This is a genomic window from Paenibacillus sp. FW126-R14, from assembly GCF_058789495.1.
This window is the reverse complement of the sequence record NZ_JBYTBS010000033.1, coordinates 1-57671: the sequence shown is the minus strand read 5'-3', so window position 1 is coordinate 57671 and position 57671 is coordinate 1. Positions and strand designations below refer to the sequence as shown.

The 57671-nt window shown below is 47.3% G+C and carries 48 protein-coding genes and 2 other annotated features; of the genes, 35 read left to right on the top strand and 13 right to left on the bottom strand.

Features of this window, described 5'->3' with window-relative positions; all coding sequences use genetic code 11:
• Positions 1 to 19: 19 nt before the first annotated feature.
• On the bottom strand, positions 20 to 907 hold the full coding sequence (gene ligD / locus AC3WRW_RS20105) for a non-homologous end-joining DNA ligase (RefSeq protein WP_492548079.1): 888 nt from the start codon (positions 905 to 907) through the stop codon (positions 20 to 22).
• Positions 908 to 1094: 187 nt separating this feature from the next.
• On the opposite strand from ligD, the gene AC3WRW_RS20100 reads away from it, so the two are divergent.
• Entirely contained in the window at positions 1095 to 1421 is a 327-nt protein-coding gene (locus tag AC3WRW_RS20100) for a YnfA family protein (RefSeq protein WP_492548078.1), read from the top strand.
• A gap of 19 nt (positions 1422 to 1440) precedes the next feature.
• On the opposite strand, the gene AC3WRW_RS20095 is transcribed toward AC3WRW_RS20100, so the two are convergent.
• Positions 1441 to 2733, bottom strand: a complete 1293-nt coding sequence (locus tag AC3WRW_RS20095; RefSeq protein WP_492548077.1) for an arsenic transporter — start codon at positions 2731 to 2733, stop codon at positions 1441 to 1443.
• Between the two features lie 153 nt (positions 2734 to 2886).
• Here AC3WRW_RS20095 and AC3WRW_RS20090 point away from each other — a divergent pair, with 153 nt between their 5' ends.
• Together AC3WRW_RS20090 and AC3WRW_RS20085 are read left to right on the top strand one after the other, a co-directional pair.
• A complete protein-coding gene (locus AC3WRW_RS20090; protein WP_492548076.1) occupies positions 2887 to 3282 on the top strand; it encodes a MarR family winged helix-turn-helix transcriptional regulator in 396 nt (131 codons plus the stop codon).
• A 227-nt stretch (positions 3283 to 3509) separates the two neighbouring features.
• On the top strand, positions 3510 to 7586 hold the full coding sequence (locus tag AC3WRW_RS20085; RefSeq protein WP_492548075.1) for a sulfite reductase subunit alpha: 4077 nt from the start codon (positions 3510 to 3512) through the stop codon (positions 7584 to 7586).
• Here AC3WRW_RS20085 and AC3WRW_RS20080 read toward each other — a convergent pair.
• Positions 7583 to 8566, bottom strand: coding sequence for a substrate-binding domain-containing protein (locus AC3WRW_RS20080; RefSeq protein WP_492548074.1), 984 nt, complete (start codon positions 8564 to 8566; stop codon positions 7583 to 7585). The genes AC3WRW_RS20085 and AC3WRW_RS20080 overlap by 4 nt on opposite strands.
• A 92-nt stretch (positions 8567 to 8658) precedes the next feature.
• Positions 8659 to 9276: a TetR/AcrR family transcriptional regulator gene (locus AC3WRW_RS20075; RefSeq protein WP_492548073.1), complete on the bottom strand. Its 618-nt coding sequence runs from the start codon at positions 9274 to 9276 to the stop codon at positions 8659 to 8661.
• 180 nt (positions 9277 to 9456) lie between these two features.
• Here AC3WRW_RS20075 and AC3WRW_RS20070 point away from each other — a divergent pair, with 180 nt between their 5' ends.
• The 3 genes from AC3WRW_RS20070 to AC3WRW_RS20060 all read left to right on the top strand — a co-directional run bounded on the left by AC3WRW_RS20070 (position 9457) and on the right by AC3WRW_RS20060 (position 12295).
• Positions 9457 to 10626 carry a YhgE/Pip domain-containing protein gene (locus AC3WRW_RS20070; RefSeq protein WP_492548072.1) on the top strand — a complete coding sequence of 390 codons (1170 nt, stop codon included), beginning with the start codon at positions 9457 to 9459 and terminating at the stop codon, positions 10624 to 10626.
• Positions 10627 to 10911: 285 nt separating this feature from the next.
• Positions 10912 to 11856 carry an ATP-dependent DNA ligase gene (locus tag AC3WRW_RS20065; protein ID WP_492548071.1) on the top strand — a complete coding sequence of 315 codons (945 nt, stop codon included), beginning with the start codon at positions 10912 to 10914 and terminating at the stop codon, positions 11854 to 11856.
• Positions 11857 to 12016: 160 nt separating this feature from the next.
• Positions 12017 to 12295, top strand: a complete 279-nt coding sequence (locus AC3WRW_RS20060) for a hypothetical protein (RefSeq protein ID WP_492548070.1) — start codon at positions 12017 to 12019, stop codon at positions 12293 to 12295.
• A 68-nt stretch (positions 12296 to 12363) separates the two neighbouring features.
• On the opposite strand, the gene ku is transcribed toward AC3WRW_RS20060, so the two are convergent.
• The gene (gene ku / locus AC3WRW_RS20055) at positions 12364 to 13239 is read right to left on the bottom strand and encodes a non-homologous end joining protein Ku (RefSeq protein WP_492548069.1); all 876 of its coding nucleotides are present in this window, start codon (positions 13237 to 13239) and stop codon (positions 12364 to 12366) included.
• Between the two features lie 184 nt (positions 13240 to 13423).
• On the opposite strand from ku, the gene AC3WRW_RS20050 reads away from it, so the two are divergent.
• The 8 genes from AC3WRW_RS20050 to AC3WRW_RS20015 all read left to right on the top strand — a co-directional run bounded on the left by AC3WRW_RS20050 (position 13424) and on the right by AC3WRW_RS20015 (position 22267).
• Complete coding sequence (locus AC3WRW_RS20050; protein ID WP_492548068.1) at positions 13424 to 13609, top strand: hypothetical protein; 186 nt, start codon at positions 13424 to 13426, stop codon at positions 13607 to 13609.
• The gene (locus AC3WRW_RS20045; protein ID WP_492548067.1) at positions 13606 to 13788 is read left to right on the top strand and encodes a small, acid-soluble spore protein, H family; all 183 of its coding nucleotides are present in this window, start codon (positions 13606 to 13608) and stop codon (positions 13786 to 13788) included. Before AC3WRW_RS20050 ends, AC3WRW_RS20045 begins: the two co-directional genes overlap by 4 nt.
• A gap of 118 nt (positions 13789 to 13906) precedes the next feature.
• On the top strand, positions 13907 to 14398 hold the full coding sequence (gene tsaE / locus AC3WRW_RS20040; RefSeq protein ID WP_492548066.1) for a tRNA (adenosine(37)-N6)-threonylcarbamoyltransferase complex ATPase subunit type 1 TsaE: 492 nt from the start codon (positions 13907 to 13909) through the stop codon (positions 14396 to 14398).
• Positions 14395 to 15219: a tRNA (adenosine(37)-N6)-threonylcarbamoyltransferase complex dimerization subunit type 1 TsaB gene (gene tsaB, locus AC3WRW_RS20035; RefSeq protein ID WP_492548065.1), complete on the top strand. Its 825-nt coding sequence runs from the start codon at positions 14395 to 14397 to the stop codon at positions 15217 to 15219. The genes tsaE and tsaB overlap by 4 nt, the downstream gene beginning before the upstream one ends.
• A 2-nt stretch (positions 15220 to 15221) precedes the next feature.
• Positions 15222 to 15725, top strand: a complete 504-nt coding sequence (gene rimI, locus AC3WRW_RS20030; RefSeq protein ID WP_492548064.1) for a ribosomal protein S18-alanine N-acetyltransferase — start codon at positions 15222 to 15224, stop codon at positions 15723 to 15725.
• A gap of 21 nt (positions 15726 to 15746) precedes the next feature.
• Complete coding sequence (tsaD, locus tag AC3WRW_RS20025; RefSeq protein WP_492548063.1) at positions 15747 to 16817, top strand: tRNA (adenosine(37)-N6)-threonylcarbamoyltransferase complex transferase subunit TsaD; 1071 nt, start codon at positions 15747 to 15749, stop codon at positions 16815 to 16817.
• 74 nt (positions 16818 to 16891) lie between these two features.
• Positions 16892 to 17142: a binding site (T-box leader), on the top strand.
• A 37-nt stretch (positions 17143 to 17179) separates the two neighbouring features.
• Positions 17180 to 17434, top strand: a binding site (T-box leader).
• 505 nt (positions 17435 to 17939) lie between these two features.
• Positions 17940 to 19505 carry a 2-isopropylmalate synthase gene (locus AC3WRW_RS20020; protein ID WP_492548062.1) on the top strand — a complete coding sequence of 522 codons (1566 nt, stop codon included), beginning with the start codon at positions 17940 to 17942 and terminating at the stop codon, positions 19503 to 19505.
• 365 nt (positions 19506 to 19870) lie between these two features.
• Complete coding sequence (locus AC3WRW_RS20015; RefSeq protein ID WP_492548061.1) at positions 19871 to 22267, top strand: hypothetical protein; 2397 nt, start codon at positions 19871 to 19873, stop codon at positions 22265 to 22267.
• Between the two features lie 162 nt (positions 22268 to 22429).
• On the opposite strand, the gene AC3WRW_RS20010 is transcribed toward AC3WRW_RS20015, so the two are convergent.
• Entirely contained in the window at positions 22430 to 24376 is a 1947-nt protein-coding gene (locus AC3WRW_RS20010; RefSeq protein ID WP_492548060.1) for an ABC-F family ATP-binding cassette domain-containing protein, read from the bottom strand.
• 145 nt (positions 24377 to 24521) lie between these two features.
• Between AC3WRW_RS20010 and AC3WRW_RS20005 the strand changes: the two genes are divergently transcribed.
• From AC3WRW_RS20005 to groL, 9 genes are all read left to right on the top strand, one after another.
• On the top strand, positions 24522 to 25352 hold the full coding sequence (locus tag AC3WRW_RS20005; protein WP_492548059.1) for an endonuclease/exonuclease/phosphatase family protein: 831 nt from the start codon (positions 24522 to 24524) through the stop codon (positions 25350 to 25352).
• Between the two features lie 64 nt (positions 25353 to 25416).
• Positions 25417 to 26043: a 5-formyltetrahydrofolate cyclo-ligase gene (locus AC3WRW_RS20000; RefSeq protein WP_492548058.1), complete on the top strand. Its 627-nt coding sequence runs from the start codon at positions 25417 to 25419 to the stop codon at positions 26041 to 26043.
• 16 nt (positions 26044 to 26059) lie between these two features.
• A complete protein-coding gene (gene moaC, locus AC3WRW_RS19995) occupies positions 26060 to 26548 on the top strand; it encodes a cyclic pyranopterin monophosphate synthase MoaC (protein WP_281364281.1) in 489 nt (162 codons plus the stop codon).
• Between the two features lie 103 nt (positions 26549 to 26651).
• Positions 26652 to 27143: a MogA/MoaB family molybdenum cofactor biosynthesis protein gene (locus tag AC3WRW_RS19990; RefSeq protein WP_056608535.1), complete on the top strand. Its 492-nt coding sequence runs from the start codon at positions 26652 to 26654 to the stop codon at positions 27141 to 27143.
• A 31-nt stretch (positions 27144 to 27174) separates the two neighbouring features.
• On the top strand, positions 27175 to 28188 hold the full coding sequence (locus AC3WRW_RS19985; protein WP_492548057.1) for a molybdopterin-binding protein: 1014 nt from the start codon (positions 27175 to 27177) through the stop codon (positions 28186 to 28188).
• 253 nt (positions 28189 to 28441) lie between these two features.
• Entirely contained in the window at positions 28442 to 29017 is a 576-nt protein-coding gene (locus AC3WRW_RS19980; RefSeq protein WP_492548056.1) for a twin-arginine translocase TatA/TatE family subunit, read from the top strand.
• Between the two features lie 70 nt (positions 29018 to 29087).
• Positions 29088 to 29846, top strand: a complete 759-nt coding sequence (tatC, locus tag AC3WRW_RS19975) for a twin-arginine translocase subunit TatC (protein WP_492548055.1) — start codon at positions 29088 to 29090, stop codon at positions 29844 to 29846.
• Positions 29847 to 30075: 229 nt separating this feature from the next.
• Entirely contained in the window at positions 30076 to 30357 is a 282-nt protein-coding gene (groES, locus tag AC3WRW_RS19970; protein ID WP_028553854.1) for a co-chaperone GroES, read from the top strand.
• 97 nt (positions 30358 to 30454) lie between these two features.
• Complete coding sequence (gene groL, locus AC3WRW_RS19965; protein ID WP_127457281.1) at positions 30455 to 32083, top strand: chaperonin GroEL; 1629 nt, start codon at positions 30455 to 30457, stop codon at positions 32081 to 32083.
• A 112-nt stretch (positions 32084 to 32195) separates the two neighbouring features.
• On the opposite strand, the gene AC3WRW_RS19960 is transcribed toward groL, so the two are convergent.
• Both AC3WRW_RS19960 and AC3WRW_RS19955 read right to left on the bottom strand, forming a co-directional pair.
• Positions 32196 to 32579 (bottom strand): type II toxin-antitoxin system VapC family toxin, encoded by a 384-nt coding sequence (locus AC3WRW_RS19960; protein WP_492548054.1) that lies wholly within the window; start codon positions 32577 to 32579, stop codon positions 32196 to 32198.
• Positions 32566 to 32814, bottom strand: a complete 249-nt coding sequence (locus AC3WRW_RS19955) for a hypothetical protein (protein WP_492548053.1) — start codon at positions 32812 to 32814, stop codon at positions 32566 to 32568. Before AC3WRW_RS19955 ends, AC3WRW_RS19960 begins: the two co-directional genes overlap by 14 nt.
• A 475-nt stretch (positions 32815 to 33289) precedes the next feature.
• On the opposite strand from AC3WRW_RS19955, the gene AC3WRW_RS19950 reads away from it, so the two are divergent.
• The gene (locus AC3WRW_RS19950; RefSeq protein ID WP_492548052.1) at positions 33290 to 33988 is read left to right on the top strand and encodes a GNAT family N-acetyltransferase; all 699 of its coding nucleotides are present in this window, start codon (positions 33290 to 33292) and stop codon (positions 33986 to 33988) included.
• Between the two features lie 5 nt (positions 33989 to 33993).
• Here the strand turns inward: AC3WRW_RS19950 and AC3WRW_RS19945 are convergent, their stop codons facing one another.
• Both AC3WRW_RS19945 and AC3WRW_RS19940 read right to left on the bottom strand, forming a co-directional pair.
• On the bottom strand, positions 33994 to 34191 hold the full coding sequence (locus AC3WRW_RS19945) for a hypothetical protein (RefSeq protein ID WP_492548051.1): 198 nt from the start codon (positions 34189 to 34191) through the stop codon (positions 33994 to 33996).
• Between the two features lie 409 nt (positions 34192 to 34600).
• Positions 34601 to 38770 (bottom strand): GGDEF domain-containing protein, encoded by a 4170-nt coding sequence (locus AC3WRW_RS19940; protein WP_492548050.1) that lies wholly within the window; start codon positions 38768 to 38770, stop codon positions 34601 to 34603.
• A gap of 443 nt (positions 38771 to 39213) precedes the next feature.
• Between AC3WRW_RS19940 and AC3WRW_RS19935 the strand changes: the two genes are divergently transcribed.
• The 3 genes from AC3WRW_RS19935 to AC3WRW_RS19925 all read left to right on the top strand — a co-directional run bounded on the left by AC3WRW_RS19935 (position 39214) and on the right by AC3WRW_RS19925 (position 43680).
• A complete protein-coding gene (locus AC3WRW_RS19935; protein WP_171682945.1) occupies positions 39214 to 39399 on the top strand; it encodes a hypothetical protein in 186 nt (61 codons plus the stop codon).
• Positions 39400 to 39517: 118 nt separating this feature from the next.
• Complete coding sequence (locus AC3WRW_RS19930; RefSeq protein WP_492548049.1) at positions 39518 to 40723, top strand: hypothetical protein; 1206 nt, start codon at positions 39518 to 39520, stop codon at positions 40721 to 40723.
• Positions 40720 to 43680: a DEAD/DEAH box helicase gene (locus AC3WRW_RS19925; RefSeq protein WP_492548048.1), complete on the top strand. Its 2961-nt coding sequence runs from the start codon at positions 40720 to 40722 to the stop codon at positions 43678 to 43680. Before AC3WRW_RS19930 ends, AC3WRW_RS19925 begins: the two co-directional genes overlap by 4 nt.
• Before the next feature lie 42 nt (positions 43681 to 43722).
• Here AC3WRW_RS19925 and AC3WRW_RS19920 read toward each other — a convergent pair whose 3' ends face one another.
• The 3 genes from AC3WRW_RS19920 to AC3WRW_RS19910 all read right to left on the bottom strand — a co-directional run bounded on the left by AC3WRW_RS19920 (position 43723) and on the right by AC3WRW_RS19910 (position 48285).
• On the bottom strand, positions 43723 to 46239 hold the full coding sequence (locus AC3WRW_RS19920) for an O-antigen ligase family protein (RefSeq protein ID WP_492548047.1): 2517 nt from the start codon (positions 46237 to 46239) through the stop codon (positions 43723 to 43725).
• A 124-nt stretch (positions 46240 to 46363) separates the two neighbouring features.
• Positions 46364 to 46966, bottom strand: a complete 603-nt coding sequence (gene cysC / locus AC3WRW_RS19915; protein ID WP_492548046.1) for an adenylyl-sulfate kinase — start codon at positions 46964 to 46966, stop codon at positions 46364 to 46366.
• A 29-nt stretch (positions 46967 to 46995) separates the two neighbouring features.
• Positions 46996 to 48285 (bottom strand): sulfotransferase family protein, encoded by a 1290-nt coding sequence (locus AC3WRW_RS19910; RefSeq protein ID WP_492548045.1) that lies wholly within the window; start codon positions 48283 to 48285, stop codon positions 46996 to 46998.
• A 207-nt stretch (positions 48286 to 48492) separates the two neighbouring features.
• Here AC3WRW_RS19910 and AC3WRW_RS19905 point away from each other — a divergent pair, with 207 nt between their 5' ends.
• From AC3WRW_RS19905 to AC3WRW_RS19870, 8 genes are all read left to right on the top strand, one after another.
• Positions 48493 to 49296: an ABC transporter permease gene (locus AC3WRW_RS19905; protein WP_492548044.1), complete on the top strand. Its 804-nt coding sequence runs from the start codon at positions 48493 to 48495 to the stop codon at positions 49294 to 49296.
• An 11-nt stretch (positions 49297 to 49307) separates the two neighbouring features.
• A complete protein-coding gene (locus tag AC3WRW_RS19900) occupies positions 49308 to 50573 on the top strand; it encodes an ABC transporter ATP-binding protein (protein WP_492548043.1) in 1266 nt (421 codons plus the stop codon).
• A 12-nt stretch (positions 50574 to 50585) separates the two neighbouring features.
• On the top strand, positions 50586 to 54035 hold the full coding sequence (locus AC3WRW_RS19895; RefSeq protein WP_492548042.1) for a glycosyltransferase: 3450 nt from the start codon (positions 50586 to 50588) through the stop codon (positions 54033 to 54035).
• Entirely contained in the window at positions 54001 to 55032 is a 1032-nt protein-coding gene (locus tag AC3WRW_RS19890; RefSeq protein WP_492548041.1) for a GHMP family kinase ATP-binding protein, read from the top strand. The genes AC3WRW_RS19895 and AC3WRW_RS19890 overlap by 35 nt, the downstream gene beginning before the upstream one ends.
• A 569-nt stretch (positions 55033 to 55601) precedes the next feature.
• Positions 55602 to 56186, top strand: coding sequence for a D-sedoheptulose 7-phosphate isomerase (gene gmhA2 / locus AC3WRW_RS19885; protein WP_492548040.1), 585 nt, complete (start codon positions 55602 to 55604; stop codon positions 56184 to 56186).
• 1 nt (position 56187) lies between these two features.
• Positions 56188 to 56877, top strand: coding sequence for a nucleotidyltransferase family protein (locus AC3WRW_RS19880; protein WP_492548039.1), 690 nt, complete (start codon positions 56188 to 56190; stop codon positions 56875 to 56877).
• Positions 56874 to 57437 carry a D-glycero-alpha-D-manno-heptose-1,7-bisphosphate 7-phosphatase gene (locus AC3WRW_RS19875; RefSeq protein ID WP_492548038.1) on the top strand — a complete coding sequence of 188 codons (564 nt, stop codon included), beginning with the start codon at positions 56874 to 56876 and terminating at the stop codon, positions 57435 to 57437. The genes AC3WRW_RS19880 and AC3WRW_RS19875 overlap by 4 nt, the downstream gene beginning before the upstream one ends.
• Positions 57430 to 57671: hypothetical protein (locus tag AC3WRW_RS19870; RefSeq protein WP_492548037.1), on the top strand; the 242-nt coding region annotated here is incomplete at its 3' end. The genes AC3WRW_RS19875 and AC3WRW_RS19870, both read left to right, overlap by 8 nt.

Here is a 57671-nt window from a genome sequence, read left to right as displayed (position 1 = left end):
GTAGTTTCTTTTGGAACTACTAATGGCTCAGGCGGGCTAGAATAGCGTCCAGATTTTGATGGGGAACCCTTTCGATCAGGTCGCCGTACTTCCGTAACCGATCAAGGACGGTATGTAAATTGAATTCACGGGGACTAGGGCGCAGCTCAACCTCTTTCCATAACAGGGGAGTGGAGACGGAGGCGTCTTTTTTGGCGCGTGGCGTATATGGTGCGGACAGCGTTTTCCCGTACCAATGCTGAAGGTAGTCGATATAGATTTTATCTCCGCGGTTTTTCTTAAATCGTTCGATGGTAAACAGATTAGGGTAAATTTTGACGACATAGGACGCGATGAAATAGCCGATTTTCCGCAGCTGTTCGAACGTGTAGCCGGGCTGGATCGGAATGTAAATTTGCACGCCGGTGGCGCCGGAAGTTTTGGCAATAGATTGTATGTGCAGGGAGTCCAGCACTTCCCCGATAATATGGGCGGCTTCCATAATGCGCGGCTCTTCTTCCAAGGTGGGATCGATGTCGATGACCCATTCCGCAGGCAGCTTTTCCCCGATCCGGTGGAAAGAGGGATGGAACTCCAGGCAAGCCAGGTTCCCTAGCCAAAGCAAAGTAGGCAAGGAGTCTAGATTGATATAGTTAATGCCGTCGAGCGGAGCCAATTTTACGAAGTCAGGTACCGGATCGGGGGCGTTTTTCTGATAGAAAGACTTGTGATCGTAGCCATTAGGAAAACGGATGGTCGTTAAGTGCCGATTGCGGCAATATCGCAGCAGATAAGGGGACAGATCGGATAATTTGGCAATGTAATCCGCTTTCGTAATGCCCGCTTCAGGCCAGAGAAGCTTATTGGGATTGGTGATGGTCAGCTCATGTCCTTCCACGAGCAGTGTTCCTTTGGTTGTAACGGCCATGGGATGCTCCTCCTGTACAAAGTTGTAGTCTGATTATTCCCTTTCGGACGGCTTCTCAAACTTTTGCATGGCGCTTTTACGTCCGGAATTACCTTTTCCTTGACAAGATAGGGCGAATTTCAGATGATTGCGTCATATGCAAGGCATGCGATAGTGGAAATTTTTGCAAAAGGAGGAGAAGGAAAGAATGACGATGGCGATATTGATTTTCATTGCTGCGGGGCTTGCTGAAATTGGCGGGGGTTATTTGGTTTGGTTGTGGCTGCGTGAATCGAAGCCTCTCTGGTATGGAGTGATAGGGAGTTTGATCCTCATTGCGTATGGGATCATCCCAACCTTGCAGAGCTTCCCCTCCTTCGGAAGGGTGTACGCAGCCTATGGAGGCGTATTCGTTATACTTGCGGTTCTCTGGGGCTGGGTGATCGATAAAAAAACGCCGGATCTCTATGACTGGACAGGAGCCATTGTCTGCGTCATAGGCGTGTCCATTATGTTATGGGCTCCAAGAAGTTAAAGGGCAGATCTTAGGTATCTTAGGCAAAAACGCTCAACCATAGATACAGACCGAGCAATGTGATGAACAAGGTAGGAAGCGTAAGAACAATACCGATTTTAAAATAAGTCCCCCAAGTGATGGTCACGCCTTTTTTGGAAAGAACATGAAGCCACAGCAGCGTCGCCAGCGACCCGATCGGAGTCATTTTCGGACCTAAATCAGAGCCGATCACATTGGCATAAATGAGCGCTTCCCGCACAATGCCTTCGGTCCCGGTGCCTTGGATCGCCAGCGCGCCGATCATGACCGTCGGCAAATTGTTCATCACCGAGGACAGAATAGCGGCAAGGAAGCCCATCCCCATAGAGGCGGCCAATAGCCCCTTCCCCGAAACAACTTTAAGCAGTTCCCCCAGCGCGTCGGTTAAGCCGGCGTTTTTCAAGCCGTATACGACAACGTACATGCCAATTGAGAAAATAACGATTGCCCACGGGGCATCTTTGACGATCTGCTTTGTTTGGACCGCCGTGCTGGTGCGAGCGAGCAGAATGAACATCAGCGCAGCCGCTCCGACAATGAACGAAACGGGAATTTTGATGAATCCGCTGGCCAAGTAGGCCGCTAAAAGAACGCCTAGAATGACCCAGGATAATCGGAAAAGCCGAAGATCCTTAATGGCGTGGGATGGATGCTTGAGATGCGTCTTATCGTAATCCGCCGGAATGTCTTTCCTGAAATAAAGATACAGCACAAGCAGGCTTGCCCCGAGTGAAAATAGGCTGGTGACAAACATGCGGCTGGCATAGGTCGCAAAATCAATGTGGAAAAAATCGGCGGAAACAATATTCACCAAGTTGCTGACAACGAAGGGAATGGAGGTCGTATCCGCGATAAAGCCGCTTGCCATAATGAAGGGGAGAATCATTTTATCCGGAAATTTCAAAGCCCTTACCATAGCCAGAACAATTGGCGTTAAGATGAGCGCTGCGCCGTCATTTGCAAAGAAAGCCGAAACGGCTGCGCCGAGCAGAATGACGTAGATGAACATAAGTTTGCCATTCCCTTTGGCCATTCGCGCCATATGCAGAGCTGCCCACTCGAAGAACCCGATATGATCAAGGATTAATGAGATCAAAATAATGCCGACAAATGCGAGTGTCGCGTTCCAAACGATCCCTGTCACCGTTGCGACATCCTGCAGGGAAACAACTTGAAAAAGCAGTGCAAGCACAGCGCCCGCCGAAGCGGACCAGCCAATGTTAAGTCCCTTAGGCTGCCAAATCACAAAAGTAATCGTAAGTAAAAAAATAAGGACAGCTAAATATGCCATGTGTTCCTCCTGACGCGGATTTCTTCAACATTTTCATAGTTCCAATTGCTTTTGTCAATGATTAAATCAGCTCATGCGAAAAAGATGACAGACCGTACCTTTGTATCGGAGTAGTATGTTACAATGATGTATCTTATTTTCGAGGAGAAGCGTATGTCAAAAGAACGATTACCGAAAGCGGTCTACGAGCAGTTAGCGATGTTTCGCTATCAAATTCGCAAGTTTATTCATTTCAGTGAGTCGGCAGCACGAGCGCATGGGCTTACGCCGCAGTACCATCAGCTTATGCTGGCGATCATGGGGTTCCCGGGACGGGATTACGCTACGCCGAAGGAGCTTGCCGAACGCCTGCAAGTTACGCCGCACGCCTGTGTGGAATTGATTAACCGCTGCGAGCAGCTTGAACTCGTGTACCGGGCGCCGAATCCCGATGACGGGCGGAGCATCTTTATTCGACTGTCGGAGTCCGGCATGCGCATTTTGGAGGACCTGTCGGAGATTCATATGAATGAGCTTAAAAATATTGGGCTTTTGGAATTTCCTGAATAAGATGAGTTTACGTGTTATGTAATATTACATTCGATGGGTTAAATCAGTTGTTTAGTGAAAAAACATCACATTAATGTCATGTTAATTAACATTAATACTTGATTTTCATCGCAGTGCGATATATATTTTGATGTAAGAGGTATAACGACGTTCGAATCATGTCACTTTTTTTACAACATTACAAAAATCAACTCGTGCAAGCTGCACGTTAGCGCTGGTGAACCAATATGACAACAACCAAAGTAAAAAGCGTCTGTCCCTATTGCGGAGTCGGCTGCGGAATTGTGCTTGAGGTATCTGGAAACCGGGTGCTCAAGGTGACGGGGGATAAAGAGCATCCGACCAATTATGGAAGATTGTGTACCAAAGGCAGTACCTGTCATCAAGCTATCGCGGAATCCGGCCGCATGGAATACGCTTATAAGCGCTTGTCGCGCAAGAAAGAACCAATCGCAATCGGAATGGCCGATGCGATCAGCATGACGGCGAGAGGATTGCGCGCGATTCTCGACAAGCACGGCCCGGACGCCCTGTCTTTCTATGTGTCGGGTCAAATGTCGCTGGAAGCCCAGTACCTCATCAACAAGCTGGCCAAGGGCTACGTGCGAACAAACAACATCGAATCCAATTCACGCTTGTGCATGGCTAGCGCAGGCAGCGGCTACAAGCTGTCGCTCGGGGCGGACGGTCCGCCGGGCTCGTATCAGGATATGGACAGCACTGATTTGTTTTTCGTGATTGGGGCCAATATGGCAGACTGCCATCCCATTCTCTATCTGCGCATGATGGATCGGGTGAAACAGGGAGCAAAGCTGATTGTGGTAGATCCCCGCCGCCATACTGGGGCAGAGAAGGCAGACCTTTTTATGCAGATTAAACCGGGGACGGATCTTGCGCTTCTGAACGGGATTTTGCACTTGCTGGTCAAAAACGGCCACACCAATCCGGCTTTTATTGAGGAGTTCACGTCCGGCTGGGAAAGCATGCCGTCATTTCTGGAGAACTATCCGCCTGACCACGTTGCTGAAATAACGGGCATCCCCGAAGCGGATATTCGCAAAGCGGCAGCATGGATCGGCGAATCGCCGGAATGGATGACGTGCTGGACGATGGGGCTGAATCAGAGCACCCACGGCACGTGGCACACCAACGCCATCTGCAACCTGCATCTGGCAACAGGCAAAATATGCCGCCCCGGAAGCGGCCCCTTCTCCCTTACGGGTCAACCTAATGCAATGGGAGGGCGGGAGATGGGCTACATGGGTCCTGGCTTGCCCGGACAGCGATCGGTGCTCGTTCAAGCCGACCGGGATTTCATGGAGGACATGTGGAACATTCCGCACGGCACGTTGAAGACGGAGGCAGGTACTGGCACCGTGTCGATGTTCGAGAGTATGATGGCCGGAGATATCAAAGCCTGCTGGATTATTTGCACGAATCCGGCAGCAACGGTGCCGAACCGGAAGAATGTGATTGCAGGCTTGGAGGCCGCCGAGCTGGTCATCGCGCAGGATGCATTCTTCGAGACGGAGACGAATCGATATGCCGACATCCTGCTGCCGGGCGCCCTCTGGGCGGAGGGCGAAGGCGTAATGATCAACTCCGAGCGGAATTTGACGCTGCTGGAGAAGGCCGTGGAGCCGCCAGGCGAAGCCATGCCGGATTGGCAAATCATCGCCCGGGTTGCGTGCGAGATGGGATATGCCGCAGGATTCACTTACGCCTCATCCGCCGAGGTGTATCAGGAAATCCAGCGGGCTTGGAATCCCAAGACCGGGTACGACATCCGGGGGGCCTCTTATGAACGGCTGCGCCAAACGCCTGTGCAGTGGCCGGCTGCCCCGGGAAGCGGAAACGATCGCAATCCGATCCGGTATTTGAACGATGGGATTAGCAGGCAGCGGAAGGAACTTCCGGATGGCAGCCATCCGCGCATCGTTTTCGCTACGGAGAGCGGCAAGGGCGTTTTTCTTGCCCGTCCGTATGTGCCGCCGGCGGAAATGCCGGATGCTGACTTTCCTTTTGTACTGAATACAGGACGCTTGCAGCATCAATGGCACACCATGACGAAGACGGGAAAGATTGCCAAGCTTAACAAACTGAACCCCGGTCCATTCGTAGAAATTCACCCTGAGGATGCAGCCGCGCTCGGCATTAAGGATCAAGACCGCATCGAAATTAGCTCGCGCCGCGGGCTGGCGATACTCCCGGCGGTTGTTACCGATCGCGTAAGGCCGGGGAATTGCTTCGCTCCCTTTCATTGGAATGATATGTTCGGCGAGAAGCTTGCCGTCAATGAGGTGACGAGCGATGCGGTGGATCACATTTCGTTTCAGCCGGAATTAAAGTTTTGCGCGGTATCATTGACGAAACAGAAGGAGGAAGTGAAGATGGCTACGATGGCACCTGTCGACACGCTGGCTGCGATGCTGGGCGTTCAATCCTCTCCCATGATGACGCTGGAAAGTCATGAGAAGCTGTACCTTTCTGGATTTCTGACCAGTTTGCGAGCGGATGAATCGCGTCCGGTGCCCGGTATTCCGGTTCTGCCTCCGACGGCGCCGTTGGAACCGTCCAAGCGATATTGGCTGGATGGCTTGCTGGCCGGTATGTTTTCCCGTACGTATCTTCCTGAAGCCGCCGCTGAGCCAGAGTCGGTACAAGTGCCGGCGGAAACTCCGCAAGAGGTGCAGGCAGCCCCGTCAACGCCTTCTGACCAAGCGGCTGTCACGATTCTATGGGCCTCGCAAACGGGAAATGCAGAAGGCGCGGCGATCCAATGCGCACAAAAAATGCAAGAGGCCGGCTATAACGTTCGTCTCTTGAATATGAAAGACTGCGCGCCGGCTGATTTGATCTCTGAACGATACGTCTTGTTCCTGGTCAGCACGTTCGGCGCCGGCGATCCGCCGGATAACGGCGCAAGCTTCTGGCAGTGGCTGCAGGGAGAAAGCATGCCACGGTTGTCTGAGCTGCGTTATGCGGTGCTAGCCTTCGGGGATGCCAACTATGATCTGTTTTGCGGCTTCGGGCGCAAACTGGATGAGCGCTTGGAGCAGCTCGGCGCTAAACGCCTGAACGGGCGTGTAGATTGCGACACCGACTATGAGGCGCAGGCCGCGGCTTGGATGAATAGTGTCGTGAAGAAGCTAAGAGAGCCGATTCCCGCTGAGAATCCTACAACCTATGACCGGAATCATCCGTTAGCGGCGCGGCTTGTCCAGAACCGGCTTTTGAACGGGGAAGGTTCTGAGAAAGAAACCCGTCATTACGTGTTTGACCTTACTGCTAGCGGGCTGCGTTATGAGGCGGGAGACGCACTTGGCGTATGGCCGGTCAATGATGGGAAGATCGTCTCCGATCTATTGGAGGCCGTCAAGCTGGACCCGTCCACGCAGGTAGCTCTTAAAGACAAAGGACAAATGACCATAACCGAGGCGCTGCAGCGGCATTGCGAAATCTCCAGGGTTACACCGGGGCTGCTGGAATTTGTTCAGGAGCGTGCAGAAAGCGCGATGCTCGGAAATCTGATCAAGAACAAGCCGGAATTGAAAAAGTGGCTCTGGGGACGTCAGTTGGTCGACGTGTTACAAGCTTTTCCGCTGCGTGTTTCCGTCACGGCAGAGGAGCTGCTGCAAGTGCTGAAACCGCTGCAGCCAAGGCTGTATTCCATTTCGTCCAGTCCCCTGGCGAATCCTGACGAGGTTCATATTACGGTATCAACCGTTCGTTACGAAACGGAGGGTGGGCCGCGGACCGGCGTCTGTTCCGGTTTTCTGGCGGATCGCGTCCATGGTCTGGATGAGGTTAGACTTTTTATCCAAAAGTCCCAGCACTTCAGGCCACCGGCCAATCCGGATGCAGGGATGATCATGGTCGGCCCGGGTACCGGAGTCGGACCGTTCCGGGGCTTTCTTCAAGAGCGTCAAGCTATGGGGGCGAAGGGGAAGAATTGGCTCTTTTTCGGCGAGCAGCGAGCGGCGTGCGATTTCTACTTTAAGGAGGAGCTCGAGACCATGCTGCAGGAGGGTGTTCTCCACCGGCTGGACACTGCTTTTTCCCGCGATCAGGCGGAGAAAATCTATGTCCAGCAACGCATGCTGGAGCATGGGGCAGAGCTGTGGGAATGGTTGAAGGGCGGCGCTCACTTCTATATCTGTGGAGATGCCGCCACCATGGCCAAAGAGGTCGATGCCACGCTGAAGCAAATCATTCGGCAGCATAGCGGCATGAGCGCAAGTGAAACGGAAAGCTATGTGAAAGAGATGTCGCGGACCAAACGGTATGCGAAAGACGTCTATTAAGTCTCAAATAAGATGCGCCCCGTCTGGGATAGATCATATCCTTGGATGGGGCGAAGTTCGTTATGGAAGGCTTCGGAGCGCAGGACGTCGATGACGCCTTGCAGCCATTCCTGATTCTCCGGTTTCTTCAGCATGACGAGATCGACGCGCTCCTGAATGAGCGGAATGAAGTCAACGCCCCCGACCATATGGGCGGCTTTCTCAATGCCTACGCCGAAATCTCCTTCCCCGGTGGCTACTTTGCCCGCTACGCCCATATGGTTCGATTCCTCCTGCTCATAACCGATCATATCCCGATAGGAAATGCCGTGCAGCCGGAGTTGTTCATCGAGCAAAACGCGCGCGCCCGAGCCTTTTTCGCGGTTAATCAGCCGAAGGCCCTTTTGCTGCAGGTCGGCCCAAGTTTGGAGCTTCTTGGGGTTTCCTTGTTGAACATAGAGACCTGCTGTTCTGGAGAGGAGATTGATCACAACATAGGAAGAGCCGATCAGTATTTTTCGAACGTAAGGAATATTGTATTCTCCCGTGTCGCCGTCCAGGAGATGTGTGCTTACGATATCGGTTTCGCCTTTATACATGGCGATTAGGCTGTCCAGGCTCCCTACGTAGGAGCGGAGAGGTCTGCTATTAGGAACTTTTCGCTCGATATGTTTGGCCAAAATGTCCAAGCCGATATCCTGTCCCGTGATGACAAGAGCATGTTTCGGAGAGGGGGCAGCACCCTGCGACGGTATTGAAGGCGCCAGTTCCGCGCTGTCCGTTCTATCCGTTCTTTCCGTTTTGTCCGTTCTGGGCGTACTCACTCTGCCGCTCTTGGCACGAGTTTTATAAGCCTCCAGGTCCGAGGCGTCGACACGCATTTGCTTGCCTACCCGGTAGGCGGGCAGATCCCCTTTTTTAATGAGATCGTAGACCGTTAGTTTGGAGATTTTTAAAAGCTTCGCTATATCTTCGGTGGTATAGGAGATATCGGCTGTCATGGTCATCCTCCGTAGCCTGTCTGGTTAAATTCGTTATCCTCTATCATAAGCGGATCGATTAGGTATGACAATCTCTAATAAAGACGGCGCGCTTACTTTGTCGTCTTCAGAGGCAGGAATCCAAGCGCCCGGAGCGGGCCGTGATACATAATATCAGACATATACTTGGCCAGCTCGGCCGGGTTTTGCTTTCGTCCGCTGCGGATCCATTCGAGGATGAAGCCGAAATGGGCGGAAGCTATATAGCCGATCAGAATATCCGCCGGCACGAGCATATCGTTCCGGGGCTGGGCGGCGATCAGTTTGCGGTACATGTGGGTATGGATCGTCTCCTTCATTAAGTTTGTGAAGGACAAATCGCCATTCTGGCCGAGCATAACCTCAAAGAAATCTGCCTGCGAATCGAAATATTCGTACACGCGAATAAGCCCGTCATACACTTTGCCCTCCGAAGCTTGCTTAAACATGTCCTTTGGCTCTAAATGCGCAACGATACGCAGCAGCCCTTCTTGGACTTCCGCTTTGATGTGGTCGCGCAAATCGAGTACGTCTTTATAGTGCAAATAGAACGTTCCGCGGTTAATATCCGCTTTGCGCGTCAGGTCGCTGACCGTGATGCTCTCAATGGCTTTTTCTCTTATCAGCGCTACCAAGGCGTCCCGAAGGGCTTGTTTCGTCTTCGCTTTCCTTCTGTCTATTTTCTCCGTCATAGTCTGCAACACATCCCTGAACGATTTATTTTCCCGATAATCGACACTGCCTTTCGCAACTGTTGATTACACGACATTTCATTGGCATATTGCGTATTGAACGTTTCTTAATCCTGATTATAATCAACAATGTGGTCATTATTCAACAAGATGTTGATTATAAATTAGGAGGTCATACACATGTCTTTTATTAAAATGAAGACGGCGCGTATTGGTGTTGTGGCGGTTTTCGTTGTTATCATGATTTTTGGACTCGCGTTGATGGGTTCGGTGCTCAGCGCCAAGCCAAAAAATGTGCCGGTAGCCCTAGTCGTCCTCGATCAACCGGTTAAGCTGCCGGATGGCAGCGCGTTAGCGGTCGGCGAGATGGTGAAGGAGAAGCTGAAAGGCATTGCCGAACTGCCTGTCCAATGGGTGGAGGTCAGCTCGGAAGCGGAGCTTGCAACGCAGTTGGACGAGCAGAAGGTGTACGGCGCGCTGGTGCTGCCCGCTGACTTGAGCTCGGGCATTGCGTCGCTGCAGTCGCCGGCTCCGAAACCCGCGACCGTTCGCATTGTGCTGAACGAAGGCACGAACGCCCAGGCCGTATCGGCCGTTCGGACGATTTTGCAGCAAACGGTGAACACGCTCGGTTCGCAGCTGGCAGGACAATTGCTTGGCCAAATTGGGCAGCATGCGCAGCAAATCCCGGTGTCCGCAGCAAGTGCGCTCTTGCATCCGTTCCAAGTATCGGAACAAATCGTCCATCCTGCGGGTTCGAATAATGCCAGCGGCGGGGCACCGAACATGCTTGTGCAAATACTGTGGCTCGCTTGTATGGTAACCTCAGCTATCATGTTCGTAACCGCTCAGCAGCATGGCAAAAACAAACGCAGCCTCAAAGGTACTATCGCTTCACAGCTGACGGTAGGCTTGCTGCTCGTTACAGCCGCCTCTGCGTTCCTGCTTTGGATGGCGCACTCGTGGTACGGCATGGAATTTACACATCTTGGGCAAACCTGGTTATACCTCTGGCTGATGGCTGCGGCGTTCTTCCTCGTGCAGACGACGCTGCTGAACTGGATTGGGCTTCCGTCGATGATTGTACTTGTGCTGATCTTCTTCTTCTCGATGCCGGTTATCGGCATGCCGCGGGAATTCATGCCCCAAGTAACGGCCGATTGGCTGTACTCGTGGACGCCATTCCGCTACGCGGCAGCCGGTCTTCGCAGCATCATGTACTTTGGCGGCGAAGGCTCTCTGAGCCAAAGCCTCTATGTGCTTGCAGGCATGGCAGCCGCGGGCCTGGTCTTGACCGTGCTATCCGTGTTCAAGCCTCGCAAAGCGGCCGAACCGGCGGTATCTGCCTAAGGCAAAACAGTCGCATTGCCTGCCCCGGAGGCTGGAAGGGGAACTGCAGGGCTCTATTTTGCCCAAAACAGCTCTTTGAGCAAAAGGATGGGAACTACAGTCCGCTAATTCGCCATACCAGACATATATTTGGACAACAGCGGTGGAATAAAGCCCTGTAGTTCCCTCCTAACTCCCGGATGTCCACTTTTCGTCTATATAAGGGAATGGAGTTCTCTTACATCGGTTTTTCTTTATCAGGGATGGCAATAATGAAGAGTACCGAACAAACAAGTGGGGGCATGTATGGAACTAACGCCTGTGATTCCTTTCGAACCGATAAGTACAAACACGCTGCCGGCGTCTGGGGATTGGGTGGCGCAAATCAAATGGGACGGCGTCAGAATGCTGACCTATTTTGACGGCAAAGAAGTTCGTCTCATCAACCGAAGATTGAACGATCGAACGCTCCAGTACCCGGAGATTGCAGACATTGCCTCCTACTGCAAGGCTAAATCCGTCATTTTAGACGGAGAAATCATTGCCCTCAAAGACGGAAAGCCGTCCTTTCATGAAATTATGCGCAGAGACGGTGTAAGAAACTCCAAAAACATTCCGCTGCTCATCAAAGCTGTCCCTGTCGTTTATATGATTTTTGATATCCTATTCCTTGACGGAGAGTGGCTTGTCGATAAACCGCTGCACGAGAGACAGCAGATCTTGGCTAAAACGGTTTCCACGAGCGAAACGATTCAGCTTGTCGCCAACCATGCGGATCCTGATTCCCTATATGCCGTAATGGAGCAGCATGACATGGAAGGTATTGTGATCAAAGATTTGCACAGCAAATATCAACTAAACGGCAAAGATAAGCGCTGGATGAAAAAGAAAATCATTCATGATCTGATCGCTGTCGTAGGCGGAGTAACGAAGAGAGGCAATCTGGTAAATGCTATTTTGCTCGGTCTCTATGACGATTCCGGGGAGCTTTGGTACATCGGTCACGCGGGGACGGGGAAACTAACGCAGAACGATTGGAGATCTTTAACCGAAGCAACCAATGCCATGGTTTTGGAGAAAAAGCCGTTCAGGAATACCCCCGAAAGGTCCAAAGAAGCCATCTGGATCGAGCCCCTCATTACCGTAAAAATCAATTACATGGCATGGACGCGGGACAGAAATTTACGCCAGCCGAGTATTCAATCCGTTGTCACTGTCTCACCGCAAGAGTGCAATTTCAGCCAACTCTAGCTGCCAGCTTAACAAACAAAAGCGCTCATCCTCCAACATAAGGATCAGCGCTTATTTGCTTTACTTGACGGGGATCGGGATTCTTTTTTGACAAGGGAATTTTTGGGTTAATAGTAACTTTTTACTTTACATCTCAGTCTATTAATTGGGAGGTGAGTTCATGACGTTACTTAAAGACAGTGAAAAGTATGAGGAAATTAAAAAAATTCACACTAAAATATGGAATATACTTCAGGATAATGATGAGTTGTACGCAAAGTCATTGTTAAACGAATGTCTAGAATCGCTGAACAATAAGCCAAGTGATAACCAATCAACATCTCAAAAAATAAAAGAGTATCTCAGAAGTCCAATTATTTGGTTTTTCATTGCAGTAGGCTTATTAATAGTACCCCTCCTCGGCTATTTATTGATTTGGATATTAGTACAAATCGAGTGAATCCAAGTCAGCCAGCTTAACAAATAAAAGCGCTCATCCTCCAACATAAGGATCAGCGCTTATTTGTTTTACGTGACGGGTTCCTTCGTTTTCTTGGCGCGGGGTTTCGCTTTCGGCTTCTTTTCCACCGTTACAGTAGTATCCGGCTCTAGCGTCACTTTGCCGCCGCCATCCGGCGATTTCGTAGCATCGAGACTCGCTTGCAGCGCAGCCATAAGGTCGATGACGCTCGTTTTTTGCAGGGCAGGCGCAGCTTGCACTTCTTCTCCGGCAATTTTGTGCTCGATAGCTTCTAACAATCGTCCGCGGTACTCGTCTTTATACTTTTCAGGTTCAAAAGGAGAAGATAGCTGGCTAATCAGCATTTTCGCCATATCCAGTTCACGTTCGTTAACGCTCACTTTCTCGGGGAGGTTAGGAACTTGCGAGATGGGCCTGATTTCGTCAGGGTAGAAAATGGTCTCGAGCGCCAAACAGTTCTCAATGACACGAATAGCGGCCAAGGAGCTTTTGGAGCGGATCGAGACTTTGGCGATACCGATTTTGCCGGTTTGGCGCATGGAGTCAAGCAGCAGATTATACGCCCCGGCCCCCGTATCCCCCGGTCCCAAATAGTACGTTTTCTGAAAATAAACCGGATCGATATCCGTCAAGTTGACGAAATCCAGAATCTTGATCTCTTTATTCGCTTCGCCTGAAATCGTCTCCAGCTCTTCCTTTTCAAAAAGAACGAAACGTCCCGGCTCGTATTCATAGCCTTTCGTTATTTCATCCCACTCTACTTCCTTCTCGCAAGTCTGGCATTTGCGCACATAGGCTAGCGGGGTAATGCACGTTTTATGTATGTATCGCATGGAGATATCTTTATCTTCCGTAGCTGAAAACATTTTCACAGGCACATGAACAAGTCCGAAAGAGATCGCGCCTTTCCAAACCGTATGCATGACTTAATTCCTCCCCAAATGAGCTTCATTGCACTAGTATTCTCTTGTTATCCTTCCTTTATACGGCAACGGTTTAAGAGAATGGTTTGGCTCCGGAGTGGGTACGTTATAGGTGCAAGTTTAGCGCTTTTAGTGCAATTTAAGGCTTGTCAAAGGCAAAGCTAATGCTAAGGAGGATTCTCGGATGACGCAGGATTCACATGTATCCCAAGATACGAGCGATCAGGGACAAGAAGATCATTTTATGGATATTGACCGGATGATTAATGAAGGCTTGGGAGGCGGCAACGTCACCATGCATAACGGATTAATCGAATCCACATCGACGGATACGATGGATCACCCGGAATCGGTATTGGATGAGCCATGAACCTTCATCGCGCTCAGGAAATTTTAGCCGCTGACCACAAGATTACCGTTGAACTGAACGGCGTTCCTGTCTGGATCGACAGTGTGGATGCCAGCAAAGCGCTGGTCAAGGTTCATGCCGAAGAAAACCCGGCCGATGCAAGGTTAGTGACCGTTCAAGAACTGGAAGAGGTCAACTGACGGAAATTGGCCAGCCTGCTCCGATGCGAATCGGGGACGGGCTTTTTTTCATTTCAGGTTGCTGTTGCCTATTGGCGAAGACTATAATAAGAGCAGCACGCGCATTCGGAAGAAAGGGATGAGATCACTGACTCAGTCCACATTTACGTACTACTCCCAGCATGAGGAAGATACCGACAGGTTGGGAAAATTGCTGGCTGCTTACTTGCAGCCTGGGGCCGTTCTGACGCTGGATGGCGACTTGGGGGCCGGCAAAACGAGATTTTCGCAAGGCTTTGCAAGGGCGATAGGCATTCAGGAAAATGTCAATTCCCCTACGTTTACCATCATTAAAGAATATGAGGGAGCGGAGCTTCCTTTCTACCATATGGATATGTACCGCATTTCCCAAGAGGAGGCGGACGAGCTGGGGCTTGAGGATTACTTCTACGGAGCCGGCGTGACTTTGATCGAATGGTCCAGCCTGATTGAAGACCTTTTGCCGCAGCAGCGGCTTGTCATCACAATTGCCCTTCAAGGGGATCAAACCAGAGTATTTCACCTGACTCCGCATGGAGAGCCATATGTGAGTTGGTGTGAACAGATGAAGGAGAACGGACATTTACAATGACAGAACGGACAAAATCTACAGGACGATGCCTAGCCATCGATACCTCATCCTCAGCCATGACAGTTGCTATTCTGGAGAACGGAATGCTGCTTGGCGAGGTGAGCTCACATGCTGAACGGAATCACTCCATCGGGCTGCTGCCCCACATTCAAGATCTGCTTGCTTCGTTGAAACTTAAACCCAAAGACCTGCAGTCCGTCGCTGCGGGCCAAGGCCCCGGCTCTTATACGGGGGTTCGTATTGCTGTGTCCGTAGCCAAAACATTTGCCTGGTCGCTGGGCCTTGACCTGATCGGGGTTTCCAGCTTGGAGGCGATGGCGCTCGGCGGAGCGATGAAAGGGCAGGGTGAGCGCGATAACGGACTCACTTGGGTGGTTCCGCTTTTGGACGGAAGACGCAAACAAGCTTTCACCGCTGTTTATGCCTATTCAGGCTGCTCCCCGATGACAGCGGAGGGCGCGCTTGCCGCAGATTGGCGGGAAGTGCTGCCGGACGGCATTCGTGTCATTGGGCCATGGCTGGCGGAATTGCTTGCACACGCAGCGAACGCAGGACCTGAACAAGCGCCCGGTAAGATCCTCTTCGTAGGTGAAACGGAAGGTTTCAGCGCCGAGCTTGCGCAATTTGCCGAAGATTGGACGGGGAGCTTTGCAGTGCTTCCGTACGGCATTGAAGCCCAGTATATCGGTAAGCTCGCTTATCCGCGATTGGCTAGAGGCGAGAAGGCGGACGTACATACGTTCGTGCCAAATTACACGCGACTGCCGGAAGCTGAAGCTAACTTGCTGGCCGGGGTCCAGGTGAAGAAGGGGGAGATTTGATCATGGAACAACACCAGCCGCAAACAACGGCAGATACGTTGGTTTTTCGCTCCATGCTTATGGAAGACATCCCCTTTATTTGCGAAATCGAGCAGGAAGCCTTTACGACCCCATGGACCAAAGGCGCATTCGAAAATGAACTAACGAACAATCAGTTCGCGCATTATATGATTATGGATATCGGCGGCGAGGTTGCCGGATATGGCGGTATGTGGCTCATTATGGAGGAGGCGCACGTAACCAATATTGCTGTCCGCAACACCTACAGAGGGCGCAAGCTGGGCGAGCGTCTTATACGTGAGTTAATGAAAACGGCCGCTTTCCTGGGAGCGATCCGAATGACGCTCGAAGTGCGGGCATCGAATTACGTGGCGCAAAATTTGTATGAAAAAGTCGGCTTCCGCTCTGTTGGCGTGCGCAGAGGCTACTATACCGATAACCGGGAAGACGCCGTTATTATGTGGGCGGATTTGCCTAAGAGAAGAAAGGATAGTCTCGGGGATTGAGGCTTTCGGCAGGTGAATAATGTGACTAGATTTGATGAACAACAACGAGAATTGCCGGAAGCGAATGCGGCCAAGCCTGCTAAACCGGTCTATATTTTAGCGATTGAAACAAGCTGTGACGAAACCTCGGTAGCCATTGTCGAAAATGGAAAAATCATACGCTCGAATGTTATCTCGAGCCAGATCGAAACGCATCAGCGCTTTGGCGGCGTTGTACCTGAAGTGGCTTCCCGGAAGCATGTGGAGTCGATTACATGGATGCTGGAGGAAGCCGTCGACAAAGCGGGCATCTCGCTGCAGGAGCTGTCCGCGATTGCCGTAACGGAGGGACCCGGATTGATCGGGGCCTTGTTGGTTGGCGTCGTTGCGGGCAAAGCGCTCGCCTGTGCGCTGGATCTGCCCCTGATCGGCGTTCACCACATTGCGGGGCATATCTACGCGAATCAGCTCGTGCATGAGCTGGAATATCCGCTCATTTCCCTCGTCGTGTCCGGCGGGCATACGGAGCTTGTTCTGTTGGAAGAGCCGGGCAAATTCCGGATCATCGGGCGAACGCGCGACGACGCAGCAGGCGAAGCGTACGACAAAATCGCCCGGGCCATGGGCTTGCCTTACCCGGGCGGCCCCCATGTGGATCGGCTGGCGCAGGAGGCCGAATCCGAGATCAAGCTGCCTCGCTCGTGGCTTGAGGCGGACTCTTACGACTTCAGCTTCAGCGGCTTGAAATCCGCGGTGCTGAACGTCGTCAACCAAAGCAAAATGCGCGGCGAGGCCGTACAAACCGCGCAAATCGCCAAAGGCTTCCAAGCATCCGTCATCGACGTGCTTGTGGAGAAGGCTAGTCGCGCCGTGCGTGAATACGGCGCGAAACAGCTCCTGCTCGCTGGCGGCGTCGCCGCGAACAAAGGGCTCCGCAGCGCGCTGGCTGAGCGCTGCGCGGAGCTGGGCGTGCCGCTGCTGGTGCCGCCGCACGCCCTGTGCACGGACAACGCTGCGATGATAGGCGCAGCCGCTTTCCTCAAGTGGGACAAGCAGGAGTTCGACGCGATGGAGCTCAAAGCCGAGCCACAGCTCAAGCTTGAAGAGTGGTAGACTGAAAAAAATAAATGTTCAGATAACTGTATTGACTTTGCCAAATGTGCATATTATAATCACAATCAATACTTTAAAACGCAACGAACGGGAATAGTACGGAACCTCAGTTTCGCTCAGAGAGCTGTGCGCTTGGTGAAAGCACAGACGAAACGTGACCAGAACTCGCCCGGGAGCGGTAAGGCTGATAAGGATGCCAAGGATCCAGCACCCAAGTAGGTCTTGACGGTTGACCCCCGTGATCGGGTACATGAGTGGTTTCGGGCGTAACGGCTCGGATCAATTAGAGTGGTACCGCGGAAGGTTCAGACCTGTCGTCTCTTTTATAGAGATGGCAGGTCTTTTTGGTTTTTGAATATACAATAAACGCAATGATCAAGAGTAGTAAGGGCTCATTTCAACGGTACAGAAAGCTGCGGGTTGATGCGACGCAGACCGTGAACGCCCCGAACTCGCTTGGAAGCGGTCATCCTGATCGGCAGTTTTGCAAATGCTGTTAGGGATGAACGGATGACCTCCGTGATCGGGTGACATAGCAGCCGCTATGTCTGAGGTGGGCTCCCATGTGGAGTCAACAAGAGTGGTACCGCGCTGGGTGAAGACCCGTCGTCTCTTATGTGGAGATGACGGGTCTTTTTGTGTTGTGCGGTGAGTGGGGACGCCACTTTGCGATTGAAAGAGAACTACAGGGCGCTATTTCTGCGGAAAAAGCCCTTGGAGCTTGGGAGAGGGAACTGTGGTCCTCTATTTCACCATTTTGGTGGAAATTTAGCCCACTGGGCTGAAATAAAGCCCTGTAGTTCCCTCGAATGCCCGAAGCGCTGGGTTTTCGCTTAAATAACGGAATGGAGTTCCCTTAAAAATGCTGCTTCCGGCAGATTTGGCGCCAGCGACCAGCAACCAGTAACCAGTAACCAGTAACCAGTAACCAGTAACCAGTAACCAGTAACCAGTAACCAGTAACCAGCAACCAGCAACCAATAACCAACAACTAGTAACCAACAACTAGTAACCAACAACTAGTAACCAGTAACCAATAACCAATAACCAATAACCAACAGGATCAACCATTACCATCACCGGCCCACATAAAGCGGCCCTAATTCGAGGAGGAATTGAACCATGGAAAATAACACAAACCGACGCATTCGCATTTTTGATACGACACTGAGAGACGGCGAACAGGCGCCAGGAGCATCCCTGTACCCGGAAGAGAAAATCAGAATCGCCAGACAGCTGGCGAAAATGGGCGTAGACACGATCGAGCCTGGCTTCCCGATTTCGAGTCCCGGCGATTTCCATGCGGTGCAGCAAATATCGCGCGAGCTCCATGGCGTAGAGATTTGCGGATTTGCCCGCGCAATGAAGGCCGATATTGACGCGGCGGTAAAAGCTACACAGGACGCCGCTTCACGCCGCATTCACATGTTCTTGTCCTCATCGGACATCCATCTGGATTTCCAGCTTCGAAAATCCCGCCAGCAGGTCGTCGAGATGGCTCGCAGTATGGTCGCGTATGCCAAGCAATTCGTGCACAACATTGAATTCTCGCCGATGGATGCGACCCGGACCGGGGACGAATTCTTGTTTGAAGTGCTTGAAGCGGTTATCGCCGAGGGCGCTACGATTTTGAACATCCCGGACACGGTCGGCTATGCGCTGCCGGAAGAATACGGCGCGATGTTCCGCAGAGTGCGCCAAAGTGTAAGAGGCGGCGATACGGTCGAGTACAGTGCGCATTGCCACAACGATCTGGGCCTTGCCGTGGCGAACAGCCTTGCGGCTATTGCAGCAGGCGTTACTCATGTTGAGGTAACGGTGAACGGGGTCGGGGAGCGAGCAGGAAACTGTTCACTGGAAGAGCTGGTGATGGCGATTGAGACGCGTAAGCAAACGATGGGCGTGGAAACCGGGATTGTGTCCAGCGAAATTTTCAACACATCCAAAATGGTCAGCCGGATCATGGGCTTCCCGATTGCGTACAACAAGCCGATTGTTGGAAGAAATGCGTTCCAGCATGAAGCGGGCATTCATCAAGACGGCTTGCTCAAAAATCGCAGCACGTATGAAATTATGGACCCGGAGAAACTGGGAATTCCGCGCTCTATGATCATTCTGGGCAAACACTCCGGGCGGCATGCGCTGAAGCATCGCGTAGGGCAGTTTGGCATTGAGCTTACAGGAGAAGAGCTTGATACGCTGTACACCAAGTTCAAGGAAAAAGCCGATGAGCAAAAAATGGTGACCGACGATCAGCTTCTGGAACTTGTAGGCACGACAGTTGAAGGGCAAATGGAGCCTTTCACGCTGATGCATGTGCAGGTCGTTTCCAGCAGTGACCGCAACCGGGTCGCTTCAGTGGCCGTACGGGACAACCAGACAGGCGTCGAAAATGTCTACTCAGGCACAGGCGAAGGGCCTATCGAGGCGATCATTCAAAGTCTGCGGCAGGCGATCCCGATGGATGTGGATTTCGCTGATCTGGAGCTGCATTCCTTATCGACAGGTGAAAAAGCAACCGGTGAAGCTGAGGTCACCATCGCGGTAGACGGGCAAACCTATAAAAATACCGGCATCGACCAAGATGTGCTGATCGCGGTGGCGAAAGCTTTCATCTCGGCATGCAACCAAGCGATTCGTATGCAGGGCCGTCCTGTAACGTCCGCCGAAGCAACGACTGCCTCTTAATGGAGAGAATCTACGCGAATTGTGAGAAAACTTAGTTATATACACAACTTGTGAACAAAGTTATACACACACCCTGTGTATAATGTGCATAACTTTAAGAATTCCCCGTAGATCAACCTTTTTTAGAGCTCAAAATGTAGAATAACTTTTTAATACGATTTTGTGGATAATGTGGATAAGAATGTGGAAAACAGGTGGAAAGTGTGAGGAGGGGCGGGTTTCGCCTCTCTTTTTTTTGTGGATAACACGGTGCAAAGGAAAAATAGGCGCTGGGAAGCTCGATTTAAATTTTCGGAACAATCAAGCAGTGGATACTTTCTCCTCTGGATGAAAATGCTAAAAGCAAAAACAGCAGGAGAATACCCATGAAGCTAAGAAAATCGCTCTGGGTTGTGGGTATCTTTGGATTAATTTTGCAGTTGTCCACAAGTTTGGGAACTGCAGGGGCTTTTAGTGACCCAATCATCCACAATGCGGAAAATGTAGAAAGACCAGAAACAGTTAAACAGGTCACCGTCGTTTCGATACCGGGTCTTTCGTTTTTGGAGCTGCGGCCTGAACAATTGGCGGGGCTGCCCCATTTTAAGCGATTAACGGAGACTGGCGCTGTTGGCGCGATGAATATTCGTACAGTCAATCGTTCAATGCGGGACGTGTATGCATCGTTAGGATCAGGCGAACCTGCTGCAGGGGGTACGGAGGCGCAAGCTTTTGCTGCAAAGGAAACAAGGCATGGTGTTCCCGCGTCGGTGCTAATGAACCGGTATACGGGGCTTCCCGATGGGAATCGGACTAGTCCTCTGGAGGAAGACGTTTTGCTTGTTCCCGATTTGGCGATGATCAAGCGGCTTAACAAAGAGCAGGCTTACGGCGTCGGTGTGCTGGGGGATTTGCTGAACATGTACGGGATTCATCGCTCTGTGTTCGGGAGCAGTGATTTAGGCGGAGGATCGCACCTGGAACAAAAGCAATTGCGGCGCTATGCTCCGCTTATGCTAATGGACTCCCATGGCCTAGTGGATAACGGGGCGCTCGGTGACGATGCTGCGACTGCCAAAGTAGATAGACCGTATGGGACGAGTACCGATTATGCTCATTTAACCTCGTTATGGGAAAAAAGGCGGCAGCCAAGCATCACGCTAATTGAATGGGGCGATTTGTACAGACTGTACAGTGAACGAACGCATTACGACCAAGATCGGTTTAATGAGATAAAAGGCATCGTGCTGAGAGAAATGGATCAATGGCTGGGACAGATCATGAAGGAAATGCACCCTGAGCGGGACAGCCTGTGGATATTCTCGCCGGAGGTCAACGGGGAAGCAGCCAGAGCCAAATTATACTTGTCGCCGATCCTTCATTATACAGTTGGCAGCACAGGGGAGCTCCTCGTCTCGGAATCTACCCGGAGGAATGGCGTTGTGACCTTTCAAGATTTCACGAGCACGCTGCTGGGCGAGTTCAAAATTCCAATTCCCATTGGGCTTGTGGGCATCCCGTTAACATCGTTTAAAGTGATTGATGGGCTGGCAGCGCTGCTTCAAGATCAGAGCAGCATGCAGATGATTTATCGCAGCAGACCTTACTTGCTATATCCTTTTGCGACTTACGAGATGGCTGTTCTGCTGGTAAGTTTGCTCTATGTTATGTGGAGGAAGAGAAGGGGATCAGCCTGGACAGGCTGGGGCCAGACAGCTCACCGGTCGACCAAAGTTATAAGGACTTTGCTGCTGTCGCTTCTGACCGCACCTGTCGTTATGCTGATGATGGGCTGGCTGGCTGCTCCTTTGACAGACCGGCTGGGGATCGCGGGAGCGATTATCGTGCAAGTGATCGCGTTCGTCGTGTCCAGCCTGTCCCTTGCCTGGTTACTGGAAACATGGAGCCAAACGAAGACGATGATTTGGCTCGGGGTAGGGACGGCAGCGGTCATTATGCTGGACACTTGCACCGGGGCGCATGCGATGAAGCATTCGGTGCTCGGCTATGATCCGATGATTGGCGCGCGCTACTACGGCATCGGCAATGAGTACATGGGCGTCCTGATCGGCGCCCTTGTGCTCGGCACTACGGCGGCTTTGCAGCGCCGGTTTGCCGCTGCTGCTGCCGGCGTAGCAGCAGCAGGGGCTCCAGGCCGCGTTGCGCCGGCAGCCGTAGGCGCAGCGTTCTTGCTCGTGACGGCGTGCCTGGCGGCACCGTCACTCGGGGCGAACGCGGGCGGCGCTCTGAGCGCCGCGGTCGCCTTCGGCGTGGCCGGCGCGCAGTGCTTCGCCGGCGTTCGCTGGCGCGAGCTGCGCCTAGGCAGGGGCTCGGCCCTGCTGGCGGCGCTGCTCGCGCTGGGCGTAGGGGCGCTGTGGCTGCTCAACAGCGCCGATTCTCCCGCGGCGTTCGCGCGGGAGAGCCATGTCGGGCGCGCGTTTCACGCGCTGCGCGCCGGGCAGTTCGATCAGATCGGACATCTGATCGTTCGGAAACTGCGGATGAACGTGCATTTGCTTCGTGCATCCGTTTGGAGCAAAGTGCTCATCACGAGCCTCTTCGTGATGACCGTGCTTGTGCTCCGCCCGCGCGGCCGTCTGCGCGTATGGCAGCAAAAAAACCCGTACTGGATGTACGGGTTTTCCGCCAATATGATCGGAGCCATAGCCGCGCTGCTGCTGAATGACTCCGGCATTGTCGCGGCGGCGACGCTGATCGTTTTCGTCGCGGTTCCTATGCTGCTTCTGCGGCTGCGGGAGCTTTCATATGCCGAGGCGGAGTAAGTAAACTGGAAAACCGCCCTCTAAATTGCTCGAAAGATGATTTTATAGTGAAATAAAAGGATCTGACAAGCCTCTGCAGCAAAATTAGAGGGAATTTCCCCCTTATTTCCCACACAGAAGCCTCTCGCATTTTGTAATCCAAGCTTTGTAAGCTTCCCCGCGCTACGCGAGGAGTGTTTCCCACTCCTCATAACAAGCAGCAAGCGTGCTCTTCCGCTTGTCCACCTCGGCCGTCTTCTCCTGAACGAGGACGTAGTTGTTGTACACGTCAGGATCGGCGAGCTCCGCCTCCAGGGCGGAGACTTCGTCTTCCAGCCGGGCGATGTCGAGCTCGAGCTGCTCCAGCTTGCGCTGGCGGCTGCGCTCTTCGCGCTTCGCCAGCTTGTCCGCTTCATACCCGCCGCTGCCGGCGAATTCATTTTTCCCTGCCCCGGAGCTGCTTGCGGATTTTTTCTCCGCTTCCTTGGCCAGGCGCTTGGACTCGATTTCGGCGAGCTCGGCCTTTTTCTCCAAGTAGTCGTCATAGTTGCCGAGATAGGAGGTGAGCCCGTCTTTTTGCAGATCGAGCATGCTCTCGGCCATTTTATTCAGGAAGTAGCGGTCATGGGAGATGAAGAGGAGGGTTCCCTCGTAATCCATCAAAGCTGATTCCAGCACTTCTTTACTGTACAGATCCAGATGGTTGGTAGGCTCATCGAGGATGAGCACATTCGCTTTCTGCAGCATGAGCTTGGCCAAAGCCACGCGGGCTTTCTCGCCGCCGCTTAAGGAGGAGACTTTCTTGAACACTTCTTCGCCGCTGAACAAGAAGTTCCCGAGCACGGTGCGAATGCGGGCTTCCTCCAGATGCGGATAGGTGTTCCACACTTCCTCCAGCACGCTGTTGGACGGGGTGAGCCCCGTCTGCTCTTGATCGTAATACCCAATGGTGACGCCAGTACCCCATTTGAAGGTGCCGGCGTCTTGTTTGTGCTGGCCGATCAATGTTTTGAGCAGCGTCGATTTCCCGACCCCGTTGGGGCCGATCAGGGCAGCCGTTTCCGAGCGGCGAAGTTGGAACGAGACACCGTCCAGCAGCCGGTTATGGCCATCGTATGAAATCGCCAGACGGTCGACTTGGAGAACTTCTTTTCCGGACGTCTGCTCAATCTCAAAAGAAAACGATGCCCGCTTTAAATCGCCCATCGGCTTGTCGAGACGATCCATTTTTTCAAGCTGCTTGCGGCGGCTCTGCGCTCTTTTGGTCGTAGATGCCCGCACGATGTTGCGCTGCACGAAATCTTCCAGCTTCGCGATTTCTTCCTGCTGCTTTTCAAACTGCTTCATTTCGATCTCATAGTTGGCTTCCTTGATCTCGATGAACCGGGAATAGTTGCCGGTGTACCGCTTGGATGCATGCCGTTCAATCTCATAGATCGACGTTACTAACGCGTCAAGGAAGAAACGGTCATGGGACACAACCAGAATAGCGCCCGGATAGCCCCGCAAATAGCCTTCGAGCCAGGTCAGCGTCGGGATGTCCAAATGGTTCGTCGGCTCATCCAGCATAAGCAGGTCGGGCTCTTCGAGCAGCATTTTGGCCAGGGCCAGCCTTGTTTTCTGACCGCCGCTCAATGTTTGCACGAGGGTGTCCGGCGGAAATTGGCCGAAGCCCATCCCGTGGAGGATGCCCCGAATTTTGGCTTCGATTTCGTAGCCGCCCTGCTCACGGAAATATTCGGAGCGCCCCGCGTACCGGTTCATCGTGGACTCGTACTTTTTTTCATCCTCGATCAACGAAGGGTCTGCCATCATGGCTTCCAGCTCACGCAGTTCTCTCTCGGTCTCCAGCAAGGAGCTAAACACGCTAAGCAGCTCGTTCCAGATGGACTTTTCCGTTTGGAGTCCGCTATTTTGCTTTAAATAGCCGATTTTCGTCTCTTTCGCTTTGAAAATGTCGCCGCTGTCATAGGACATTTCCCCGGCAATGATTTGGAGCAAGGTCGATTTCCCGGCGCCGTTGACACCGACTAAACCGATGCGTTCCTTATCTTCGATTTGAAGCGTTATATTGGAGAGTACGGAGCGTACCCCATAGCTTTTGGATAGGTTTGAAACTTGTAATAGCATTTGCCGATGCCTCCTGCTTATTAATGAAAGAACCTGCGCAAGCCCGCATGACCGGACTGCCTATAATCCCATCAATTCACTAGTATACACCATGCGTGAGTACGTCGTATGCTTAATTTTGCATAGACGAAGGGGGTGAGGGAAGGTGCTTAAGCTTTTTCTTTTGCGGCTTGGCAGGTATATGGGTTTGTTGGTTCTCCTTTCTGTCATGCTTGTGGAGCCAATCAACGGTTGGGGTAAAGGTCAATTGACAACTGCTGCTGCTTCTACTTTAGGGGCACCGGCCTCATTCACAATGATCACGCTGAACATGCACCACGGCGAAGGGCTGGACGGGAAAGTCGATATCAAACGGATTGCCGAGCTTCTTCAGCATGAAAATGCCGACATCATCGCCCTTCAGGAAGTGGACCGTTACCGTTTGCGCAGCGGATTCGCGGATCAAGCCCAAGAACTGGCTGATATGCTGGGGATGAATATGCGTTACAGTCCTAGTTTAACCTATCGTGTAGGGCAATATGGCAATGCGCTTCTGAGCCGTTATCCGATCGTGGACAGCAGCTGGACGCTTCTGCCGGGGAGCAAGGAAACAAGAAGTCTGCTAATGGCTACCGTACGGATCGGTTCCGAGCAGGTTCGCCTTGCAACGACCCACTTAGGCCTGTCGCAAGAGGATCGAAGGCTGCAGCTTACGCGCATCTCGCAGCTTTTGGCGGATAATAAGGAAGAACCGCTCGTCGTTGCCGGCGATTTTAATATGGAAGAGGATGCGTTTCCTGTAAAAATGAACGGGATGGGACTGGTCGACGTGCCCCTGCGGAAGGATGCAAAGGGGACTTTTGCCAGCGGTCAAAGGATCGATTATGTTTTTACAAATGTGACAAACACGGGTTCGGCATGGACGGTTCCGACGATATTTTCGGATCATTTTCCCGTCATGACGCGGATTCCGCTGGGGTCGCCAGCCCGAGTATAGTTTTTTTCTTTGTTTATGTTAAAATGGGGGAAACCACTCCTTGTTAGGGAAGGGCTGAGCCAGTATGAACATCCGAGAGCGAAAAATTGAACTGCGCAAGGAAATGGAAGAGCTGCGCTCCTCCATCACAGCGGAAGAACGGGAAGAGAAGCAGCTGCGCATTCATGAGCGAATGACGAAGCTTTGTTCAGACAGACTTCTTGGCACTGGTCAGGAAGCGTCCGTTCCCCCTACAATAATGACGTATATGCCATTCCGGTCCGAGCCGGACGTTGCCCCTCTGATGGAATGGTGCTGGCAGCAGGGAATTCGTGTGCTTGTGCCGAAGGTTGTAGCAGATACGAAAACGATGAATTTGCATATCATTCGCGCCTATGAAGATTTGGAGAGCGGAGCATGGGGCATTAGAGAGCCGCACGACGTTGTGCCGATCGAGCATGATTTGTCCACCATTTCGCTGATTTTGGTGCCGGGGCTTGCTTTTGACATGGATTTCGGAAGACTCGGCTATGGCGGCGGTTTCTATGACAGGTTCATGCAGTTGTTTGCTGCGCGCGGCTTGGTGAGGCCGTTTGCGGTTGCAGCGGCTTTTGATAAGCAGTTGATTCCTGCGGTGCCATCTTCCTGGCATGATTTCCGGGTTGACGGCATAGTCACCGAGAGCAAGATGGTGTTTAGATCAGAAACATAAAACAGAGGTGAGAGATTTGCCCGATTCCTCTCCATTAACGCATTTTAACGAGCAGGGACGAGCCCGCATGGTCGACATTTCAGACAAGACGGAAACGAAACGCACGGCGACAGCTCGTTCTACTTTACTTATGAAAAGCGAGACGCTTGCCTTGATCAAACAGGGTAAAATGAAAAAAGGCGACGTCCTCGCTGTCGCGCAGGTGGCTGGCATCATGGCTGCCAAAAAAACGTCAGACTGGATTCCGATGTGCCATCCGATTGCATTATCGGGCGTTGACATTCAGTTTGCCGATAATGGCAGCAATGAACTCTACATAGAAGCAACTGTAAGGACGACGGGGCCGACAGGCGTTGAAATGGAAGCATTGACGGCCGTATCCGCCGCCGCGCTAACCGTCTACGACATGTGTAAAGCCGCAGAGAAGGATATGATCATTAGCTCCACGCTGTTAGTCATGAAAACAGGCGGTACAAACGGGGATTTTCACAGACAGGATAGTTGATGGCAGCGCGACTTAAACGACTGGGTTTGCGTATAGAGAAAGTCGACGTTCATTCAGTAGTAGGGGTTATCTCATTCAGTTAACAAGGGAGAGGTGACGAAGGATGCACTGGAAAGTTGCGATTTTGACAGCCAGTGACCGCGGTTACCGAGGAGAACGAGAGGACACTAGCGCTCAGGTAATCCGCGAGCTTATTGAAGAAGAGATTCAAGGCGAGATCATCGAGTACCGGGTTGTGCCGGACGAGATGGACGAAATTATGGCTTCATTAATAGAAATGACGGATTATTATCAGGCCGATCTGATCTTAACGACGGGCGGGACCGGACTGGCTCCCCGCGATGTGACGCCGGAAGCGACGCTCAATGTCATTGACCGGGTTGCTCCTGGCTTTGCAGAGGCGATGCGGATGATTTCGATGCAGAAAACGAAGAAAGCGATGCTGTCCAGAGCGGTATCCGGTATTCGCGGACGCACGTTGATTATTAATTTGCCGGGCAGTCCCAAAGGCGTACAGGAAAATCTGATGGCGATTATCGATCAGCTTCCGCATGCGCTGGGCATTCTGACAGGCAAAGAAGGTGACCACGGGTGAATATTCGGGTCAAGCAAGAAGGTGATGGAGCATGAGCAAAATGGATGCGATGCTGCGTGAAGTGAAGGTTGAGGATGCGGTCGGTATGATTCTGCCTCATGATCTTACGCAGATTTTGCCCGGCGAGTTCAAAGGGCGATTGTTCCGCAAAGGCCACCAAGTGACGGAGGCTGATATTCCGGCGCTGCTCAGCATCGGCAAAGAGCATATCTATGCGATGGAGCTTCAGCCCGGCTATTTGCATGAGGACGAGGCCGCCCTGCGCATGGCCAGAGCCATCGCTGGCGACGGACTCAAGCTTACGGAGCCGCATGAAGGCAAAGTCAATGTGAAGTCGCCGATTCACGGCTTGGTCCGAATTGATAAAACCTTCGTCGACAGCGTGAACGCGATCGACGAGGTTGTGATGTCGACGGTACGCGGAGGCACCGTCGTCAAAGAAGGCGCTTCGCTGGTCGGCACGCGGGTGATCCCGCTGATTGTGGACGAAGCGAAGGTCGCGGAGGTCGAGCGTCTGGCCGCCGCTCGACGTGCAGAGGGCTTCACCTTGCTTGAGGTGAAGCCATTTCGCAAGCTGCGCGTAGGCGTCGTGACGACGGGCAGCGAGGTGTTCAAGGGCCGAATTCAGGACAAATTCGGCCCGGTGGTGAAAGAGAAGGTCGCGCAGCTCGGCTCCGAGGTGGTGGATCAGCGCTTCGCCGACGACGACAGCGAAGCGATTGTGGGTGAGATCCACGCGCTGCTTGCGCAGGACGTGGATCTGATCTTGGTCACGGGCGGCATGTCCGTGGACCCGGACGACCGCACGCCGGGCGCGATCAAGCAGGCCGGTGCCCGCGTGGTCAGCTACGGCACGCCGATGCTGCCGGGCTCGATGCTGATGATCGCCTATCTGGGCGATGTGCCGATCATGGGCTTGCCGGGCTGCGTGATGCATGACCCGTACACGTCCTTTGATGTGCTGCTGCCGCGCATATGCGCGGGCGAGACGATTGTGCGCAGCGACATTACGGAGATGGGGTATGGCGGGTTTTATCAATGTTAGCTGTGTGTGCGAGATTTATCGTTTAACGGGAATAATTCCCGCTAAATGGAGCCATTGTCGCGATAAATGCGAATTAGCGGGAAAATCTACCGTTAATTTATAAGGTTTTGGCTATTTTCGGAGGATATCCCTCATTTAACGGGAGGAATTCCGGCTAATGGCGTTAATCTGGTTTTTGAGAACAAATTAGCGGACATTTTCCTGTTAATTGTTTGTGAGATGTGTAAAGCAATACATGATGGAGTTGAAAGACATGTTCCAAAATATCGGCTTCAGCGAGCTATTATTAATTGCTATCGTTGCACTTGTCTTATTCGGGCCCCAGAAGCTCCCCGAGATTGGCCGTGTGCTGGGGCGCACGATCAGGGATTTCAAGAAAGCTGCGAGCGAGCTTATGAGCGATGAGCCGCCGCAGGCGAAAGCGCCGCAGGCTCTGGCTGCTGCGCCAGCGCCGCAAGCTGTCGAGCAAGCTGCAAGCGCCTCGCCGGCCGTGGATGCAAGCACGGAGCGGCTGGCCGTTCCGGCCGCAGCTCCGGAGCCAGGAGCTTCCGCGGCAGACCCGGCAGCTCCGACGCCTGCGGCAGTTGTCGCAGCGCCAGGTGCCTCGGCGCCTTCAGTTGCTGCTGCAGCGCCTGATACTGCCGCAGCACCAAAACCGGCTGTGCTGTTCGTCTCAAGCGCGCCAGCATTGGCGGAGACCGATGCATCCGCAGCTTCTTCTGCTGCACCGGCAGGCGCCAAGCCATCGGCGCCTGCCGCTCCGGTAGCCGCGTCGTCTGCCGCGTCGGCAGCAACTCAGCCAAGCAATTCGCGGCGTCTGCCGGACTAGCTGTTTTATTTTAGCATAACAAGTGGGTCAGCCTTTATAGGCTTGATTCACTGGATCAGGTTGGTGAAATATGTCAACAAATGAAGAAATGTCGCTCGTGGAGCACCTTGGCGAGCTGCGCAAACGGATCATGTGGATTTTAGTTTTCTTGGTCATTGGTATGGTAGGTGGATTAATTTGCGCGAAGCCCATCATTCGATACCTCAAAAATATTCCGCCGGCAAACGGGATCGGTTGGAACGTTTTTTCACCATGGGACGCTTTGCGTTTATATATGAATTTCGGTTTAGCCGTCGGTATTCTCATCACATTGCCGGTTACGCTGTATCATATATGGGCTTTTGTTAAGCCAGGGCTGCGGGAGACGGAGCAGAAAGCTTCGATTATTTATATTCCCTATGCATTTTTGCTTTTTTTAGCGGGTTTGTCTTTCGGATATTGGGTTGTTTTTCCGATGGCCTTCTACTTTACTTCCTCCATTAGCCACAGTCTTGAAATTACGGAGATGTACGGTGCGGCGCAATATTTTGCGTTTATGTTCAACATTATCATTCCGCTTGCGCTTGTGTTTGAGATGCCGATTGTCGTGATGTTTTTGACGAAAATCAGGCTTCTGAATCCAAAACGGTTGCATAAGTTTAGAAGATATGCGTACATGCTGCTCGTTATTTTGTCCACGGTCATTACGCCGCCGGATGCCATTTCGGCAATCTTGGTGTCTGTGCCGCTTATCATTTTGTATGAATTCAGCGTATTTATGTCGCGCTTTATTTATCGCAAACAACTGCTGCAGGATGCAGAGTGGGAGCGGGAATTCGGTCCCAAATAGAAAAACAGTCTGCTCGGATGCGCAGGCTGTTTTCTTTTTAAACAGGGAATATTTGTTTTTCTTTTGGGTAGAATGAGGGGGGTGTTCAAAAGTACGAAAAATGTGTAAAAGGACTTGCAAATTACTCCCAGAATGAGTATCATAAGAGTTGTTGTTAGCACTAAACACATTCGAGTGCTAATAACCCCGAAAACACCATTACCAATTTTCTAAAGGAGGCTATTTTTCCATGATCAGACCGTTAGGTGATCGAGTTATCATTGAAGCCGTTGCGAAAGAGGAGACTACAGCAAGTGGTATCGTGCTGCCAGATACAGCGAAAGAAAAACCGCAAGAAGGTAAAGTTGTAGCGGTAGGCGCAGGCGCGTTGAAAGATGGCGTTCGTGTTCCGCTTGAAGTTAGCGAAGGCGACCGCATCATTTTCTCCAAATACGCAGGAACTGAAGTGAAATACGAAGGCCGCGAACTGTTGATCTTGCGCGAAAGCGACATTCTCGCTGTATTAGCCTAATTTAGCAGGATATAGATCGGCAATACGTTAGTTTACTTAGGTTTTCCGTTTTACTACTTACTATGTATCGTTTTTAATAAGAGGAGGTTTCCTAATCATGGCAAAAGATATTAAGTTCAGTGAAGACGCACGCCGCGCGATGCTTCGCGGGGTAGATGCTTTGGCTAACGCTGTAAAAGTAACCCTTGGTCCTAAAGGCCGTAACGTTGTACTTGAGAAAAAATTCGGCAGCCCGCTCATCACGAATGACGGTGTGACGATCGCGAAAGAAATCGAGCTTGAAGATGCTTTCGAAAACATGGGGGCTCAACTTGTTAAAGAAGTTGCTACCAAAACTAACGATGTTGCCGGTGACGGTACAACAACTGCAACGGTTCTAGCGCAAGCGATGATCCGTGAAGGTCTGAAAAACGTTACTGCGGGCGCTAACCCAATGGTTATCCGCAAAGGTATCGAGAAAGCTGTTAAAGCGGCTGTGGAAGAGCTTCAATCCATCGCTAAGCCGATCGAAGGCAAACAATCCATCGCACAAGTTGCGGCAATCTCTGCTGCTGACGAAGAAGTAGGCGAACTGATCGCTGAAGCTATGGAAAAAGTAGGCAAAGACGGCGTTATCACGGTTGAAGAATCCAAAGGCTTCTTAACGGAGCTTGAAGTTGTAGAAGGTATGCAGTTTGACCGTGGCTACACTTCCCCTTACATGATCACTGACACGGATAAAATGGAAGCTGTCCTTGACAACCCATACATCCTGATCACTGACAAAAAAATCTCGAACATCCAAGAAATCTTGCCTGTTCTTGAAAAAGTGGTTCAATCCGGCAAACAACTTCTGATCATCGCTGAAGATGTTGAAGGTGAAGCACAAGCAACGCTTGTTGTGAACAGACTTCGTGGAACATTCACTTGCGTAGCTGTTAAAGCTCCTGGCTTCGGTGACCGTCGTAAAGCAATGCTTGGCGATATCGCTGCTTTGACTGGCGGACAAGTGATTACAGAAGAGCTTGGTTTGGATCTGAAATCTACGCGTCCTGAGCAATTGGGTAGCGCGCGTCAAATCCGCGTAACCAAAGAAAACACAATCATCGTTGACGGTGCCGGCGACGCGAAAGACATCGCTGCACGCGTTACACAAATTCGTTCCCAATTGGAAGAAACAACTTCCGATTTCGATAAAGAAAAACTGCAAGAGCGTTTGGCTAAACTTTCTGGCGGCGTAGCGGTAATCAAAGTTGGCGCAGCTACTGAAACTGAGCTGAAAGAGCGTAAGCTTCGCATCGAAGATGCTCTGAACGCAACTCGCGCAGCTGTTGAAGAAGGTATTGTTTCCGGTGGTGGTACAGCTCTCGTGAACGTATACAACGCAGTAGCTAAAGTAGTAGCTTCCGGCGACGAGCAAACAGGCGTTAACATCATCCTGCGCTCGCTGGAAGAGCCAGTTCGCACAATCGCAGCTAACGCTGGTCAAGAAGGCTCCGTAATTGTTGAGCGCCTGAAAAACGAAAAAGTAGGCATCGGCTACAACGCAGCATCCGGCCAATGGGTGAACATGTTTGAAGCTGGTATCGTTGACCCTGCGAAAGTAACGCGTTCCGCTCTTCAAAACGCAGCATCCGTAGCGGCTATGTTCTTGACTACTGAGGCTGTTATCGCTGATAAACCAGAAAAAGACAAACCAGGTATGCCTGATATGGGCGGCATGGGTGGCATGGGCGGCATGATGTAATCTAGCTTGAAATCCCTTGCGTAGCAAGGAATCTCAAGTTAGAAAACGTCATTTGACCACATTGAATTTAAAAAGGCTTCTCACGAGTTCGAATGAACTGTGAGAAGCCTTTTTAATATGCATTGCGCAGTTCGTCAAGCAACTGGTTAAGCTTCTTGTCAAAAGTGAAAACGGTATGTCCACCGATCTTTGAATAGGCAAAGAGAAGCGAGTCAACAAAATCGATTTTGATTTCGCTATACACCTTTAGTGCTTCTACTAAGATATTTCTATTATGAGTTGTTATGTTGCCATAGAAGAGTAAGTTCTGTAAGGAATCATAGATATGGACTCGTTCCACCTTATAAACCTTCTCCAACACATACACGACTTCTGCAATGACTTCATTTGGAATAAAAATATTGTAGTTCTCAATTTTTTCCTTGGCTTGATCTAAAAATTGTGCAGCATCTTGAAGCAAATAACGTAAAATTAAATTTGCATCAACGATGTTCATGTTTTTCTTGCACACCCTTTTCCCAGGCATCTTGTTCATATTGGATCAAATCCAAATTGGCGTACTGTTTCAGTGCGCCTCTAGCGGTGGAAGAAGAGGAGAAAGGTTGTTTTGTATGAGTATAGTCACCAAGTGGTAAAATAATTAATTCAACATCTTGATTTCTGAGGCTTTCAGGGAGATCGACAATATGCTTTAGTGCATCACTATTCGTCACTTTTCTGATGAAATCCATGCTTATCACCATCCTTAGTTTAAGTATAACGTAATCCGCACCAACTCACAATTGACAAGCTTACCGTCATATCCAGCTATACTAGAGGTTTTTCATGAGTTCATCGAACTTGTGGGAGGCCTCTTTTTTCTTTGTTTTGGTGGTATGAATAAGGGGGCGTTGAGTCCGCAAATGAAAATTAGACCTACAGCTTTCTAGGGCTGTAAGTCCAATTCTCTATATGTGAATAGTGGGGTTGCTTATAGAATAACTGGCAAAGATTAATGCGGGCTTAAGATTAGATAATTGTTTGCTGAATAGACAAATTGTAGGATAATAAAAATAACCAGCGGAGCTAGCGGTACCCTAGTTTAATGTTATAATCAACCCAATTATGGAATATTGTCACTGAATACAGTTAACTTAATTTGGAGGCAAATCATTTGATGGATGATAAAGAAATTTTTTATTTTAAGAGTAGGCTGGTACATAACAAATGAGAAAAAAAGTGATTTTTGGTCTAGTTGGTTCAACGCTAGTAATCATATTTTCAGTGATAATGTGTTTGTATACGTACAACTATTCCACAGCAAATAGGGTTGGAGTTCTTGGTGATGGCAAGTTCCATTTTAAGTCAATCATCACTTTTATTTTTACATTCATTTCTGGATGTTGTTCGTTACTTATTTATATTATTGCCGCTTATAAAGACAAACACGAGGGATCGCGTAAGGAGCAAACGAAGTTGAAGAATGTGAAGATTACTAGAAACGAAAGTTTGGTTCTCAGCGAAATAGATAAGTTGGTTGAAGAAAGCGAACATGAAGGCTTCAGGCATTTGAAACGTTTGGTTAATGAATATCAAGCTGGAATAAACAGGTTTGATAAGCAAGGTGAAGCATTATTCGTTGCGTATGCTCAAAATCAAATCGTTGGCATTTGTGGGCTTACTCAAGACCCCTATTCACAAGAGGGAACAATTGGGCGTGTTCGCCGCTTGTATGTATCGAAGGATTTTCGTGGTTCTGGCATTGGAAGCTTACTGATGGATGAAATAATGAAAGAAGCGAAATTGCATTATAAGACCCTTGTCCTCAAAACGGATAATCCTATAGCTGATAAATTCTATTGTTCGTTGGGATTCGAATTGAAGACAAACGAATTATACATAACTCATCATCTTCCGTTAGTGTGAAGATTTCACTTCACTTGAAACAGGTCCGAGGCCGTTTCTTCATAAAAAATAAATCCATATAGTAATTTGCCCTGCGCGTTTCCTTTCGATTGATTGACCGCGGCAGGACTTTCTATTCCCCAATCAAAACTGCTCAATATACCTGCAGCTCCTGCAATAAAAAGAAGCATGATTGCTAAAGCAATAGCATTATTCTTTTTCATTGTCATTCCCCCAATATCCATCTACATCGGCTGCAGGATTTGCTTGACTCTATTTTAGAAGCTGCTTTGGTCGATTCCACAATTTCACCCAAATATCATATTCATCATCACGATAAAAACGTATACCAATTAATTTAAGTGGGGTCCAAAATTCTTTGAAATAGTAACTTGGCATAGTAGTATTCTCCTGTTATGAATAGTTAATTATACCTATTATGCTGGTTTATTTTTACAAAGAATGTTGAAATTTGACGATTATAATATAAAATTTTCTTTATAAATCATTCTATGCCGGGGCAGATGATCTAAGAAGGGCATAGCTTGTTTGCATCAAGGATGTACAATAAAAAAGGCTGTTCCAAAGTAGTAAATTCTACTTTTGGGACAGCCTTGCGGATAAGCTGATTTCCTAGGAAATAGAGGGATCAAGTTCCCAAGCCGCAACCACTTTATTCTTGCCGGTGCGCTTCGCCGTTATTTCGGCCGTGTCCGCCTGCTCGATCAGCTGCTCGATCGAGCTTGGCTTGCACAGCTCCAGGGAAGATACGCCCACACTGACGGTGGTCTTGTATGGACGCCCGTGGGCGAACTCTTTCTCTATCTCGCCCCGCAGCTGATGAGCAATCTTAAGGGCTTCTTTGCCGTCCGTTTTCGGTAAAATAAGAATAAGCTCCTCGCCGCCGTACCGGCCTGCAATGTCGCTTTTCCTCAGATTAAAGCGGAAAATATCGGCGATTTCCCGCAGTACCCGGTCTCCTTCGGGATGTCCGAATTCGTTGACTCTGCGGAAATTGTCGACATCGAACATGATGACCGACAGGTCCAACTGATACCGGCTGGCAAGCTCGAACTCTTCTCTCAGCTTCTCCATGAAATAGCCACGCAAGTAGAAACCGGTCAGGTTATCGATGACCATTTCCCGGTGCAGAAGCACGTTGATGATGTGCGGTTTGATGAATGACAGGAAGTGTTCCATATGCTGCTGCTTGGTTTTGGTCATGCCATCGACATGAACCTGCAGGGTAATGGCTTGATCGCCCCGCTGAAAAAGCGTAAAGGCGAGCGAAGAGCTATCTTCGCTTCGCGCTTGGTAGGCAATCAATTCGTCATGATCCCGCAATCCGGAGGCGGTGACGAAAACTTTTTGCTTATAGTGCAGCAGTTTGTACGTGATAGAAAGCTGAATGACCGGAAAGTAATCGAAGAGCGCTTTGGTCAGTCTTTGCATGGTCGTGGCAAGATCCAACGTTTCGGTCACTTGCTCGCTGAGCTCGATAATGATTTGCAGATCCAAGGAAAGCAGCAGCCATTGTTCACGGTCGGCGATCATTTTCTGAACATAATCATCCTGCAGAATGGCAGGGGAGACCGGAGCGTAGGCGGGCATAATCACCCGTTCCATACAGGCAGTCAGATGCGGACGCCATGTATCCTTTTGAATCATCTGATAGCCGTTTAAAGCTCGCCGCAAATACAGCATGGTATGTTGGATATCGCCCTCGCACATGGACTTTTCCGCCGAAAGCCGGTAATAATCAGGCCAAAAGACATCAAAGGCGTATTGTTTCAAATAGGCTTCAAAATGGTTAAACCATGCCTCCAATTTCTCCGAGCGAAGCTCCAGCAGGAGGGAAATCAACTCCCGGTAGGCCCAGCCAGCGTACAAGCCGGCGTTGTTTCTGGATATAAATTGCTCCAAGAGCTGGCAGGCTAGCCCGGTATCGCCCAAACGTATTTGACGCAGTGCTTCCAGAAAAATAACATGGTTCTCATTCTCAAGAGAGTCGGTAAAATGAACCGGCAGATGCTGGCGAAAGGCGGCATAGCCTTGAAATACGGTCAATAAGGAGCGGCTCCTATCCGTAATCTGCTGCTCAATCAGGCTGGCTTCCAGCTGCTGGAACAGCGGCCATTCTTCCCATTCGAGCGCATATAAAAGCTGATTGGTCAAATAGTTTTCCACCAAATCCTTGCGTCTTAGAGAATCAACCTGCATAACCCGTTCTTTATGATACAAGTAACTGGCGATATCGCCTTGATTCAAAGAGAGTTCCATCGCATTCAGATGTCCGACTTGCTCTTTAATGGTGTAACCGGAACGTTTGGCGCCTTCAATTCCACGGTAAACATACGTCTTGCTGATCTTATTGTTGCTTTGATAGGAGTAGATATCGTAAAGGCGCAGCATCAGATCGGTATGCGGCGAGGAGTCCAGAAGAGGCTCCAGCTTAGCTGCAATCGATAAGGCCCATTCCTCTGTTTCCGGAAAATGCATCAGCATATTGATCGTATAGTAATTTGTAATTTCAGCAAAATGCCGCAGGGTAAGCAAATGCCGCTTGGGGTACACAACCTCGGTATAAAAAACATGCAGCCTATGCATTTCTTCATCGTGCAGCGGAGAACAGAGGTTGCTGGTATTGAGCAAAAATGCTGCCCGTACCCGATCCGCGAGCTGCTCGCTCTCGTCCGAAATAAATGGGAAGAGCTCCTTGCGCAGCAGATAGACGTCCAAATCATTTTGAAGCAGGAGGATAAACATCCAACCGAAGCGGTCGGAAATTGTTCCTGTCCGTTCAAAGACGGACACAGCCAGTTGTTCCGACAGCTCGAACTGATTAAGCAGGTGGTACAATCGGCTGAGGAGGCGGTCCAGGAAAATGAGATAGGGCCTTCCCAATTTCGTGTATAAATACTTGATGCGCTCTAATAGTTCGGCCTTTTGGCTGTAGGAAAGCAGGGAGCGAATCTGTCTGTAATATTTTAAAAGCAAATAGTATTCGACCTTGTATTCCCCGGCTTGAGACGACAGTGTAATGAGCTGAGGCAGCGCAAACGGACGAAACCCATGAAGATATCTCAGTGCGGTTTGATAATATGTCGCAAGCTCATGCTCAGACAACTGCCGCAGCACTAAATTCGCGATATCACTCGAAATAAAGAGAGAGTCATTGTGGCTGACATGCACAAGTCCGATCTCTGCAAGCTTGGTCACCGAGAGCAGAATATTGCCTGAATCCAGCCGATTCGCGGTAAAAAGCGACACCAAGTTGATCGGCATTGGCAAACAGCATAAGAGCCTCAAGAGCTCTAATTCCTTCTTGTCCAAAAGAGCGATGCGTCCCGCAAACAAGCGAAGGGGGTTCAGCGTCTCTAGATCCAAATGAAATTCGGCTGTTTTTTGCCATCCGTTGCTCGTGAGCTGTATGCGGTTGGACGCAATAAGCTCCTCCAAAATGATACCGCTGTGGCTAGCGTTAATTTGGTGTTCGTGCAGCCAAGATTGCAGTTCGCCGGCTAAACCTTCATCCGCTCGTCCGAAATGCGAGGCCAGCAATTGCTCGTAAATGGCCGGATCGGAGTGGTGAATTTCAAGTATTTGGAAGGATACCTCCGCAAATTGGGCCGGCACACGGCTTCCGCTGAAAATGAAATGCAGACACTTCAGCTCATGGCCGTGCTCTCTCCAGTAATTCAGCAAGATGAGCTGTGAATCCTCATCAAAGTGCTCACAGTTTTCAAAGGTGAAAACAAACTTTTGAATCGGGAACAGCGGAATGACCGACGAGAAAAACTGGTGCAGCCACTCTGTCAGCAAATAGAGGATGTCGTCGCCTTCATAGTGCTTTTTGAGCAGTTGATCGAACTTCCGGGCCAGATTGCGCAGCATGGTTATAGATTCAGGCAGAATACCGTAAGCGCTATTCAGCGTTCTTGAGACGACTTCGCGCAAGGTCGAATAGGGCAGGTCCTGTGAGATGATTTTGCAGTAATATCCCTTTTCAATGACCTCATTAATGTGCTGCGCGTATAAATCGAAGCGAATAGCCTCATCTTCGCAGATGAGACCTAGCAGCCGATCCTCATGGGCATTCAAAAAAACGCGAAAATACTCCTGCTGTTCATGCGATATGGGCGAAGCTGCCGGGTGAAGCAGTTCTACGCTTGTTTGGGCACCGGCATCCGGCTGTGGTTCAGCAGGAAGATGCAGTGCGGCACGAAGAAGAGCAACGATCTCACTTGCGAAAAAAAAGGTTTCCGGATTCGTACGAAGCCGCTCGGATAGAGGCTGCAAAGCAGCAGGTACAGGATCGTACATGGATGCCAGCAGCAAATGAACAGATTCAAAATCCGCGACACGCGATAAAAGAAATCTCCGCGCATAGCGTGGAAATAAACGGTATGGATAATCCGGCAGTAAGTGATTGATAAACTCAATGGCGGATGGGAATGGTTGGACATCAAGAAGAACGGCTAGCGTTTGTGGGTGAAAAAACAGCATGTCGGGAAGCAAAAAGCCCATGTAGAACTGTTTATCATGTAGGATTGAAAGCGCTTGACATAATGAAATAACCAGCTTTCCTTTGGCCTCGTCGCTGAACTGCTCATTGTCTAATTGAGAAAAAGGGACGAAGCCCTCGGGTAACGAAGGGAGCCTTACAACCAGATTGCCTTCAACGAAATTCCAGCTTGCCGGTTGACGGAAAGAGTCTCCCCTAGCCGCTTCCGCCCAAGCGATCAGACGGCTTTCGATTTGTTTATAGTGAAAGTAGTGCCATAGCTTGTGATTAAAATGCATTTCTGAATATTCAAAAGTGTGAGAGTAAGTAAGATGTCGAGTGTCCGGATTGGTGCTGTGTTGTGTAGTATTTATCTTACTCCCCTCCTTCTAAAGTATAAGATTCTGTATGCAAGGGATGGGATGGTTCCATCTATGTGGACTGATTTCTCAATTGTAACAAAAATAAGTCTCAAATGGGAGACGAAATGCTGAAATTTCAGAGCGAAGCATGCCTTATTAGGGTAAGGATAGCCTGGCTATTTCTTGTCTGCTTGGACATTTACCTGTTTGGCTAATAAAATGAGCCTAATTATTTAAAAACTAGGCATTGGTACATTCCTTGGACTAGGCATAGACATAGAATAACACAAACCTAAAGAGGAGTTGACTTATCAATGGCTTTTCAACCGAACTTAACTGGCCCAGGAAAAAACTTTCAGTGTCCACCTGCTGACCCTATAATGACGGATCCGGAAAGAGTTGTTAGAGATTTTTATCACCCGCAGAGGGTTCAAGTGATCCATCCGATTCAAGTCGTAAACAGACATCACTGTGTACCTGTTTATGAGCATGTGTACACTTGTGAAGAGATCGATGAGTATTGCGGCACACACCCGCATCCGCATCAAGGCATGCTGCGCGACTAATCAGTGTGACGGCCTAGTCCGAATCTGCGAAGATTCCGGCTAGGTTTTTTTTATGGATGGGATGTCTTTTCCTGTATAATGGAGGGATAGTTTTAGGAGTGATGGAGGGTCGGTTATTGTGCCTAAAGAAACGGGAACGTGCGCGGAGTGGGTTTCCTATTATGAAAGGCAGTATGCGAATGCCAAAGTATACAACGCGTTTAGCGTGGAGGAATTGTACGTTCGGGCCTGGGGACAGCTCAACCGGATTGCGGATGAATGGGAACCGACCATACGGGGGATTTATGATATTCAAGTCGTGCTGTATCTTTTGCAGCTCTGCGAGACTTTGGCTGAGGCCAAGTCAGGCATGTATGACTTCTTTTATAATGCAGGCTATTATTTCTCCAAAATAACGAAACACAGCTATGAACAGTTAACATCCGTTCTGCGGGAGATCGATATGGAGAAGGCGCAGAAGAAGTATCCCGAACATTTGAGGGAGCTTGCGACTTACGTGGCTAAGCAGGCTGCTAAAGAATCGGGGGAACTGATCAGCAAGTGGATAGAGATCAGTAAACTTCTGTGGTCCGGTTTGCTGTATGAGCAAAGCCTGGTAGCGGACGAGCTTGCCAGATTGCGGCAGATTGCAGGGGATAAGGAGAGGAATAAGGGGGCGCGTGAAGCGGCTGTTGCGGCTTTGGCCCATTTTGATATTTTGTCCGGCGAGGACGAGAACGCTTGGGATCGCATTCAGACGGGAATCCAAGTGATTGAGCCAGAGGATTGGTTCGGTTATTTGAGAACTTTTGCTAAAGAGCAGCAGCGGGATCGGTTGTTGAAATGGCTCCGTTGGCTTGCACCTGTGATCCGGAGAGAAGCGGCGTATCAGGCGGCTGAGTATTTTGATTTGTGGAAAGAGGCGGCAGCGGAGGAAGATATAGAAGAGGAGTACAGGAAAGCGATGGTGGAACTGCTGCCTGCCAGTTACATCTATTATTCTCATTACCTGTTTGAGAAAGAGGAATATCAGGCATGGGGAGACTTGATGCTTTTGCTGAATGTATCGCCGCTGGATGCGGATCCGGCTCAACTGAAGAAAGTCGAGAAAGCTGATGTTCGCGTGCTGCTGCCTCTTTATCATTATGCGATTGAGGAGTGTCTGCAGGTTAAGAATCGCGAATCTTATAAACAAGCGGTCAAACTGCTCAAAAAGCTCGCAGCCGCCTATAAAAAGCTGAAACAAACGCCCAGACTCGAAGCGTATTTGGTGCAGCTTATCAAGGAGTATTCGCGCTATCGCGCATTCCAGGAGGAATTACGGAAAGGAAAGCTGCTGATATGATCATCTTGTCACAGGTACATATTCGAGTCCAGCTGCTCCCTACGGGGAGCTTTGCCTTCTACGGAGAGACGGAGGAAGCTAACGAGGTTCCTGGCTATGTGCTGCGAAAGCTGCTGTTTGCTTGGCATGAAAGTTCTTATTATGGTACACGACTGGAATGCATTCGCACCGGATATGGGGAGAGCTTGGTCGTACCGCCTTATATGGCGCTCAATTATTTGGCTGAGCCGGGTATTTTATTGCATGGGCAATTATCGTGGGATGCGGATGTGCTTCTCATGAAAAAAGGAGCCTCTCTGCTGAGAGAAGCGCTGGCTGCCGGTTGGTACATGCCGTCTTACCGGCACTGGCTGCAAGGCAGTTTGGGGTGGAAGCCGCGGCTGCCGGGTGCGAAGCAGGTAGAGCTTGAGCAGCTTTTTAACAATCGGTTGGACGAAGTGTTCTGGCACGATTGGTTCCATGCTGCAGCTGTAGAAAAGATAAAAGAAGAACCTGACTCAGAGCTTGGCATGGCTTGGACCCGCTTATCGGAGGGGGATACCCTGCTGCAAAAAGGGCCAACCGCCGATGTAAGCTGGATGCAGGAGGACGATTGGCTGCTGGCGATTGGGTGGAAGCAGGACGGTACGCCTTACCGGATCTGCGTGCAGATGGTGGAGCCCTATGCGGAAACGTATGTGGACGGAACGACCACGGCCAAAGATAATGGGGCTGATTGGCGTCTAAGATTCATCGCGCAGGATCGTATGGATGCGAACCGATTCGTGGAGTTCAGTACGACGGGGAACTGTTTGATTGGGCAGCCTCCTGCTCCATGGCAGGACGGTATTGAGGCGAAAATCCAAGAGCAGATCGGGCGGATACTTCGTATTTTGCCGCAGCTGGAGAGCGAGCACCAGAAGGGGAAAATCGTGGAGCAGCTTTCGGACGATCAGGCGTGGGAGTTTCTTACGGAATCGAGTTTGCAGCTCGTGGCAGCCGGCATCTCGGTTTTCCTGCCTTCATGGTGGGGAGAGCTTAGTCGTGCGCGTCCTGAACTGCGTGCGAAAGTGCGAAGCTCCGTGGGGACTTCACGTAAACCGATGTTCGGCATGGACCATATCATCCAATTCGACTGGCGTGTCGCTTTAGGCGGAGTGGTTTTGTCCGAAGAAGAGTTTCATCAAATTGCGGAGCAGAAAAAAAGGTTAATTTATATCCGAGGCAAATGGATACAGCTTGATTCTGCGGACCTGGAGCTGCTGAAAGCCGCGATGCAGGGGAGAGACAGGAGGAAGGGACTCTCCTTTCGGGAAGTTTTGGAACAGAACCTGGAGCATCCTGATACGCCACCATCAAGCAAGGGAGAGACGGATGGAGAGTTCAGGGTCAACATTGAGCTTAACGGCTCGTTAAGGACGCTGCTGAGAAAGCTGAATCAACGGAAATTAATCCCGCTTGCCCCGATTGAAGGCTTGGAGGCCGATCTGCGGCCTTATCAGGCGGAGGGGGTATCTTGGCTCCTTTTTCTGAGAGAGATCGGTCTGGGCGGGTGCCTGGCGGATGATATGGGGCTCGGGAAGACCTTGCAGTTTATTGCTTATTTGTTGGCATTACGGGGTGCCCCAAATCCTGTGACGGCAACATTTGGTTCGGCGCCCTCCTTGCTGATATGTCCAACATCCGTTCTTGGCAATTGGCAGAAAGAGTTAGCACGCTTCGCGCCATCTCTCAAGGTGCATCTCCATTACGGGGCGCAGCGCGCCAAAGGAGAAGCTTTCGAAGCCTCTATAACGGGCGCAGACCTCGTGATCACCTCATACAATATCGCTCAGCTCGATGAAGAGGAATTATCGCGCATGGCCTGGAACACGCTCTGTTTGGACGAAGCGCAAAATATCAAAAACGCTTATACGAAGCAGTCCCAAGCGATTCGCGGGCTGGGGGCCCGCCACCGCATCGCGTTGACAGGGACGCCGCTCGAGAATCGATTGACTGAGCTTTGGTCGATTTTTGACTTTATCAATCCAGGCTATCTTGGAACGCTGCGCCATTTCAATCATCACTACGTTGGACCGATTGAAAAAAGCACCGACGGCTCGCCGGAGCTGACCTCACGGGTTCAGCGTTTAATCCGCCCGTTCTTGCTGAGGCGGGTCAAGAAAGATCCGGCGATTCAGCTGGATTTGCCGGAGAAGGTTGAGTCCAAAGCGTATGTGGCTTTGACTTCCGAGCAAGCGGCGCTTTACGAAAATGTCGTGCAAAGCATGATGGAGAGAATCGACAGCCTTTCTGTGATGGAGAAGAAAGGGCTCGTACTTGCTTCATTGATGAAGCTGAAGCAGATTTGCGACCATCCTTCGTTGCTATTGAAGGATGGAGTTCGTCCGGGGGCTGCTCATGCCCCCGGTACGGCCGGGCGCTCCGCGAAGCTGGAGCGCCTGCTTGAAATGGTCGACGAACTTAGGAGCGATGGAGGCGGCTGCCTCATCTTCACTCAGTTCGTCGAGATGGGCTACCTCCTGCAGCGCGTTATCGCGCAGGAGCGGGGCGAGCCAGTGCAGTTCTTGCACGGGGCAGTAACTGCGGCGAAGCGCGATGAGATGATCGCGCGCTTCCAGGACGAGGCGCTCCCGGAGGCGGAGCGCTGCAGGATCTTCATCCTCTCGCTGAAAGCAGGAGGAACCGGTTTAAACCTCACCGCGGCGAACCATGTTTTCCACTACGACCGCTGGTGGAACCCCGCCGTGGAAAACCAGGCCACGGACCGCGCCTTCCGCATCGGCCAAACCCGCGATGTGCAGGTGCATAAGTTCATCACCTTGGGGACGCTCGAAGAGCGCATCGACGAGATGATCGAGCGCAAAAAAGGCCTCAGCGAGCACATCGTAGGCACCGGCGAGAACTGGGTCACGGAGATGTCGACGAGCGAGCTGCGGGAGTTGTTCGCCCTTCGGCGGGAGTGGGTGGAGAAGTGAGGAAATAGAAAAGAAGCGCCACGTTGATATGGCGCTTCTTTTTTATTTTGGAAAATTCGTAGCCAAAATTGCTTCAATGTTTTGCTTTTCAGCCGGATCTTTGGCAATCAGCTTGTCCATCAGAGCTTGATCGTTCTTGCTTTGTTTTTGCAAAGCAGCCAAATACCATCTGATCAGAACACGATTCGATTGATCGTCTAATTGATCGGTTATATACGGTTGGATCGTAGATGCAGCACCTGCGTAATCTCCACGCATATAGTTGATCTGTCCGACATTCAAAGCCATACTTGGTGTAACAGCAAATTCACGGCCCTGTGCCTGTTCTTTAGGCAAGTCTTTTAGAGAATCAACACGGGCAAGAACTTCTTTATAAATGGCAAGAGCATCATCAAGTCTTTTGTTATATTCTTGTGTATTATTCTTTGCATTAGCTTGGTTCGCAAGCTCAATACTCAGAGCCATACTTTTTTCATACATTTCCGTGTACCAAGGGTAGTTAGGAATCTGCGCGTTGGACCAGTCCAGCGCTTCTTGGTGCTTCCCTTTGAGCAGAAGCATATTAAGCTGCTGCATCGCTACCATGCGGTTATGCGGTTCTTTTTTCAGCAACTGATTCATTAGATCTTGGGCTTGATTGAAAAAGCCTTCTGCTCTCTTCGGGTCTTCCTTCAGTGTCTGATTGTAAACCTGAAGCAGGATGCCTATTCTGCTGATCTGGCCTGTTAACAAGTAATCCGGATGCGCAGGATGCAAAGAAATGGCATTGTCCAATGGTTTAATAATTTGACTATAATCTTGACTCGTTTTGACAACCTCAAGCGTTTGTCTATAGGAACTATTCGCCGAAACGAGCTGAGCGGAAATATAGAACATCACGATTGATACAATGGCCAGCAGCGCCGGGAACATTTTGTGAATAGCGACAGATCCGGACTTAAGACGCAGCGGCGCTGAATCAACGTTACTGAGCAATCCGCCAAGAGCAAGGAATAGAATCGCGCCAAGATATACATAACTCAAATCGAAGTCAATCATACTGTGGACCAAGAGAGAAATGGTTACAATGAAAAATAGGAAGTGCAGGTCTCGTTTCTCCTGCGAGCTTTTGATGTAGCTTCGAATATAGAATGCAAAAACGGCAAGAACGAATCCAACGAAAACAAGAAAACCAAGCGCTCCAACCTCAACCAAATATTGCAGAGCGAAATTGTGAGCCTGACGGCTCGTATACGGATTGTTTTGATACTTCTCATATAAAGAAGCCCAAGCGCCGCCACCGGCACCAATAATCGGATAATCCGACCAAAGTTTCACTGCATCTTTGTAGAACGTTCCACGCTCAAGAACACTGTGCTGTTGGAAGTTAATATTCTCAATCCGTGTCTTTACGTTGTCAGGAAGAATATTTTTGAAGCCAGTATCACTGAGAATAAGGATAGCTCCTAATACGCCAACAACAATCGCAGCAACAGGAAGAATGAAAGTAGCATATTTTTTAGCGTCAAACCGGGCTGTCACACGCTCCAACCATGGCGCTACGAAGAGCTGAATCACGATAGCCAGCGCCGTAAAAACTACGGAAGCAATCAATAAAATAGACCAACCATGCCATGAATCTGAGGCACTAGGCTGTTTTTGCAATCCGATTCCGATATCTGTCACCTTTTGAAGAATGAGTAGAGACGTTATGAAGGCTAACCCGAACTGAAGGAGAGCAAGAATCTGTCTGCTCATCGAAAAGAAGAACAACATGATCAAGAAAACAACCGGAATCACGACAATCGCGCCGCGGGAAAGCGTCAACCAGAATGACACTAGGATTGGCACCAACAAGAATGCGTGCGGGAGAACAGTCTGCCATTTGCGGGACTTCACTATGAAGAACAGCGCACCAAGCGATAGTGTAATTAAGAAAGCAGCGTAAGTATTTGCATACTGGAATACAGAAGTCAAACGCAAGCCGTTAGAGTCCGTCATAACCGCATCGCGATACAAGTTCGGTGTGTTCGAATCCATGAGGGCGAACCATCCAACCAGGTGCCCGGCAAAGCTGCCATTGCCCAACCAGTACAAAAGTCCGAAGAGAACGATGAAATATCCCGAGATCATTAGTAAACTGGCAACTATCGACGTTCCAAGCTTGTTTTTTGTCAGAAATACACCTAAAATGAAGAATGTAGCATACAGCATTTGGATGTAGACCATATTGGTTGCCAAATAGTGCGAGGCCGAATTCGACAAAGAAATGACATAAGTAAGTGGCATAATAAGCACTAGAATTGTCAGTACATCTTTCTGCTCTTTAAGCTTGAAAACAAAGAAAGCAAGAATCGCAATCAGCAGCATAATGATGGAGGACCACACCGAAGCCGAGTAGATCGATTGCTCGAATTCATACGTTCCCCCGTTAAATAACGCCCGCTGAAACGGCGCCCAGAACATGAACAAACCCGTAAACACTACTAAAAACCAAAAAATAACAGAGCTCTTCTCTGTCGTTATCGTTCCACTTGCTTTTGCACGCGCCGCCGCGTAATCATTCTTACTTGCACTCATGATAAAACAGTCTCCTTCTCCGCTAGAGTTCGACTTTATTCTAGCATAGATGGAAGAGAGTTTCCAAATAATGATTGTTAAAAAAAAGAAGCCTCTTTCTTATTCCAAGGAAGAGGCTATCATTTTACAGATATTTGATATGTTTAAGGTAATCCACTAATTGTTTGACTGAATTTTCAATTGAAAGATGATCTGTTTCAATCACAATTTCAGGTGATTCGGAAACTTCGTAAGGAGCGGAAACACCTGTAAATTGTTCCAGTTGTTGTGTACGGGCCATCTTATACAATCCTTTGGGGTCTCTTTTTTCACATTCTTCGATGGAGCATTTGATATATGTCTCTATAAACTCTCCGGGAGGGAATAGATTTCGAACTGCATTTCGATCCTCAAGGTAAGGGGATATCGATGCGACTATCGTAATTAATCCGGCGTCCACAAAAAGTTTAGCTACTTCTCCGATTCGCCTAATATTCTCTTTTCTGTCTTCTGGAGAAAATCCTAGGTCTTTATTCAGACTGTGCCTGACGTTATCGCCATCTAGTACATAGGAGTGGATATGCCGCATGTACAAATACTTGTCTAATTCATTTGCTATTGTAGATTTACCTGATGCGGATACACCAGTTAACCAAATGACACAGCCTTTATGTTTCTTAAGTTTTCTTCTATCTTCAACTGTAACTTTACTCTGGTGCCAAAAAACACTAGGCCTTGTTTCACTCATTTCCATACTCCTATTTCTATATGTAATGATCAGTCAGGATTTATGATAAAGTTTATTTCATTTGAGATTCCGCCAGTTTTTATATCAGTAAGAATTAAACGATAGCTACCATGCTTTTTCGTTAGCTCTTGTGGGATAACTGCAGTTACCAGAGTGCCATTATTTTGAACAATAGAGCTTATAATGTTCCCATTCAGTGAAATCATAGTGGTATCTGTCGCATTAGCTGTCGAAAGCCAAATCGCATTTTCTCCATTCTCTTGTATGTTGAAAGGCTGATTAGCTGTGATTTCTTTTGGGCCATAGTCGTTTATCTCTAGTGGTTTGAATTTTTGTAGTTCTTTTTCTAATTGAATAATTCGAAAATCCTTTTGTTCATTTTCTTTCTGCAGAGAATAAGCCCAATGACTTAAACTTTCAATTTCAGAAGGTCTTTGAGACCTTGCATAATGAACGAATTTTAAACGAAGGGACCTGTAACTAGAAAGTGAAGGATAAGAAGATATATGTTCTTCACTACGAAGTTTTGAGTAGTAGGAGATTGCTTCCCTCTTTGATACTGGAATAGGAACGGAATAAGAGTTTGTTTCCTCTGAGTAAGTGGAACTGTTTATTTTAGTCCCAAGTGGAAGGAGACAATCAGGCTCAAAGCTCTCTCCAACAAACTCTAAACACCTTGAAAGCGTTTCTTGCGGCTTACTAATCAAATCTTCAAATTTAATTCGCAATACTTTATTTTGCCCAAGAGCTTGTTCTGCGAGTATACAATCTTTCGTTAATCGAAGCCAGGTCGTATATGCCTCATCTTCGGTGTAGTCTCTAGCGCCAGCAGTAGAGAAATGCATTAAGGATCTAGCGACATTTTCTGGATTTCTGATAATATGTATAAATTTTGCTTTTGGAAACATCTTATGCAGTCCATAAACATAGTGAGAATTTTCAGGTGTTCCATCAATCCATCGTTCTTTTTTATCTAGCGTTGATCTTCTGAGACTATAATTTTTATTGTAAAAGGTGTCGGGCATGTGTAGAGATCTTGTAATTAATTGTTCTTTAGTAGTTTCTAAGTAGTTATTTACTAACAAACCGAATGATTTATAAAAGTCATCCTTAATTATTCCAGCTGCGCTTAGATGAGAAAAGTAATGATTCGCAGTTCCTAACTCATACAAATAGTCCAAATCCACACTAAGTCTGCTTAGCCAATTCGTTTCTTCCAATGGTAGAATGTTACTATGCTGACCTAAACACCAAGTGAGTACACTTGTTCCTGATCGATATGAACCAATGATAAATATGGGTAGTGCGTTGTGCTTCATAAAATGACTAGCTCCTCTTTATATAATAATCTTCTTTATTCTAGATTGGATTTATGAAGGAAATTTGTCGAAATTAGGTAAGGTTCAATTCCCACAATTTTCACATTATGTTAAGCTGGTAGTAATCAAGTCATTGTTTTGATAAGATAAAACATGCGTCGTATCAATTATTAACGAGATTAACTTATTCAAAGGGGTTTGCACATAGTGAAAAAGTCGCATTTTAGATGGTTTAGACAATTTTTAGCAAATCAACGACTAATTTGGGCACTAGCTAAAAATGACTTTAAAAAGAAAAATATAGGATCCTATTTGGGGATAACATGGGCATTTATACAGCCTACAATTAATATTTTACTCTTGTGGTTTGTATTCCAAGTTGGTTTTAAATCTACTCCGGTTGATAATTTTCCCTTTATTCTCTGGCTCTCAACAGCGATGATCGCCTGGAATTACTTTGCTGAAGGTTTGCAAACGAGTGCATATTCGATAACTGAAAGCAGTTATTTAGTTAAGAAAGTAGTTTTTCGTGTTAGTGTTTTACCTATAGTCAAAATCTACTCTGCATTGTTTGTACATGTTTTCTTTCTAGTGTTTCTCTTTCTTATGTTCTTGTTGTACGGATATGGACCGACGATATATCTTTTACAAATTCCTTATTATTTAGGAGCTATGATCATATTATTAGTAGGTCTATCGTGGATAACTTCTTCATTGACTGTCTTTCTCAAAGATGTTGGGCAAATTATTTCGATGATTGTACAATTTGGTTTTTGGCTGACACCGATTTTCTATTCTTTGAAAATCATACCTGAAAAGTACATATTTTTTTATAAGTTGAATCCGATGTATTACATTATCGAAGGATATAGAGAAACTTTTATTTATCATAAGTGGTTCTGGCAGCATGAGTTTCAAACCATTAATTTCTGGCTGATTACCATAATTGTGCTATTTATTGGCAGGTTTCTATTTAAAAAGCTCCGGCCTCATTTTGCAGACGTCTTATAAGGAGAATATAAATGACTAATGAATTTGCTATTCAGGCAATGAACTTAAGTAAAACATATAAGCTATATGACAAGCCAGTAGATAGACTTCTTGAGTCATTAAATCCATTTGGTAAAAAATATCATAAAGAATTCCATGCGCTTAGCAATGTTTCGTTTAATGTAGGAAAAGGGGAGACGTTGGGTATTATCGGAAAAAATGGATCCGGTAAATCTACCTTGTTAAAAATGATAACCGGTGTATTGAATCCATCGACTGGGAACATAGCAGTAAACGGGAAGATCTCTGCCTTGTTAGAGCTTGGAGCTGGTTTTAATCCGGAACTAACGGGGCTTGAGAACATTTATATGAATGGTACGATTATGGGGTTTACCAAAGACGAGATGGACCAGAGATTAGATGACATATTGTCTTTTGCCGACATTGGAGAATTTATTTATCAACCCGTTAAAGTATACTCTAGTGGAATGTTTGTACGACTGGCATTTTCTGTAGCTATTAATATAGACCCTGAAATATTAATAATAGATGAAGCTTTAAGTGTTGGGGATATGAGATTTCAACAAAAATGTTTTCGTAAAATAGATGAGTTTAAAGATACAAAAACGATTCTGTTCGTATCCCACGATCTCTCAGTTGTCACCAAGTATTGTAATAGGGCTATTTGGATTAACGAGGGAGTTTTGCTTGACGAAGGTAATCCCAAGGAATTGTCTAAGAAGTATCAAGCATTCATGATTGGGTCGAACCTAACCAAATCATTAGGCGGCAATCAACTTCAAAATGATGGTAACCAAATGATTGATGATATTGATGAAAGCTTGGATGTTCTAGGAGATGATGAGGCGAGGATTGCTGGTATATCACTATACGATGTCAAATCAGAACAAAAGATTTCAATCGTTGAGCCAGGACAACAAGTGAAAATGTTCATAAAAATAAAAGCAAATACTTCGATTGTAAATCCAATTATTGGATTCTCTGTAAAAGATAGAATTGGTAATGTAATGACACAAGCTAACAGTTTTGTATTGGAAGAATTTATCCCAGAAATGACAGCAGATAATTATTATGAATTTTGTTTTGAATTTCCATTTCCACCCTTGAATATTGGGCAATACTCTATTTCTCCAGCTATAGCTTCAGGATCGCAGGAAGTGCATACACAACATAGCTGGGTCCACGATGCATTAGTAATTCAAGTGTTACCAGTTACAAAGCATCAATTAAGCGGGTTCTACATTATGGATAATGTGAAATTTTATTCTCTAGAATAAGGTGGAAAAACCATGGAATTTACAGGCGAGAGATTTGTGCCACAATTAACGGAAACTCAAATAACAATCGAACATCTTCAAAGATATTTATCCATTACTGAGATAGTAAAAGGCAAAGTCGTTCTTGACGCTGCTTGTGGAGAAGGATATGGATCATCCATCCTTTCGGATACTGCTGATAAGGTATTGGGGATAGATATAAGTGAAGAAACTATACAACATGCCGCTTCAACTTATAAAAAAGACAATCTTTCTTTTCAAGTAGCTTCTATAGAAAAGTTACCTTTACCAAATCAATCTGTTGATGTGGTTGTTTCTTTTGAGACTATTGAACATGTAAATGAAACTCTACAGAACTCATTTCTTAGTGAAATTAAAAGAGTCCTGAAACCCGGTGGTTTACTTATTATCTCAACACCCAACAAACATGTTTACTCTGATTTACGTAATTATCAAAATCCTTTCCATATAAAAGAGTTTTATAAAGATGAATTCACTGACTTACTCAATAACTTTTTTGGGGAGGTTAAAATATTCCATCAAAAGAATGAAGTTGCTTCCGTCATTACTGATTTTTCTCAACAAGAGAACATTCGTCAAGTGAAACTGGAACAAGAATCTTCAGAGATAGAGGGCACCTATTTTATTGCAATTTGTAGTGATGAAGAAATAGCAAATCTTACTATTGGTTCATCCATTCTTTTTGCCGATAAATACATTGAGATGATGAATAGAATTCTTTCACTTCAAGATGAGGTGGATGATAAAAACAAACATATTAACCATTTAAATGCTCACATTAGCGATCTTTCAGTTGAGATAAGAAGGATAAAAGATAAACTGCTTGAAATGCAAGAAAAAAACATAAATTTGCATGAAAAAACAAGTGATTTACAAGATAAACTAATCAATGCACTAAATGAGCAGAATGTCTTAAAACAAGAAATCGAACAGCAAAAGATGAATAACGATGAGATTCTAAGAAGACTTGGACAAGAATATGGTATTCAAAATTGTGACTTGGATGAGGTCATAAAAAGAGTTAACCATGACGTCAGGAAGATAGAAAGTCATGAACAAGAGATTAATAACAAAGATCAGGAACTTAATAACAAAGATCAGGAACTTAAAGACAAAGATCAGGAACTTAAAAATAAGGACGGACATATTAATCTTTTACTAGAAAGCGATAGAGCATTGAATAATATTTATCATTCTACTGGCTGGAAGGTACTTGATAAATATTATCGCTATAGAGATAAAGTAGTTCCTAAAAATAGTAAAAGGAAATTTGTGGCTAAGTTAGTCGCTAAAACGATCAAAGAGCCGCGCAAGATGATTAAAAGCTTGAATAAATCTAATCTGAAAAAATTAAGATACTATTTGAGCACAGAAGATATAGGGAATATCGAAAATCGAATTGATCATTATATGGATCGGCATAAGGAAGTTGATCAATTCGAAATTAAACTAATAGACTCAAATCAAACTAAGGATAAGATTAAATTTCCTCAATTTGAGAAGCCCTTGGTTTCAATCATTATTCCCGTCTACAATCAATGGGATTATACGTATTCTTGTTTGAAATCTATTTCCGTGAATACTGATCATATCGCCTATGAAATTATTATTGCTGATGATATGTCAATTGATGAGACCATTCAAATAGCAGATTACATCGAAAATATTCATGTCGTACGAGATGGCGTCAATAGAGGCTTTCTGTTGAACTGCAATAACGCGGCTAAACATGCTAAAGGAAAATATATCTTCTTTCTCAACAATGATACCAATGTACAAGAAAACTGGTTAAATTACTTGGTGGAATTAGTCGAAAAAGATAGTACAATTGGTATGATAGGATCAAAATTGGTATATCCTGACGGAAGGCTTCAAGAGGCGGGCGGAATCATTTGGAATGATGCAAGCGGATGGAATTACGGTCGTTTAGATGATCCTAGTAAGCCAGAGTACAATTATGTTAAAGAAGTGGATTACATATCTGGTGCAGCGATTATGATTCGTACTGATCTTTGGACAGAGATCGGAGGATTTGATGTCCGTTACGTTCCTGCCTATTTTGAAGATTCCGACTTAGCATTCGAGGTACGGAAACATGGATACAAAGTAGTACTTCAGCCAAAATCAATTGTAGTACATTTTGAAGGAATTTCACATGGAACTGATACTAGTTCAGGGGTAAAGAGCTATCAAGTTCATAATAAAGAAAAGTTTGTCGAAAAGTGGAGCACAGAATTAAGTGGTTTTCAGTTTAATAATGCTCAGAATGTGTTTCAGGCTAGAGACAGAAGCAGATTGAATAAAACGATTCTTGTTATTGATCACTATGTACCTCATTTTGATAAAGATGCTGGCAGCAGAACCGTATTTCAGTATCTGAATCTTTTTCGCAAGCTTGGGTTTAATGTTAAATTCTTGGGAGATAACTTTTTTCAACACGAACCATACACTTCAGAACTTGAAAAAATGGGAATAGAAGTGCTCTACGGGAATTGGTATTCTAAACACTGGAAAGATTGGATTAAGAATAACGGAGAACATATTGATTTCACTTTTTTAAATCGCCCGCATATTTCTGAGAAGTACATTGATGCTATAAAGCGCTATACAAATTCGAAAGTTATTTATTATGGTCATGATTTGCATTATTTGAGAGATCTAAGGGAATATGAGCTTTCTGGTAATTCTAAGCTACTGGAATCTTCAAATGAGTGGAAGACGAAGGAACTGGATTTATGTAGAAAAGCAGATATTGCCTACTTCCCATCTCAGGTAGAGGTGGATGAACTAAGAAAACTAATACCTGAACTAAATGTAAAAGCAATTCCAGCTTATATATATGATGATATTCAGCAAGCAGCTCCAGATTTTAAGGAGAAGCAAGATCTTTTATTTGTTGGCGGGTTTGGGCATAAACCTAATGTTGATGCGGTTAAATGGTTTGTGGAAGAAATACTCCCTTTGATATTACAAAAAAAGAGTAATATTAAATTTTATATCGTTGGGTCCAATCCACCGGAGGAAATAGTAAAGTATCAATCAGACAACATTATTGTCACTGGTTTTGTAAGCGATGATGAATTAAACAATTACTATAATCAATGTAAAATAGCAGTTGTGCCATTAAGATATGGAGCCGGAGTAAAAGGTAAAGTTGTTGAAGCACTTTATCATCAAATTCCAGTGGTAACAACAAGTATCGGTGCAGAGGGATTGCCTAATATAGACAGCTACTTGATAACAAACAATAATCCTAATGAATTTGCTGAGATGGTATTAGAACTATATAGTAATGATTCGTTGTTATTCCAGTATTCTTCTAAATCTTATGAATATGTTCAAAAATATTTTTCAGTAGAAAGTGTCCTATCTACAATATCATCAGATTTCAACATTGAAAGGAAGCATGAAATTGATTATAAGGTCAAAAGCACCTCTTAGATTAGGGCTTGCAGGTGGAGGAACGGATGTTTCTCCTTATTGTGATGAATATGGCGGTTATGTTCTTAACGCCACCATCGATATGTACGCATACTGTACAATTGAAGTAACCACTAATAACAAAATATCATTTTATGCTGCTGATCGTAACGAGTTTTATGAATCAGAAAGCAGCGAGAAGCTAGAGCTAGATGGTCTCTTAGACCTGCATAAAGGAATTTACAACAGAATCGTTAAGGATTTTAATCATTCAGTTCCTTTATCCTTTAAAATGACAACCTATTCAGATGCACCTGCAGGATCAGGGTTGGGTTCTTCCTCGACCATGGTTGTAGCTATTTTGCAAGCATTCGTTGAGTGGTTGAATTTACCTCTGGGAGAGTACGATATCGCGCACTTAGCCTATGAAATTGAACGCATTGATGTTGGATTGAGCGGTGGACGTCAAGATCAATACGCTGCAACTTTTGGCGGGTTTAATTTTATTGAATTCTACGCAGCTGACCGAGTAATTGTAAATCCCTTGAGAATCAAGAGCTGGGTGATAAATGAGCTTGAATCCTCAATTGTTCTTTACTATACGGGAGCTTCAAGAGAGTCCGCTAATATAATTAAAGAGCAAGTACGAAATGCAGAGAATAAGAATGAGGTATCATTACAAGCTATGCATGAGCTTAAAGCAGACGCATTAATCATGAAAGAGGCCATATTAAAAGGTGATTTGCGCAAATTCGCCGAGTACTTGGGTAAGTCATGGGAAGCTAAGAAGAGAATGGCAAGCACAATCTCTAATAACACGATTGAAGCTGTATTTGATACAGCACTAGCTGCTGGCGCATATGCGGGTAAGGTCTCCGGTGCAGGTGGCGGCGGTTTTATGATGTTTATGATTGAGCCGACACAGAAATTATATTTGGTTAATCAATTAAGTAAGCTTGAGGGGAAAGTTATGCACTTTCATTTCAATGCACATGGTGCAGAAGCATGGAGAATATAGACAGAATGAATGATCTAACCATAGGACAAAGGGCTGATGGCAGGAATAATAATTTGGATTTTATAAGATTCCTCGCTGCTATTATGGTTGTTTATTCACATTCTTTTCCTTTAGGTTCTGGAGATTAACTATAAAGAAGTAATACTAGTAGCTACAGCAGGTAAATGGGATGCAGGAGTATTAGTAGTTGCTATTTTTTTCATCATTAAGTGGTATTTTAATTACTCAAAGTTTTGAAAGGTCTCATAGCTTAGGAAGTTACATAAGAGCTAGAATTTTAAGAATATTTCCGGGATTAGCGGCCTCATTAGTAGTTAGTATTTACGATTATCTAAAATTATTTTTATACTTATTTACCCGATGAGATGGAATTTGCCAGGGCTTTTCGAGTCCAATATATACATAAGGGTCTGTAATAGCTATTTTTCTGCTGGAATTGTATTCTATTTATAACGGAATATGATTCCTCTTAACAAGCATTTTGCTATGATTTGCTTAAGCGACAAATGGCCGCCTTAAGCGCCTTAATTAATAAGGTGATATTAAGATAAAGAATGGAGACAAAAACTATGCAAAATTTTGTTCTTGACCACATCACTAAATCCATAGAAACAAAACAAGCACTGCTTCAAGATAAGGAACTAGTTCAGTTGATAAAAACAGTTTCTGAGAAAGCAGTTGACGTTTACAAGAACCATAGAAAAACTTTGATAGCAGGCAATGGTGGAAGCGCTGCAGATGCACAGCACATCGCTGGAGAATTTGTGAGTAGATTTTATTTCGATCGTCCTGGTTTACCATCACTAGCACTAACTACAGACACTTCAATTCTAACAGCAATCGGTAATGATTATGGTTACGAAGATTTATTCGCCAGACAAGTGCAAGCAAATGGTCAAGAAGGGGATATGTTCATTGGTATTTCCACTTCTGGAAATTCAAAAAATGTAATCAAAGCCCTAGAAATTTGCAAAGAGAAGGGAATTATTACGGTTGGATTAACCGGACGTTCTGGTGGTAAAATGGTGGAATTATGTGACTATTGCATTAAAGTTCCGTCTGATGAAACACCTAGAATTCAAGAGTCCCATATTTTAATTGGCCATATTATATGCGGGGTTGTAGAGGAAGCTATATTCGGGAAAGGATTTTAATATGGAAGCAATTATTCTTGCAGGTGGCCTTGGAACTCGTTTGAGGTCAGTAGTAGTGGATGTACCTAAGCCTATGGCCCCAGTAGGAGATAAGCCATTTCTTTCTTATATACTTGAACAATTACTTCAATATGGTATTACAAAGGTAATTCTTTCTGTTGGTTATAAAAATGAATCAGTTATAAATTACTTTGGAGCAGAATATAAGACGATTTCTATTAGTTATAGTATTGAAGATGAACCGCTGGGTACAGGGGGCGCAATTACTAGAGCACTAGAGATGGTTCATGATGATAATGTATTAATTATTAATGGAGATACTTACTTTGATGTAAATCTTAATGAATTATTAAGTTATCATATTACAGGTAAACGAGATATCACTATGTCACTAAAGAGTATGAAAAGTTTCGATAGATATGGTACAGTTGTTGTCGAAAATGATAAAGTAATCGCTTTTGAAGAAAAAAAGTATAATGAAAATGGACTAATTAATGGGGGAATCTATGTATTAAAAAAGAAAGATTTTTATTCTCTAAAACCGGAGACTCTAAAATTTTCTTTCGAAAATGATTTCCTGCAATTATATACGAATAAGTTGAATATTGGTTTTATTATTTCTAATGGGTATTTTATTGATATTGGTATTCCTGAAGATTATGTCAAAGCTCAGATAGAGTTGATAAAATGAACAGAGCACTTTTTCTAGATAGAGATGGTGTTATTAATGTGGAAAAAAATTATGTTCATAAAATAGAAGATTTTGAGTTTGTTGAAGGGATTTTCGAATTTTTGCGCTATTTCACCTCGAATGGATACCTTTTGTTCATTATTACCAATCAGGCAGGAATAGGTAGAGGATATTATTCTGAATCTGAATATAAAAAACTGGAAGAATGGATGTTAAGTCAAATGTATGAGAGAGGAATAACTATCTCAAAAACATATTATTGTCCTTTTCATCCGGAGCATGGTATTGATAACTATAAACTTGATAGTTTTGATAGAAAGCCGAATCCCGGAATGATTTTAAAAGCTAAACAAGAATTTGATATTGATTTAGATAAGTCATTTCTCATTGGAGATAAGGAGTCAGACATTGAAGCAGGAATAAGAGCATGTATTGCACATAATATTCTGTTAACATCATGCCTATATCAAGTTCATAGTAAGGCGGAGTATATTGCGAAAAGTTTCAAAGATATCATTTCAAACTATATGGAAACAAAGAAGGATGGGGCGTATGAATAAGACTCTTCTGAGTTTCTCGTTATTAACAATTATTTTGTTAAATGTATGTTTGTATCAGTGGACAATAAAAGAGCCATATATGGGTGATTCACTCATGCATATTGCGGATGATACACAAATCCATTCCATTCAAGATGTTGTTAAAACTTTTTTTATGAATAAAAATCCTAAATATAATGAACAGTTTAGAATACAGAGTATGCATAGACCAATTTTTAACGAACTAATTATTAC

What these genes read in the sequence shown, in the direction of transcription:
- AC3WRW_RS20100 (WP_492548078.1), top strand. Translation starts at nt 1,095, where the DNA reads ATGACGATGGCGATATTGATTTTCATTGCTGCGGGGCTTGCTGAAATT.
- AC3WRW_RS20075 (WP_492548073.1), bottom strand. Translation starts at nt 9,276, where the DNA reads ATGACGGAGAAAATAGACAGAAGGAAAGCGAAGACGAAACAAGCCCTT.
- AC3WRW_RS19940 (WP_492548050.1), bottom strand. Translation starts at nt 38,770, where the DNA reads ATGCATTTTAATCACAAGCTATGGCACTACTTTCACTATAAACAAATC.
- AC3WRW_RS19945 (WP_492548051.1), bottom strand. Translation starts at nt 34,191, where the DNA reads ATGAAAAAGAATAATGCTATTGCTTTAGCAATCATGCTTCTTTTTATT.
- AC3WRW_RS20015 (WP_492548061.1), top strand. Translation starts at nt 19,871, where the DNA reads ATGAAGCTAAGAAAATCGCTCTGGGTTGTGGGTATCTTTGGATTAATT.
- tsaE (WP_492548066.1), top strand. Translation starts at nt 13,907, where the DNA reads ATGAGATCACTGACTCAGTCCACATTTACGTACTACTCCCAGCATGAG.
- AC3WRW_RS20085 (WP_492548075.1), top strand. Translation starts at nt 3,510, where the DNA reads ATGACAACAACCAAAGTAAAAAGCGTCTGTCCCTATTGCGGAGTCGGC.
- AC3WRW_RS20095 (WP_492548077.1), bottom strand. Translation starts at nt 2,733, where the DNA reads ATGGCATATTTAGCTGTCCTTATTTTTTTACTTACGATTACTTTTGTG.
- AC3WRW_RS20090 (WP_492548076.1), top strand. Translation starts at nt 2,887, where the DNA reads ATGTCAAAAGAACGATTACCGAAAGCGGTCTACGAGCAGTTAGCGATG.
- AC3WRW_RS20045 (WP_492548067.1), top strand. Translation starts at nt 13,606, where the DNA reads ATGAACCTTCATCGCGCTCAGGAAATTTTAGCCGCTGACCACAAGATT.
- AC3WRW_RS19880 (WP_492548039.1), top strand. Translation starts at nt 56,188, where the DNA reads ATGGAAGCAATTATTCTTGCAGGTGGCCTTGGAACTCGTTTGAGGTCA.
- tatC (WP_492548055.1), top strand. Translation starts at nt 29,088, where the DNA reads ATGTCAACAAATGAAGAAATGTCGCTCGTGGAGCACCTTGGCGAGCTG.
- AC3WRW_RS19900 (WP_492548043.1), top strand. Translation starts at nt 49,308, where the DNA reads ATGACTAATGAATTTGCTATTCAGGCAATGAACTTAAGTAAAACATAT.
- groL (WP_127457281.1), top strand. Translation starts at nt 30,455, where the DNA reads ATGGCAAAAGATATTAAGTTCAGTGAAGACGCACGCCGCGCGATGCTT.
- AC3WRW_RS19910 (WP_492548045.1), bottom strand. Translation starts at nt 48,285, where the DNA reads ATGAAGCACAACGCACTACCCATATTTATCATTGGTTCATATCGATCA.
- AC3WRW_RS20020 (WP_492548062.1), top strand. Translation starts at nt 17,940, where the DNA reads ATGGAAAATAACACAAACCGACGCATTCGCATTTTTGATACGACACTG.
- AC3WRW_RS20070 (WP_492548072.1), top strand. Translation starts at nt 9,457, where the DNA reads ATGTCTTTTATTAAAATGAAGACGGCGCGTATTGGTGTTGTGGCGGTT.
- AC3WRW_RS19980 (WP_492548056.1), top strand. Translation starts at nt 28,442, where the DNA reads ATGTTCCAAAATATCGGCTTCAGCGAGCTATTATTAATTGCTATCGTT.
- AC3WRW_RS19890 (WP_492548041.1), top strand. Translation starts at nt 54,001, where the DNA reads ATGAAATTGATTATAAGGTCAAAAGCACCTCTTAGATTAGGGCTTGCA.
- AC3WRW_RS19960 (WP_492548054.1), bottom strand. Translation starts at nt 32,579, where the DNA reads ATGAACATCGTTGATGCAAATTTAATTTTACGTTATTTGCTTCAAGAT.
- groES (WP_028553854.1), top strand. Translation starts at nt 30,076, where the DNA reads ATGATCAGACCGTTAGGTGATCGAGTTATCATTGAAGCCGTTGCGAAA.
- AC3WRW_RS19935 (WP_171682945.1), top strand. Translation starts at nt 39,214, where the DNA reads ATGACGGATCCGGAAAGAGTTGTTAGAGATTTTTATCACCCGCAGAGG.
- AC3WRW_RS19920 (WP_492548047.1), bottom strand. Translation starts at nt 46,239, where the DNA reads ATGAGTGCAAGTAAGAATGATTACGCGGCGGCGCGTGCAAAAGCAAGT.
- ku (WP_492548069.1), bottom strand. Translation starts at nt 13,239, where the DNA reads ATGCATACGGTTTGGAAAGGCGCGATCTCTTTCGGACTTGTTCATGTG.
- AC3WRW_RS19925 (WP_492548048.1), top strand. Translation starts at nt 40,720, where the DNA reads ATGATCATCTTGTCACAGGTACATATTCGAGTCCAGCTGCTCCCTACG.
- ligD (WP_492548079.1), bottom strand. Translation starts at nt 907, where the DNA reads ATGGCCGTTACAACCAAAGGAACACTGCTCGTGGAAGGACATGAGCTG.
- AC3WRW_RS19985 (WP_492548057.1), top strand. Translation starts at nt 27,175, where the DNA reads ATGAGCAAAATGGATGCGATGCTGCGTGAAGTGAAGGTTGAGGATGCG.
- AC3WRW_RS19990 (WP_056608535.1), top strand. Translation starts at nt 26,652, where the DNA reads ATGCACTGGAAAGTTGCGATTTTGACAGCCAGTGACCGCGGTTACCGA.
- gmhA2 (WP_492548040.1), top strand. Translation starts at nt 55,602, where the DNA reads ATGCAAAATTTTGTTCTTGACCACATCACTAAATCCATAGAAACAAAA.
- cysC (WP_492548046.1), bottom strand. Translation starts at nt 46,966, where the DNA reads ATGAGTGAAACAAGGCCTAGTGTTTTTTGGCACCAGAGTAAAGTTACA.
- AC3WRW_RS19875 (WP_492548038.1), top strand. Translation starts at nt 56,874, where the DNA reads ATGAACAGAGCACTTTTTCTAGATAGAGATGGTGTTATTAATGTGGAA.
- AC3WRW_RS19895 (WP_492548042.1), top strand. Translation starts at nt 50,586, where the DNA reads ATGGAATTTACAGGCGAGAGATTTGTGCCACAATTAACGGAAACTCAA.
- AC3WRW_RS20060 (WP_492548070.1), top strand. Translation starts at nt 12,017, where the DNA reads ATGACGTTACTTAAAGACAGTGAAAAGTATGAGGAAATTAAAAAAATT.
- AC3WRW_RS20065 (WP_492548071.1), top strand. Translation starts at nt 10,912, where the DNA reads ATGGAACTAACGCCTGTGATTCCTTTCGAACCGATAAGTACAAACACG.
- rimI (WP_492548064.1), top strand. Translation starts at nt 15,222, where the DNA reads ATGGAACAACACCAGCCGCAAACAACGGCAGATACGTTGGTTTTTCGC.
- AC3WRW_RS20080 (WP_492548074.1), bottom strand. Translation starts at nt 8,566, where the DNA reads ATGACAGCCGATATCTCCTATACCACCGAAGATATAGCGAAGCTTTTA.
- AC3WRW_RS20050 (WP_492548068.1), top strand. Translation starts at nt 13,424, where the DNA reads ATGACGCAGGATTCACATGTATCCCAAGATACGAGCGATCAGGGACAA.
- tsaB (WP_492548065.1), top strand. Translation starts at nt 14,395, where the DNA reads ATGACAGAACGGACAAAATCTACAGGACGATGCCTAGCCATCGATACC.
- AC3WRW_RS20010 (WP_492548060.1), bottom strand. Translation starts at nt 24,376, where the DNA reads ATGCTATTACAAGTTTCAAACCTATCCAAAAGCTATGGGGTACGCTCC.
- AC3WRW_RS19950 (WP_492548052.1), top strand. Translation starts at nt 33,290, where the DNA reads ATGAGAAAAAAAGTGATTTTTGGTCTAGTTGGTTCAACGCTAGTAATC.
- AC3WRW_RS20000 (WP_492548058.1), top strand. Translation starts at nt 25,417, where the DNA reads ATGAACATCCGAGAGCGAAAAATTGAACTGCGCAAGGAAATGGAAGAG.
- AC3WRW_RS19955 (WP_492548053.1), bottom strand. Translation starts at nt 32,814, where the DNA reads ATGGATTTCATCAGAAAAGTGACGAATAGTGATGCACTAAAGCATATT.